Origin of the sequence: Veillonella parvula (assembly GCF_032577575.1) — a bacterium.
Classification (GTDB): Bacteria; Bacillota; Negativicutes; order Veillonellales; family Veillonellaceae; genus Veillonella.
Window position 1 is genome coordinate 461,371 of record NZ_JAWFVO010000001.1, and the last position, 57,671, is coordinate 519,041.

At 38.8% G+C, this 57,671-nt stretch carries 57 protein-coding genes and 1 tRNA gene (2 of these 58 only partly in view); 2 read left to right on the forward strand and 56 right to left on the reverse strand.

The window, feature by feature from the left end:
• The 18 genes from tsaB to recG all read right to left on the reverse strand — a co-directional run.
• On the reverse strand, positions 1–34 hold the 5' end (the start) of the coding sequence (tsaB, locus tag E7K77_RS02150; protein ID WP_077708479.1) for a tRNA (adenosine(37)-N6)-threonylcarbamoyltransferase complex dimerization subunit type 1 TsaB. 725 nt of this gene lie to the left of the window's left edge; 34 of the gene's 759 nt are visible here — the first part of the coding sequence; it begins with the start codon at positions 32–34; the stop codon falls past the left edge of the window.
• Entirely contained in the window at positions 18–512 is a 495-nt protein-coding gene (gene tsaE, locus E7K77_RS02155) for a tRNA (adenosine(37)-N6)-threonylcarbamoyltransferase complex ATPase subunit type 1 TsaE (protein WP_123137899.1), read from the reverse strand. Before tsaE ends, tsaB begins: the two co-directional genes overlap by 17 nt.
• Positions 502–1,482, reverse strand: coding sequence for a thiamine-phosphate kinase (gene thiL, locus E7K77_RS02160; RefSeq protein WP_077708481.1), 981 nt, complete (start codon positions 1,480–1,482; stop codon positions 502–504). Before thiL ends, tsaE begins: the two co-directional genes overlap by 11 nt.
• Positions 1,483–1,594: 112 nt before the next feature.
• Positions 1,595–2,155 (reverse strand): GerMN domain-containing protein, encoded by a 561-nt coding sequence (locus tag E7K77_RS02165; RefSeq protein WP_077708482.1) that lies wholly within the window; start codon positions 2,153–2,155, stop codon positions 1,595–1,597.
• 3 nt (positions 2,156–2,158) lie between these two features.
• Positions 2,159–3,256 carry an N-acetylmuramoyl-L-alanine amidase family protein gene (locus tag E7K77_RS02170; RefSeq protein ID WP_077708483.1) on the reverse strand — a complete coding sequence of 366 codons (1,098 nt, stop codon included), beginning with the start codon at positions 3,254–3,256 and terminating at the stop codon, positions 2,159–2,161.
• A 245-nt stretch (positions 3,257–3,501) separates the two neighbouring features.
• Positions 3,502–4,446, reverse strand: a complete 945-nt coding sequence (locus E7K77_RS02175; RefSeq protein ID WP_174892282.1) for a ComEC/Rec2 family competence protein — start codon at positions 4,444–4,446, stop codon at positions 3,502–3,504.
• Positions 4,443–6,020, reverse strand: coding sequence for an NAD(P)H-hydrate dehydratase (locus E7K77_RS02180; protein ID WP_123137897.1), 1,578 nt, complete (start codon positions 6,018–6,020; stop codon positions 4,443–4,445). Before E7K77_RS02180 ends, E7K77_RS02175 begins: the two co-directional genes overlap by 4 nt.
• A gap of 1 nt (position 6,021) precedes the next feature.
• Positions 6,022–6,393 (reverse strand): holo-ACP synthase, encoded by a 372-nt coding sequence (gene acpS / locus E7K77_RS02185; protein WP_008601123.1) that lies wholly within the window; start codon positions 6,391–6,393, stop codon positions 6,022–6,024.
• 68 nt (positions 6,394–6,461) lie between these two features.
• Entirely contained in the window at positions 6,462–7,253 is a 792-nt protein-coding gene (locus tag E7K77_RS02190) for a hypothetical protein (protein ID WP_123137896.1), read from the reverse strand.
• A 94-nt stretch (positions 7,254–7,347) separates the two neighbouring features.
• Positions 7,348–7,431: transfer RNA gene (locus E7K77_RS02195), tRNA-Leu, on the reverse strand.
• A gap of 54 nt (positions 7,432–7,485) precedes the next feature.
• Positions 7,486–8,247: a 5'/3'-nucleotidase SurE gene (gene surE, locus E7K77_RS02200; protein ID WP_123137895.1), complete on the reverse strand. Its 762-nt coding sequence runs from the start codon at positions 8,245–8,247 to the stop codon at positions 7,486–7,488.
• Positions 8,248–8,264: 17 nt separating this feature from the next.
• Entirely contained in the window at positions 8,265–9,527 is a 1,263-nt protein-coding gene (locus E7K77_RS02205; protein ID WP_004697272.1) for a glycosyltransferase family 2 protein, read from the reverse strand.
• 19 nt (positions 9,528–9,546) lie between these two features.
• Positions 9,547–10,218, reverse strand: coding sequence for a CDP-diacylglycerol--serine O-phosphatidyltransferase (pssA, locus tag E7K77_RS02210; RefSeq protein WP_039964980.1), 672 nt, complete (start codon positions 10,216–10,218; stop codon positions 9,547–9,549).
• Entirely contained in the window at positions 10,211–10,852 is a 642-nt protein-coding gene (locus E7K77_RS02215) for a phosphatidylserine decarboxylase family protein (protein ID WP_123137894.1), read from the reverse strand. The genes pssA and E7K77_RS02215 overlap by 8 nt, the downstream gene beginning before the upstream one ends.
• A gap of 14 nt (positions 10,853–10,866) precedes the next feature.
• Positions 10,867–11,589, reverse strand: a complete 723-nt coding sequence (locus E7K77_RS02220) for a WecB/TagA/CpsF family glycosyltransferase (RefSeq protein ID WP_123137893.1) — start codon at positions 11,587–11,589, stop codon at positions 10,867–10,869.
• Positions 11,590–11,604: 15 nt separating this feature from the next.
• Entirely contained in the window at positions 11,605–13,059 is a 1,455-nt protein-coding gene (guaB, locus tag E7K77_RS02225) for an IMP dehydrogenase (RefSeq protein WP_325306026.1), read from the reverse strand.
• Between the two features lie 76 nt (positions 13,060–13,135).
• Positions 13,136–13,321: a 4-oxalocrotonate tautomerase gene (locus E7K77_RS02230; RefSeq protein ID WP_004696087.1), complete on the reverse strand. Its 186-nt coding sequence runs from the start codon at positions 13,319–13,321 to the stop codon at positions 13,136–13,138.
• A gap of 130 nt (positions 13,322–13,451) precedes the next feature.
• Entirely contained in the window at positions 13,452–15,494 is a 2,043-nt protein-coding gene (gene recG / locus E7K77_RS02235) for an ATP-dependent DNA helicase RecG (protein WP_077708490.1), read from the reverse strand.
• Between the two features lie 223 nt (positions 15,495–15,717).
• Here recG and rpmB point away from each other — a divergent pair, with 223 nt between their 5' ends.
• Positions 15,718–15,906 carry a 50S ribosomal protein L28 gene (rpmB, locus tag E7K77_RS02240; protein WP_008601135.1) on the forward strand — a complete coding sequence of 63 codons (189 nt, stop codon included), beginning with the start codon at positions 15,718–15,720 and terminating at the stop codon, positions 15,904–15,906.
• Positions 15,907–15,990: 84 nt separating this feature from the next.
• Here rpmB and E7K77_RS02245 read toward each other — a convergent pair whose 3' ends face one another.
• From E7K77_RS02245 to tyrS, 6 genes are all read right to left on the reverse strand, one after another.
• Positions 15,991–16,980: a deoxyguanosinetriphosphate triphosphohydrolase gene (locus E7K77_RS02245; protein ID WP_077708491.1), complete on the reverse strand. Its 990-nt coding sequence runs from the start codon at positions 16,978–16,980 to the stop codon at positions 15,991–15,993.
• Complete coding sequence (locus E7K77_RS02250; protein WP_008601139.1) at positions 16,977–17,798, reverse strand: pyruvate, water dikinase regulatory protein; 822 nt, start codon at positions 17,796–17,798, stop codon at positions 16,977–16,979. Before E7K77_RS02250 ends, E7K77_RS02245 begins: the two co-directional genes overlap by 4 nt.
• Before the next feature lie 10 nt (positions 17,799–17,808).
• Positions 17,809–18,438 carry a helix-turn-helix transcriptional regulator gene (locus E7K77_RS02255; protein ID WP_230949587.1) on the reverse strand — a complete coding sequence of 210 codons (630 nt, stop codon included), beginning with the start codon at positions 18,436–18,438 and terminating at the stop codon, positions 17,809–17,811.
• A 98-nt stretch (positions 18,439–18,536) separates the two neighbouring features.
• Positions 18,537–20,918, reverse strand: a complete 2,382-nt coding sequence (gene ppsA, locus E7K77_RS02260; RefSeq protein WP_105086754.1) for a phosphoenolpyruvate synthase — start codon at positions 20,916–20,918, stop codon at positions 18,537–18,539.
• A 77-nt stretch (positions 20,919–20,995) separates the two neighbouring features.
• Positions 20,996–21,637 (reverse strand): NUDIX hydrolase, encoded by a 642-nt coding sequence (locus E7K77_RS02265; RefSeq protein ID WP_004697042.1) that lies wholly within the window; start codon positions 21,635–21,637, stop codon positions 20,996–20,998.
• Positions 21,638–21,856: 219 nt separating this feature from the next.
• Positions 21,857–23,065, reverse strand: a complete 1,209-nt coding sequence (tyrS, locus tag E7K77_RS02270) for a tyrosine--tRNA ligase (protein ID WP_004697206.1) — start codon at positions 23,063–23,065, stop codon at positions 21,857–21,859.
• A 157-nt stretch (positions 23,066–23,222) separates the two neighbouring features.
• Between tyrS and E7K77_RS02275 the strand changes: the two genes are divergently transcribed.
• Positions 23,223–25,313 (forward strand): transglycosylase domain-containing protein, encoded by a 2,091-nt coding sequence (locus E7K77_RS02275; protein WP_004697189.1) that lies wholly within the window; start codon positions 23,223–23,225, stop codon positions 25,311–25,313.
• Between the two features lie 183 nt (positions 25,314–25,496).
• Here the strand turns inward: E7K77_RS02275 and E7K77_RS02280 are convergent, their stop codons facing one another.
• The 32 genes from E7K77_RS02280 to E7K77_RS02435 form a co-directional block, all read right to left on the reverse strand.
• Positions 25,497–27,875: an endonuclease MutS2 gene (locus E7K77_RS02280; protein WP_038150281.1), complete on the reverse strand. Its 2,379-nt coding sequence runs from the start codon at positions 27,873–27,875 to the stop codon at positions 25,497–25,499.
• A 13-nt stretch (positions 27,876–27,888) separates the two neighbouring features.
• The gene (locus E7K77_RS02285) at positions 27,889–30,312 is read right to left on the reverse strand and encodes a DUF3656 domain-containing U32 family peptidase (protein WP_004697275.1); all 2,424 of its coding nucleotides are present in this window, start codon (positions 30,310–30,312) and stop codon (positions 27,889–27,891) included.
• Positions 30,313–30,400: 88 nt separating this feature from the next.
• Positions 30,401–32,845, reverse strand: a complete 2,445-nt coding sequence (gene pheT / locus E7K77_RS02290; RefSeq protein ID WP_325306027.1) for a phenylalanine--tRNA ligase subunit beta — start codon at positions 32,843–32,845, stop codon at positions 30,401–30,403.
• Between the two features lie 9 nt (positions 32,846–32,854).
• A complete protein-coding gene (pheS, locus tag E7K77_RS02295) occupies positions 32,855–33,877 on the reverse strand; it encodes a phenylalanine--tRNA ligase subunit alpha (protein WP_004697359.1) in 1,023 nt (340 codons plus the stop codon).
• Between the two features lie 36 nt (positions 33,878–33,913).
• Positions 33,914–34,378 (reverse strand): PaaI family thioesterase, encoded by a 465-nt coding sequence (locus E7K77_RS02300; protein ID WP_004697017.1) that lies wholly within the window; start codon positions 34,376–34,378, stop codon positions 33,914–33,916.
• 225 nt (positions 34,379–34,603) lie between these two features.
• Positions 34,604–35,815 (reverse strand): ABC transporter permease, encoded by a 1,212-nt coding sequence (locus tag E7K77_RS02305; RefSeq protein ID WP_325306028.1) that lies wholly within the window; start codon positions 35,813–35,815, stop codon positions 34,604–34,606.
• Entirely contained in the window at positions 35,808–36,530 is a 723-nt protein-coding gene (locus tag E7K77_RS02310) for an ABC transporter ATP-binding protein (RefSeq protein ID WP_288565927.1), read from the reverse strand. Before E7K77_RS02310 ends, E7K77_RS02305 begins: the two co-directional genes overlap by 8 nt.
• A 12-nt stretch (positions 36,531–36,542) precedes the next feature.
• Positions 36,543–37,625 (reverse strand): efflux RND transporter periplasmic adaptor subunit, encoded by a 1,083-nt coding sequence (locus E7K77_RS02315; RefSeq protein WP_195395101.1) that lies wholly within the window; start codon positions 37,623–37,625, stop codon positions 36,543–36,545.
• Between the two features lie 159 nt (positions 37,626–37,784).
• Positions 37,785–38,699 carry an ATP-dependent 6-phosphofructokinase gene (locus E7K77_RS02320; protein ID WP_316104808.1) on the reverse strand — a complete coding sequence of 305 codons (915 nt, stop codon included), beginning with the start codon at positions 38,697–38,699 and terminating at the stop codon, positions 37,785–37,787.
• Positions 38,671–39,513: a shikimate kinase gene (locus tag E7K77_RS02325; protein WP_042977837.1), complete on the reverse strand. Its 843-nt coding sequence runs from the start codon at positions 39,511–39,513 to the stop codon at positions 38,671–38,673. Before E7K77_RS02325 ends, E7K77_RS02320 begins: the two co-directional genes overlap by 29 nt.
• 119 nt (positions 39,514–39,632) lie before the next feature.
• Positions 39,633–40,040, reverse strand: a complete 408-nt coding sequence (locus E7K77_RS02330) for a hypothetical protein (RefSeq protein WP_229039578.1) — start codon at positions 40,038–40,040, stop codon at positions 39,633–39,635.
• Positions 40,030–40,440: a fimbrial assembly protein gene (locus tag E7K77_RS02335; RefSeq protein WP_229039577.1), complete on the reverse strand. Its 411-nt coding sequence runs from the start codon at positions 40,438–40,440 to the stop codon at positions 40,030–40,032. The genes E7K77_RS02330 and E7K77_RS02335 overlap by 11 nt, the downstream gene beginning before the upstream one ends.
• A gap of 169 nt (positions 40,441–40,609) precedes the next feature.
• Positions 40,610–41,464: a hypothetical protein gene (locus E7K77_RS02340; protein ID WP_316104661.1), complete on the reverse strand. Its 855-nt coding sequence runs from the start codon at positions 41,462–41,464 to the stop codon at positions 40,610–40,612.
• Positions 41,465–41,473: 9 nt separating this feature from the next.
• Entirely contained in the window at positions 41,474–41,881 is a 408-nt protein-coding gene (locus tag E7K77_RS02345) for a hypothetical protein (protein ID WP_004697137.1), read from the reverse strand.
• The gene (locus E7K77_RS02350; protein WP_316104660.1) at positions 41,862–42,527 is read right to left on the reverse strand and encodes a hypothetical protein; all 666 of its coding nucleotides are present in this window, start codon (positions 42,525–42,527) and stop codon (positions 41,862–41,864) included. Before E7K77_RS02350 ends, E7K77_RS02345 begins: the two co-directional genes overlap by 20 nt.
• On the reverse strand, positions 42,524–42,880 hold the full coding sequence (locus tag E7K77_RS02355; RefSeq protein WP_195395105.1) for a hypothetical protein: 357 nt from the start codon (positions 42,878–42,880) through the stop codon (positions 42,524–42,526). Before E7K77_RS02355 ends, E7K77_RS02350 begins: the two co-directional genes overlap by 4 nt.
• 7 nt (positions 42,881–42,887) lie before the next feature.
• A complete protein-coding gene (locus E7K77_RS02360) occupies positions 42,888–43,349 on the reverse strand; it encodes a hypothetical protein (protein ID WP_004696141.1) in 462 nt (153 codons plus the stop codon).
• Positions 43,328–43,870 carry a prepilin peptidase gene (locus tag E7K77_RS02365; RefSeq protein ID WP_004696142.1) on the reverse strand — a complete coding sequence of 181 codons (543 nt, stop codon included), beginning with the start codon at positions 43,868–43,870 and terminating at the stop codon, positions 43,328–43,330. The genes E7K77_RS02360 and E7K77_RS02365 overlap by 22 nt, the downstream gene beginning before the upstream one ends.
• A 53-nt stretch (positions 43,871–43,923) precedes the next feature.
• On the reverse strand, positions 43,924–44,370 hold the full coding sequence (locus tag E7K77_RS02370; RefSeq protein ID WP_004696145.1) for a competence type IV pilus major pilin ComGC: 447 nt from the start codon (positions 44,368–44,370) through the stop codon (positions 43,924–43,926).
• A gap of 37 nt (positions 44,371–44,407) precedes the next feature.
• The gene (locus tag E7K77_RS02375) at positions 44,408–45,583 is read right to left on the reverse strand and encodes a type II secretion system F family protein (RefSeq protein WP_227037029.1); all 1,176 of its coding nucleotides are present in this window, start codon (positions 45,581–45,583) and stop codon (positions 44,408–44,410) included.
• 8 nt (positions 45,584–45,591) lie between these two features.
• Positions 45,592–46,611 carry a type IV pilus twitching motility protein PilT gene (locus E7K77_RS02380; protein ID WP_325306029.1) on the reverse strand — a complete coding sequence of 340 codons (1,020 nt, stop codon included), beginning with the start codon at positions 46,609–46,611 and terminating at the stop codon, positions 45,592–45,594.
• Positions 46,595–47,605, reverse strand: coding sequence for a GspE/PulE family protein (locus E7K77_RS02385; RefSeq protein WP_004696151.1), 1,011 nt, complete (start codon positions 47,603–47,605; stop codon positions 46,595–46,597). The genes E7K77_RS02380 and E7K77_RS02385 overlap by 17 nt, the downstream gene beginning before the upstream one ends.
• A 188-nt stretch (positions 47,606–47,793) precedes the next feature.
• On the reverse strand, positions 47,794–49,077 hold the full coding sequence (gene eno, locus E7K77_RS02390; protein WP_227037030.1) for a phosphopyruvate hydratase: 1,284 nt from the start codon (positions 49,075–49,077) through the stop codon (positions 47,794–47,796).
• 117 nt (positions 49,078–49,194) lie between these two features.
• The gene (gpmI, locus tag E7K77_RS02395; protein WP_227037031.1) at positions 49,195–50,721 is read right to left on the reverse strand and encodes a 2,3-bisphosphoglycerate-independent phosphoglycerate mutase; all 1,527 of its coding nucleotides are present in this window, start codon (positions 50,719–50,721) and stop codon (positions 49,195–49,197) included.
• 13 nt (positions 50,722–50,734) lie between these two features.
• A complete protein-coding gene (gene tpiA / locus E7K77_RS02400; RefSeq protein ID WP_316059939.1) occupies positions 50,735–51,505 on the reverse strand; it encodes a triose-phosphate isomerase in 771 nt (256 codons plus the stop codon).
• A gap of 1 nt (position 51,506) precedes the next feature.
• Positions 51,507–52,685 carry a phosphoglycerate kinase gene (locus E7K77_RS02405; RefSeq protein ID WP_278606602.1) on the reverse strand — a complete coding sequence of 393 codons (1,179 nt, stop codon included), beginning with the start codon at positions 52,683–52,685 and terminating at the stop codon, positions 51,507–51,509.
• A gap of 13 nt (positions 52,686–52,698) precedes the next feature.
• A complete protein-coding gene (gene gap / locus E7K77_RS02410; protein WP_278451661.1) occupies positions 52,699–53,709 on the reverse strand; it encodes a type I glyceraldehyde-3-phosphate dehydrogenase in 1,011 nt (336 codons plus the stop codon).
• 68 nt (positions 53,710–53,777) lie between these two features.
• The gene (locus E7K77_RS02415; protein WP_012864497.1) at positions 53,778–54,803 is read right to left on the reverse strand and encodes a sugar-binding transcriptional regulator; all 1,026 of its coding nucleotides are present in this window, start codon (positions 54,801–54,803) and stop codon (positions 53,778–53,780) included.
• Between the two features lie 244 nt (positions 54,804–55,047).
• Entirely contained in the window at positions 55,048–55,674 is a 627-nt protein-coding gene (gene upp, locus E7K77_RS02420; protein ID WP_004696164.1) for a uracil phosphoribosyltransferase, read from the reverse strand.
• A 186-nt stretch (positions 55,675–55,860) separates the two neighbouring features.
• A complete protein-coding gene (gene glyA / locus E7K77_RS02425) occupies positions 55,861–57,093 on the reverse strand; it encodes a serine hydroxymethyltransferase (RefSeq protein WP_105085798.1) in 1,233 nt (410 codons plus the stop codon).
• Between the two features lie 45 nt (positions 57,094–57,138).
• Positions 57,139–57,576, reverse strand: a complete 438-nt coding sequence (rpiB, locus tag E7K77_RS02430) for a ribose 5-phosphate isomerase B (RefSeq protein ID WP_004696168.1) — start codon at positions 57,574–57,576, stop codon at positions 57,139–57,141.
• Positions 57,577–57,587: 11 nt separating this feature from the next.
• Positions 57,588–57,671: the 3' end of a low molecular weight protein arginine phosphatase gene (locus tag E7K77_RS02435; RefSeq protein WP_278457114.1), read on the reverse strand. 363 nt of this gene lie beyond the right edge of the window; only the last 84 of its 447 coding nucleotides appear in the window; its start codon lies beyond the right edge, outside the window; it ends in the stop codon at positions 57,588–57,590.

Sequence of the window (57,671 nt, forward strand, 5' to 3'; positions counted from 1 at the left end):
ACACAAGTGAGCTCGTCTCAATTCCCAACCACATATGGGCCTCCTATTTCTACTAAATCATCCGCTGTAAGGTAATCACTAACTAATGTAATGGATCGGCTTGTATCATCAATGCGCGTTAAATAAATCCATAGTGTTTCATCAGGCAATTCATGAGGAAATTTATCAGCCCATTCTACAATGGATACGCAATCTTCTGTATACTCATAAAAGCCAATATTTTCCAGTTCACTAATATCTTCCAAGCGATATACGTCAAAATGATATAAATGAGTTCGATTCACATCATAGGTATTCATGATGGCAAAGGTAGGACTTGTAATTTCTTCAGTAACCCCAAAGCCCTTTGCAATTCCTTGCGACAAATGTGTTTTTCCTGTCCCCAAGTCACCAACTAGTGCTATACAAAGAGGGTCCCCATTATGTTTAACCCATTCGCCTAATAATTGACCAAATTGTTGTGTGTCTTTTACTGTATGAGTCTTTAAATGAACCTGTACCTTATCCTTCATGAAAATGATTATATCCTTTCGCTTCTACAGTCTTAATCGTTTTATCAGATGTTACCATTTGAACCCGTGGGGGGCCAGATAAAACTTCTCCTATCAACGTAATGCCTGCTAGCTTTTCCAATTCCGAAAGTAGTGATTTTGGCGCCGTAAAGACTAACTGAAAGTCTTCTCCACCATACAAAGCATAATCTACTGGATTAGTTTGTAAATGCTTAGCTAATTCGTAAGTCTCCTCGTGTAGAGGGATTGCTTGTTCTTCAAATACAATGGAAACATTACTAGCTGTAGCAATTTCATTCAATTCACTACCTAGTCCATCGCTAATGTCATTCATACTATGGATACCAAGCTGTCGCAATTTTTGCCCCAATTCAATCTGTGGTTCGGGACGTTGATGCCCCACTTTGGTCATATCATAGCCTACTAAATTATATGATAACGCTCCTAAGCCTGTAGCTGCATAACCTACATAGTTTGTAACACCTACAACATCTCCTACTTTCGCACCACTTCGCATAACCGCAGTGCCTTTAGGAACCTCTCCGATAATTGTTACAGTCCAAACCATGGGCCCTTCTGTACGTACCGTATCTCCACCCAATATATTGAGTTGATATCGCATACATTGATCTTTAATTCCCCTATAAATTTCATCAAGAATGACTGTATCAACATGGTCTGGTGCGGCTACAGATAATACAATTTGTCTAGGAATGCCACCCATAGCCGCAACATCACTTAAATTAGCCGTCATAAGGCGATACCCTACATCATAGGGCATCATATAGTGAAAGCTAAAATGAACACCTTCCACCATTGTGTCAGTGCTTATCAATTGCTCTGTATTTTGTTCTGCTTTATAAATAGCACAATCATCACCAATACCATACACTACAGTATTAGGATTATATATTGTGTTATCTTGAATTTGGCGAATGAAATTAAATTCCCCTACATCTTTTAATTGCATCTGATCACCTAGTTTCCGTTTATTACTTATTGTATTGTAACATATATAAAAGACAACAAAAATAGCAGATAGTTGATATAACAACTATCTGCTATAAATGTCTTTAAAAGAATTATTTTTTAATTAGATTCGTCATTCTCTTAACAGGTTCTTTAGTATCAAAGGAACCTACAGTTGGCACTTTTTTACCATTATTGACAAATAGAACACCATTAATATTATCAAAGGATGTCAATGTATTTACAATAGCAGCCATTTGTAATTTAACAGTTAAGTCTCCGCCATTACCCTTTACGAATGCATCATTTACTTCAACAGAAGCAATACCATCTTTTACAGTAACAGATGTAATTTCAATATCCTTAGAGAAGACTGGATATTTTTGTGCTCTATCGGCATTTAACATTGCTAAAAGAGCTGCTTTAGGCGTAACTTTATTCGCCTCCATCTCAACGGTAGTTTGTTTTACCCCAGAACCATCCTCTGTAGGAACAAAGAAGGCCATCTTAACCTTTTCTTGAGATACTTTACTTGTTTCTGCATCCTTATTGACTTTCGTCTCTTGCGTAGGTTCACTTTTACCTGTTGTAGGAGCTTGTTCATGTGTACAACCCACTACAAATGCCAGCATACCTACACAGAGAATCGATAGAACTTGTTTACGTAATTTCATCGATTAACCTCCAAAGTAATTAGCAATACCATTTGCAATGCGGTTAGCAAAGTCTTCTTGAGTTTGAGGAGATTGTAGCACACGTTCCTCATTAGGGTTAGAAATAAAACCAAGCTCTACAAGAATTGCAGGCATATTAGAATGTCTCAACACGTATAAGTTACCTTCTTGAATGCCACGATCACCATTGAAACCAGGTGTGTCAGCAATTTGAGATTGTACCTTTTGTGCTAATCGAGCATCGTTACCAGTTTTGCTATAGTAATATGTTGCAATACCACCAACGCTAGGATTATTAAATGCGTTGATATGAACGCTCACAAGAACATCAGAATTACTACGGTTAGCCACGTTAACACGAGCCCCCAATTCATCAACACCACTTGCATTAGGACCATATACATCTACATCGGTAGTACGAGTCAAAAGTACTTTAGCACCACGATTTTCTAAAGATTTTTTCAAATACATAGAAATTGGTAGTGTAATGTTTTTCTCTTGTACACCGTGAGGTCCAATAGCACCAGAATCACTACCACCATGTCCTGGGTCAATAGTAATTGTTTTGCCAGATAAACCGCCACTAGTAGAGTATTTACCAGATCCTGTAGGTACATTTTTTGCTGGATGTGCAGATTGAGATGGCTTTTTACCATAGTAAGCAGGCTTAGCTACAGCACCTTTTTTCTGAACATCAACAACGATACGATACGGTTTCTTATTAACCGTATCTTTTTTCAAGGAAAAAACCTTTACATCACTAGTATCAATAGATGAAGGTGTCTTGATTGTTACTTTAACGTCTCTGCCATCTTGTGAAAGTTTAGCAGAGCTAGCAATAGCTGAGTCCATAGAAATGTTCTCTTTAGCCGTCTTTAGCTTTGTATTCTTTAAAGTAACAGTCGTAGTTTTCCCATCTTTGCTAATTGATGCAGATGCCTTTATAGGTGCCGATAAGTCCATAACAATACGAACATATGGTACAGGTGCATCTGTTCTAGTCACCCATCGAGCATCTTCCAAATTAGCTGCCTTTGCTTGAGTCAATAATAAAGGTATCGCCATCAAGACTGCAAGGCACATTAAAAATAGTTTACGCAATACATTCACTCCAATCTAACTGACATACATAGTGTCCAAACCATAGAGATGAGTCGATGATATTTTTATCTATCAAAATCTCATCGTTCCAATCTATCCATAAACTAATGTTAGATTATAAATAGATTATTTCATACAAACATGAAGATTAGTATGCCGATTACACATATTACTATATAAAGACCTTATACAGAATACACAAAAAACAGTTTCATAAAAATAATTTTTTGTATAAGTAATCAAAACTAACGTTCAGTTGTAATTTGCCATTCATTCCCATCCGTACTAATATGAATACGTCCCATCGTATCTGTACGGTAAATAGCAATATTATTTTCCTGCAAGCGACGTAATGTCACATCGTGAGGATGACCATACTTATTATACATGCCATTTGAAATTAATGCACTTTCAGGCTTAATAGATTTCAAAAAATCTTCAGAGCTACTTGTACGAGAACCGTGATGACCTACCTTAAGAATACGAGCAAACAATCTGGAATTCTGCTCTTTTATAAGTTTTTTCTCTTCTTGCCATTCAGCATCACCCGTGAAGAGCATAGAGAATTTACCGAAGATTAATTTACCTACAATAGAATTATTATTAAGATCTGTCTCCCCTTTTTTATCAGTTAAAGGTTCAATCCAAGGAGCATATACTATGAATACAGCACCATGTCCAAAATCAACTACATCTCCACTTCTCAAAGTAGTTCGTTGAATTTTATTTTTCTCAATCCACTTTTCATAAGTTTTGTACATATTATTATCAACGGCAATACCATCATCATATACATTTTCAATAGGCATAGCCTTTGCAATAGCATAGAAACCACCCATATGATCAGCATGAGGATGCGTGATAATAATATTTTTCAGCTTTGTTACCCCCATAGTTTTAAGTTGAGCTACAATATTTTCACGATGTTCTATGTCACCAGTATCGATCATGCTATACTCATCGCCTACCTTAAGTAATATAGCATCCCCCTGACCAATATCTAGCATATATACATCTAGATTACCTTCAGGGGTAGTCGTTTTAGTATCGATCGAGTAAGCCCCATTAGCGTTAGTAGTTGCTTGATTTGCTGCGTTTGCTACATCATTATTTGTGCATCCTGCAATGGCAAAGATAGGAATACATAATACCAACAAGAAAGCTATAAAGCGTTGTATTCTATTTGTCATTCATAATCTCCCAATAATTCACTAACCACGAAGCCTAAAGAAGCACTGACATCACTCGGAGTATAACCCCAACTCTTTGTTTCATTCAGAATATCTGCACTACGACTATGTACATATACACCGAGAACAGCACTATCTTGTAGTGAATAACCCTGACTTATAAAACCAGCAATTACACCAGTCAGTACATCTCCCATACCGCCAGTACCCATGCCCGCATTACCAATAGTATTTACATACACTGTTCCATCAGGTAATGCCACAATTGAAGGAATTCCTTTTAGTACAAGAGTAACTTGATGAGCCTTAGCAAATTCTCTAGCCAACATGATATAATGACGCTCAATCCATTTAATAGGTAAATCAATAAGTCTACTAAATTCACCTAAATGCGGTGTCATGACACAATATGGAAGTTCTTTTTCCACTGTATATGCAAACTCAATATCACCATCTCGCAAAGCATCTTTATTAACACAACCAACATGTCCCAATGCATACAAAGCATCAGCATCTAGTACTAATGCTCCTTCGTAAGCATCTAAGATATGCTCCACTAAATTACAGATTTCACGGGTGCGACCTAAACCAGGTCCCATAGCAACAACTTGGCGACAATCAAAAAGTTCTTTATTAGTCTCTGTGGAAGTAACCATCACCTCAGGTATGACACGGCTTTGTACAATCTGTTTAATTATTTGGGGTACAGCTAATGTTACTTTACCAGCACCACTATGAACTGCCGCTTCAGCAGCCAAAATAGGGGCTCCTATCATATCATTTGAACCACCAATAATTAAAGTGTTTCCATTGACACCTTTATGCGCCATTGGAGTACGATAGTTGATAATTTTTTCTGCTAAATCAGAATCAATGGTTATAGTTCTAACACGTTCACCCAGTACCTGCTGCCAAGGAGCACCCAATGGAGCAACCACAGCGGTTCCTCCTATAGCCTTTCCGGGATATAATAACAAACCTTGTTTGATAGCTCCAAAAGTAACAGTATAATCATAGGTCAGTGTGCCTTCAGTTACATGACCAGTAGTAGCATCCAAACCTGCAGGTACATCAATAGCCCACAAATCAAAATTATACTGACTACGCATAGTATCAATATCATTTAATATATCGATGGTCACCTCTCTTAACCTTCCAGTAAAGCCCGTTCCCATGATGCCTTCCACAGCGATGGCTACGTTGGACCAATCATTGAATTCATCATACATATCGATGCTACAGCCCATAGCTTTGCAGCGCTCAATTTGCACTGCAAAAAGATCACTACACTTGTTTATATCTCCTACTAGTACAATTTGTGCTGGTACGCCTTGCTCCATCAAATGGCGAGCCGCTACAAGGCCATCTGCCCCATTATTACCCGTACCACATATGAATAAAACAAAACTATTTATGGAACGGCCATTATTCAGGGAAAATAAATCGTACTCTCCCCATAAGGCATCTACGATACCACGCCCAGCATTTTCCATGAGGATTTCTAAAGAGATTCCTAATTGCTTAGGAACCTCTCGATCTATAAATCGAGCATCTTCTGTAGTTAAAATATTCATCTTATGCTCCTTCAAGTATAACTGTACTCATTGCATAATCCTTGCAATGACTAATCGATACATGAATATCAGTATAACCTGATGTTTCGTAAATATCTTTGAAAGTATCTTGTAAACGAATTAAGGGTGCGCCCCATTTATCATGATAAATCTCTATATCTTGCCATGATCCATGCCTCATCCCTGTGCCTAAAGCTTTAATAAAAGCCTCTTTTGCAGCATATATACCTGCAAAGGATTCGTAACATCCTTTATTCCGACTTTTACAATATTCAATCTCATGAATCGTATAAACGCGCGCTTTAAATGAACTTGATTTCTCTATAGCTTGACGTATACGGTCAATCTCTATAATATCATTCCCTAATTTCATAATAGCTCCTAAAATACCCTAATACTATTATTATACACTCATAAAGGGGATTAAAACATAAATAATATCTAGACATTTACCGAAAATGGTAGGCTAGGCAAACTATAAATTTCAACTTTACCTTTGCGATTAACCGCCATATACATTTGACCATTTCGACAATCCATGTCTTCTACTTCCATTCCAGAAGCATAAGGGCTAATATTTTTAACAACCCCCTCTTCATCGACGTATACAAAGGTTGTCAACGTTGTAAATAAAGTATTTCCATTAGTTGCGTAAGCACCGTTATTATTTAAGTTTGTATGGTTAGCATCAATTTTATAAGAACGAATACGATTAAAATTGGAGTCGTAATAATTAATTGTCCGTTCAGAGTTTGTTAAAGGCACAATTGATACATATTCATTGCGTACTTTATCATATGCAAAATTAAAAACTTTCTCTTTTAGTTTAATCGGTGCTTCAACAATCATGCTATCCGCTTCAATAGGAGTAAGGTTATATCCATTTACAACAGCATTTGTTGTATAGTAACGATTATTGACAGAATTATAAGTTAAGGTATTCATATGACCTAATAAACTTTTATAACTATACTCATATTTTGCAACAACAGTAAAAGTTTTTGGATTAATTTCATAAATAATTTGCTTCGTATTATCTGAATTAATACAAGCTAAAGCAAAAACGTCTTTTTTGGAATTATAACAAAATCCTTGGCACTGATTTACAGATCCATCTAATGGTATTTCTGCCAAGCGAGATAATGGCAATGGCATCTGTACAGCGCTAACCTGTTGAGTAAGTTTAGGAATATCAAAGATATTTGTAATATAATCAATTACACCTTGATCCATACTGTCACCTCATGAAATTAATAATGTATATTATAGTATATAAATTTATAAATATAAAAATAGGCGGTAAGACAAAAGTCTTACCGCCTAATGTTGGTGCCGGAGGTGGGACTTGAACCCACACGGTGTTACCCGCTTGATTTTGAGTCAAGTGCGTCTGCCATTCCGCCACTCCGGCGTATCGGAACATTTGTTATTATACAGACATCCCTAAGCAATGTCAACATATTTTTTATATTTCATCTAAAATATTTTGAACCCTTTTCATATCCGTATCACATTGTTGTTTCCATGTGAGTGCGACACCTGTAATATAGCCTTTACGGGCAAATTCTACATCTGTAGGAACACTTTCAGCACCATAGTCTAGCTCGCCAGCTAACCAATAATAATCCTGTCCTCTTGAATTAATGCGAGCTTCGATAATATTACTGTAGGTTTGTAAGCCTTGGCTCACCATTTTAAAATGATCCCAATCACATGTGCCACGTAATGGGAAGTTCACATTTAGTAAACCGCTAAACTGACCCGCCACATAAATTTTCTCAATCAATTCATGTATAAATGGATGCATCTCGTCTCCCCGTTCAACAGAATATCTCTCAACAGATAATGCTAAACCGGGAATACCGTAAAAACCACTTTCCATAGCTGCCGAAACAGTGCCGGAATACAATACATCAGAGCCTAAATTAAATCCATGATTAATTCCAGAAATTACAAGATCTGGCATATCATCAGCCAATAAATAACTGAGACCGAACTTCATGCAATCGGACGGCGTTCCCGTTAGAGCATAAAGGCGAGGATTTTCATCCTCGCCATTGCAAGCATCTAATTTCAATGGAACCTCGGTCGTCAATGCATGGGATTTAGCACTTTGCTCATTAGCAGGTGCTACAACGGTAATTCTATAATATTGACTTAAATACGATGCAAGATGACGTAAACCATCTGCTAAAATGCCATCGTCATTACACATTAAAATATGCATAGTCACTCCTACAGATTCTATTTTTCATTCTTATTCATATTGCCCATACGTGTTAATTTAACATCATCTAAGCCCACAGCTCTCGTATGGACTGTATGAGACCATACCTTATTATGACGGCGGAACCACCCTAAAATATTTACTGGAATCCAAGAATAAACAAATAATGGATATAGTAAATAATAGAACCAAATCTTTGGTGGTACCTTGATTTTCAACAATACAATTAATGGGAATAGATATTGACCAACACCTATAATTGTCCATACAGACATAGGCATAATTTGATACAAAATATTTGTATAAATTGGAGTATACGCATTGATGTAGGATAACACCAAGTATACGGTTGTCAACAATAAGAAATAAGGTTGACTCACTTGGAATATACCATCCAAAATCATAATATTCCCTGTTTTGATACCAATAGCAAATAATTTAGGAATATATCGACCCGCACAGTCAAATTGCCCCTGAGCCCATCGTAAACGTTGTCTGCAAGAAGCCATCATAGTCGTAACCTTTTCATCGTATACGATAGCATCATGCCCCCAACAAGTACGGATACCATGAGTCAATAGTTTCATGGAAAATTCCATATCTTCGGTTAAGCTATTGCAATCCCAACCGTATTCGCGAATAATAGATGTACGAATACACATGCCTGTACCACCTAAGGCCGTAGATAATCCAAGACGATATTTTGCTAAATGCCACATATGGTTAACCATCCAAAAGGCTATGGAGAACGTACCGGCTACCCAAGAGTCAGTTGGATTTTTAGAGTTCAAGTAACCTTGAATTACAGACTCACCTTTTTCAAGATGATCATTCATTTCTAACATAAATTGAGGATGTACTAAATTATCGGCATCAAAAATCAGGAATGCATCATATTTCCGATCCATTTGTTCTACCCGATCAAACATCCACCCCATGGCATAACCTTTGCCTATTTCTTGTTTATTTTCACGTACATGTACATTAGCGCCAGCAGCACTTGCTACTTCCGCAGTCTTATCTGTACAGTTATCGGCAACTACAAAAATATCGTACAGATCATCTGGATAATCTAGGCCACGTAAGTTTTTAACTAACTCACCAACAACAGCTTCCTCATTATGAGCGCATACAACGATGGCAAAGGAATTTTTAGGGGTATAATTTTTATGTACTCGCGATCGCCACATACCTACGACAGCGAGTATAAAATAATAAACCGTATAAATTACGATTATTACCTGCATAGGAATCAGTAATAGATCCAGTAGGTAATTCATACTATTCTCCTCCACACATCTATTTACGTACTATATTTAAAGCCCCGTTAATAAGCCCAAACATTACATAGCCAGCAAAAATCATAACGGCCCATGTATGCCAATCATACACGAGACAAGCTATAACAAATATGGCTGTGAGTACAATAGAAAGTTTATTGATATAAATCTCACTTTTACCTTTAAAATCGGGATATTTAACTTCACTAACCATAAGGAGACCTATACCAATCATACAAACTACCAACACAAATTGAGGTACCGATACGCCACACAATACGTAAGTCGCCGCTAAACATCCAGCGGCTGGAATTGGTAAACCTTCAAAATAGCCATGAACTTCGTCAGTTTTAATATTAAATCGCGCTAAACGAAATGCACCAAGCACTGCAAAAGCTAATAATGGCACATATGCAATCCATCCTAAACCATTTAATTCTTTCATATAAAGCATATAGGCAGGCGCTACACCAAATCCCACTACATCAGACAGAGAATCAAGTTCCCGGCCCATTGGTCCTGCAACATTTAAAGCTCTTGCTACGCGCCCATCTAACCCATCTGCTACTAAAGACAATAATATACATATGGCTGCGCAGAATGTATTATTAGTAGCAGACAACGTAATACCAAGAACACCAAATGCTAAGTTTGCACTAGTAAATAAATTTGGAATAATAGATTTATTCATGTCGTAACCTCCCGATAACAGTATCACCACCTGTAATATGTTGACCTTTTTCCACGAACAACTCTACATTCTTATCCATATAGAGCTCAGTACAGGAACCGAACTTAATCATCCCGTACAACTGACCGCGTTCAAGTACACTATCTAGGTCTGTCCAAGATACGATACGTCTTGCTAAAAGGCCCGCAATTTGCGTTACTAATACGGAAGTACGATCATTTTCAATACAAATAGTATGACGTTCATTTTCAAAACCTACATCATCTTTGAATGCTGGTAGGAAACTACCCATCGTATAGTGACGGTACGTAATTTTACCATCAATAGGCGCACGATTAGCATGCACGTCAAAAACAGATAAGAAAATAGTTACTTTTTTACACTCTTTATGTAAGTAAATATCTTCGTATACATCAGAAATATCCATGATTTTACCGTCCGCTGGGGATAAAATCAAATCTGGATCTTGAGGGATTACACGTTTAGGATTTCTAAAGAAATTGACGAAAAATAATGCCAGAATAAATGAAATAATCGCAATTACATAATGTCCTAAATATCCTAACACCACAGTGATAATGAGCATAGCTCCTATCAGAGGAAACCCTTCCTTAATTATTGGTCCTGTAGGCACGATTCAACACTCCTCTATTTATTTCTAATAACGGTCCACATAAACTTTGGAATAGCCAACATGCGGCCAATCCGTTGAGGTTCTAAATATAATCGATACAACCATTCAAGTCGATTTTGTTGCATCCATTCTGGGGCCCGAGGAATATTACCTGCCAAGACATCAAAGGAACCACCAATTCCGATGGCAACTACGCCATCGAGGTGACTCAACTTTTCTGCAATCCATTGTTCTTGCTTTGGCACACCTAAGGCAACAAATACCAATTTTGCCTTAGATTCAGCTATAGATTTAATGATTTCTTGTTCCTCTGCACTATCAAAGAATCCGTCATGAATTCCTGCTATATTTAATGCACCTACCTGAGCAGATACATTATCAATCGCTCGTTGAGCAACACCAGGTGCCGCCCCCAAGCAGTATACAGGAATTTGATGAGTCGCCGCAACTTTAAACAATTCCATAGTTACGTCTACACCTGTTACGCGTTCAGGCACATGTTCTCCTTGACGCTCTGCAGCCCACAAAATGCCAGCCCCATCGGGAACGACGAGACTAGCATTATTCAATATGGAGTGCAATGTAGGATTTTCATTAGCCAACATAACCATTTCTGCATTAGCCGTTGCTACTAAATGTAGCCCCGGCTGTTCAGTTAATTGTAAAATACGTTCGACTGCCTCATCCATTGTGACACAATCGATAGGCACAGATAAAACAGAAATACGTTTATTCAATGTAATACTCCATTATCAACCACTATAATTTGGTGCTTCAACGGTAATGCTTACATCATGCGGATGACTTTCTTTCAAACCAGCCGCTGTAATTTGAATGAATTGAGTGTTTTCAATCATTTCTTGGATGTTATGACATCCACAATACCCCATACTTGCACGCAAACCACCAACCATTTGGAAAATTGTATCGGCCAGCATACCTTTATATGGTACACGACCTTCTATACCTTCAGGAACTAATTTCTTAGCTTCTGTTTGGAAATATCGATCTTTACTACCGAGTTTCATAGCCCCTAGACTACCCATGCCTCGATATACTTTATAAGAACGGCCTTGATAAATCACTGTTTCTCCAGGGCTTTCATCAGTACCCGCTAAAATATTACCCATCATAACTACATTAGCACCAGCCGCAATAGCTTTAGCAATATCTCCAGAATATTTAATACCCCCATCAGCAATGATAGGAACTCCATAACGACGCCCCACTTGAGCAGACTCATAGACTGCTGTAATTTGAGGTACCCCAATACCAGCAATAACACGAGTTGTACAAATAGAACCAGGTCCTATACCAACCTTAACTGCATCAGCTCCGGCTTCGATAAGAGCCTCAGTGCCTGCTGCAGTTGCCACATTACCTGCAATTACAGGAATGTGAGGATACGCTTGTTTAATGTCCTTCAACGTACGAAGAACACCTGCAGAATGCCCATGGGCAGTATCAACAATAATTACGTCAGCTTTAGCAGATACAAGCGCATCAAGTCTATCATACAAATCTTGAGAAACACCTACTGCAGCACCAACTAATAATCGGCCACTACCATCCTTTGCTGCATTTGGATATTTAGTCGCTTTTTCAATATCTTTAATCGTAATTAAGCCTTTTAAGTTACCGTCGCCATCTACAAGAGGTAATTTTTCAATACGATGTTCGCTTAAGATAGCTTTCGCCGCTTCAAGAGATGTACCTTCCGGTGCAGTAACTAGGGAATCTTTTGTCATACATTCCCCAATTTGTCGGCTTAAATCAGTTTCAAAACGCATATCGCGATTTGTAATGATCCCTACTAGTTTACCATGTTCTATGATAGGTACACCAGAGATTTTATATTTTTCCATGAGTTCTGCTGCATCGGATAGTAAATTTTGAGGACTTAAGAAAATAGGATCAACGATAACACCGTGTTCAGAGCGTTTTACCTTGTCAACTTCATGAGCTTGCTCTTCAATAGACATATTTTTGTGGATAACGCCAAGACCACCTTCACGAGCCATAGCAATCGCCATCCGTGATTCAGTAACCGTATCCATCCCAGAACTAATCATAGGAATATTTAATGTAATATCACGAGTTAATTGAGTTTTTAACTCTACTTGATTAGGCAGTATATCCGAAGCTGCTGGTATTAATAATACATCATCAAAAGTTAGTCCACGCATACCGAATTTATCGTCTCTCATATTTCTTTCCTTTCCGTATAATAAAACAAAACTACGACCCGCCTAGTCCCTATGGACTAGGCGGTCAGTCGTAGCCTTAGCGTTCAGACCGCAAAATGCCGCCTTCCATATAATCGTCTTTTTTCATATCTACGAAGATAACTTTTACTGCATCAGCAGGAACATTTACGATATCAACCGCAGCCTTTGTAATTGCTTCACCTAATTGTTTCTTTTGTTCTTTTGTACGCCCTTCGACGAGCTCTACATGAATAATTGGCATATTAACCTCCATAGATGAAAAATGAAATAAATTGTTTGTTCTATTATACGGTATGAAGGACATATAGACAAGGAAAAAGCCAGATAAAATCTAATATTATCGATGCTTATATACTTATTAATCCTACCTCTTAATTATACAATATTCTTAGAAATTTTTCACCAAATCTTTTTTCTAATTCTTCTTTCATGATAGATTCTAATTTTTCTATTCCGAATTGATTTGCAAAATCTAGTACATCCTTGCGAGCCTCTACTAAAATTTCAATATCTTTGATAATATTAGCAACGCGTAAATCTGGCAGCCCCGATTGAGCTAATCCAAATAATTGACCAGATCCGCGAAGCAATAAATCTTGCTCTGCAAGCTCAAATCCATCCTGGATTTGTTCCATCAACTTTAAGCGCTCTTGACTTACATCATTTTTAGAATCACTAACAAGAATGCAATAGGACTGATGAGCGCCACGACCTACACGGCCCCGCAGCTGATGTAGCTGAGATAGACCAAATCGCTCTGCCCCTTCAACGCACATAATGGTCGCATTTGGCACATTAACCCCCACTTCGATAACTGTTGTAGAAACAAGTAATGAAATTTCACCCCTATAGAAGGCATTCATCACTTCATCTTTTTCACTCGGCTTCATACGACCGTGAACGAGGCCCACTTCATAGGCCTTATAAAAGTACTCTTTTAATTCTAGATACAATTCCTCAGCGGCTTGCAAGTCTAATTTTTCGGATTCTTCTACAAGAGGGCACACCACGTAGACCTGACGCCCCTCTGCCATTTCCTTACAAAAGAAAGTGCGTAATCTCTCTTTATAAGAACTATCTACAGCATATGTTTTAACAGGTTTTCGCCCTGGTGGCATTTCTTTAATTAAAGATACTGCTAAATCTCCATATACGGATAATGTCATGGTACGAGGGATTGGTGTAGCCGTCATGATAAGTACATGAGGATATGTTCCCTTCTGTTGCAATCTCGCCCGTTGATCTACGCCAAAGCGATGTTGCTCATCGACGATAACAAGGCCTAGATTATGAAAATTAACCCCCTCTTGAATAAGAGCATGGGTTCCAATAATCATATGAATTGTTCCATCAGCTAAGCCTTCATAGATGCGTTCTTTTTCCTTTTTCGTGGAGGATCCAGTTAATAGTTCTATAGTAATACCTAAATTAGCACATACAGTTTGTATCCCTTCATAATGTTGAGCCGCTAAAATCTCCGTAGGAGCCATAATTGCCCCCTGATACCCATTTTCGATGGCTTTTAATAAACTCAGGGTAGCCACAACGGTTTTACCAGAGCCTACATCACCTTGCAACAACCTTTGCATAGGTCGTTCGTCTTCCATATCGATACGAATATCCTCTAATGCTCGTTGTTGATCACCTGTTAAGGAAAACGGTAAATTCTCTATACACTGAGCCATTAGTTCCCCATTTGGTCCCATTTTAGGCCCTCTATGGCATTGTTCTTTATTTCGCAACAAAGCTAAACCAGCTTGCATGACGAACAACTCTTCATAGGCCAATTGATAACGAGCCTTTTCATAGAGCTCTGAGGAGTCTGGGAAATGCATCATCTTAAAAGCATCATAGCGACTCATATAATGATGATCATCACGAACCTCCACAGGTAAAATCTCTGGTAATTCATGGTTAGCTGCGAACCAATTACGTACAGTTGAACGAACCACAAACTGAGATACCCCATCAGCAAGCGCGTAAATAGGAACGATACCTCGATCTGGTTCACCACCGTCTCCTAAGTTTTCCATTTGCGGTGTATTCATTTGCATGGAACCATATTGAAACTCAGCCTTACCATATGCATATATACGTTGTCCTTTTTTGTAAAAGTTTTTTTTATACCCTTGATTAAACAAAACAATCTTCAAAGGACCTGTGCCATCTGCAATGACTACCTCTAAAATAGACAATCGAGGGCGAGGGCGTTTCTCTTGTACAGCAATAACAGTACCTACGATACCACCTGTCATACCTGATTTTAAATCACCAATTCTATAAATCGTACGCCGGTCTTCATAGGTTCTGGGAAAGTAAGTCAATAAGGATGTAACATTGGTAATTCCCAATTTATGCAATTGTTTCTCACGACCAGGACCAATTCCCTTTATAGTCGTCAATCGTTCATCCATAAGAACTCCTTTAAATATACGATAAACACATGAGATATATCCAATTTTTGTATATCCTTGTGTAAAAGTCCATTTATATCTTAGAATATGATATATAGTATACCTTATATTGTAGTATATTTCATAAAAAGAGCAATATGTACGACAAAAATACTTGCTTTAAGCTATTCTTTATGATAATATACTTTTGTTATGTTATAGATTAAGCTTGGAGGTGGAAACTATGGCAAACCTTTGCGAAGTATGTGGTAAATCCACATCTAGCGGTATGAACGTGAGTCATTCTCACATTCGCACAAGAAAAACTTGGAAACCGAACATTCAAAGAGTACGGGCGGTTGTAGACGGTGCTACAAAAAAAGTAAACGTATGCACTCGCTGCCTTCGTTCTAATAAAGTTACACGCGCGTAAAATAAAAAGTACATGTACTCTTTGGGGTTCTAGAGCCCCAAAAAAGCAGTTAGTTCATTTTGAACTAACTGCTTTTTTTGTTATTTATAATGTAATATTTGGAATATAATATTGCTTAAATAACTTAATAGCATATTGATCTGTTAAGCCTGCTACATAATCAACTACATCACGTGTAGAGTAAAACGCTTTACCTGTTTCACAGCCTTCCATATCATCAGGGTGTTCCATGAAGTGAGTAAATAGATTTTTCACCACATGGGATGCCTTTTTGCGATCCGGAATTAAAGCTGGTGCCAAATATACATGTTTAAACATAAATTGACGGAATAGATTCATCGTCATTTCCACATCAGCAGACATAGATATAGCTGGCTTATCCAAGGATTCCCGTACCATATCCTCTACCATTGCAGTAATCATACTGGATGGAGTCATACCAAAATGTTCGCGCACTTCAAAAGGCAACGCCTCTGCCGTCAACATACCTGCTCGCTGTGCATCATCAAAATCATGGCACAAATACGCAATACGGTCTACAATACGAATAATTTGACCTTCCAAGGTCACAGGAATTGTAGCTCCTGTGTGACCTACGATGCCATCTCGAACAGCGGTGGTTAAATTGAGTCCTTGATGATCACCATGTCTTTCTAATACCTCAACCATGCGTAAACTTTGCTCATTATGATTAAAGTGCCCCACCATATCTCGCAATGCATATTCACCTACATGACCAAATGGTGTATGTCCCACATCATGACCCATGGCAATAGCTTCCACAAGGTCTTCATTTAAACGTAATGCACGAGCCACAGTACGACCGATTTGACCTACCTCAAGGGTATGAGTCATGCGTGTCCGATAATGGTCACCTGGCGCAATATATACCTGTGTCTTATGCTTTAACCGTCTAAAACATTTACTATGAATGATGCGATCCCGATCGCGTTGAAACGCGGTTCTAAGTGGATCAGGCTTTTCTTCTATATCACGGATTGCATCGCGGCTTTTAGCAGCATAGGGAGACAGAAACAAAACCTCCCTCTCCTCTATTTGTTCACGTATATTCATTTACCCTCCGACGCGCGATTTTTATCAATCAATTGCATGACAAGAGAAGCTGTTTCTTCAATGGATTTATTAGAAACATCTAACACTTGGCAGTGCAAACGACGCATAATAGCCTTTGCATAATCCAATTCAGATTGAATACGCTCAATAGATGCATAATTTGCTTCGTCTTCAAGACCGATAGCGCGTAAACGTTCACTACGAATATTATTTAATTTGTATGGATCTATAATAAGGCCCACGATTTTTTTTGCCGGAATTTTGAATAATTCCTCTGGCAACGGTACCTCTGGAACTAGTGGCAAATTTGCGGCTTTAATCTTTTTGTACGCCAAGAACATGGACAATGGTGTCTTACTAGTTCTCGATACACCAATAATAACTATGTCGGCCTTTTCAAAACCAGATGGATTTTTACCATCGTCATATTTCACGGCAAACTCAATAGCTTCAACCTTTTTAAAATACTCTTGGTCGAGCTTATGAACCATACCTGCTGTCATGCGAGGTTTAGTAGTTGCAATAGTACCAACTGCATCGAGAACAGGGCCCATGATATCCACAGCCGGAATATTATATTCAGCCACCTTCTCATGCAAATACTTACGTAAAGACGCAGACACAATGGTATGGCAAATAACATGATTCCCACGTTTTGCGTCGTCTATAACCTCATCAATTTGGCTTTCACTATCAATATAGGGAACACGAACAATTTCAATTTGCTCTTTATCATATTGACTCGCCGTAGCTCTCGCTACAGCCTCAGCAGTTTCCCCCAGAGAATCCGATATTGCATAAATAATTTTTTCTGCCATTCTATCAACCTCAGTGTATGCTACATTCTAAAAATACTTTTGCTACCGTCGTTTTAGATACACGGCCCACAACCTTTAAACGCTTCTTGTTACCTATATCCTCACGAGCGACGACAGGTAAACAATCTACTTCATAATCTATCATTTTCTGTGCAGCCTCTACCAAAGTATCGGTAGGCTCCACCGCTATAACCTTACTTACAGGGGTCATAATCATAGATATAGGCATGGTATGCGAATCTGTTTGTCCCATAGAGGCGCGTAATAAATCTTTTCGAGATACCACACCTACTAGGTATGAGCCATCACACACTAATATGGTACCTACATCCTCTGTAAATAATGTGACAATTGTATCATACAAACTCGTATCCCCATTGACCACAACTGCTTGAGATAATACATCACTTACCAGAAATGACTTTAATCGCTCAGCCGTTTGTGTTTCTTTTGAAAGTCCTACATAGTAATAGCCTACATTTGGACGTGCATCTAACACACCTAACATGGTCAATACAGATAAATCTGAGCGCAACGCAGATCTTGTGACCTCTAAATGTTCAGCAATGGCACTACCTGTTACAGGACCTTCTTCGCGAACGATTTGAGCAATTTGTTCTTGTCGTTTCGACAGTTTCACACGGTAACCCCCTTTCATCTCTGTTTGTATTATATCCTAAGTTACCATTCAGAAAAAGAGGAGACCCACAGGCCTCCTCTTTCACTATAACTATATTATTACCAAATTAGTTCGTCAGATTCTTGACGACCACGACCAGTCATAGCATCGAGCATAATTCGTTGTTCGATTTGAGCCACCATTTTCTTAGTATTAACTACTGCATCTGGGTTAACAGAAATGGAGTCGATACCGCTCTTCACAAGGAATTCGCAAAGTTCAGGGTATACGCTTGGCGCTTGGCCACAGATAGATACAGTCTTACCATCTTTATGAGCCACTTCAATGAGGTGACGAATTGCTCTGCGAACTGCTAAATTACGTTCATCATAGATATGTTGAACTGTTTCGTTATCGCGATCACAACCAAGTACAAGCATAGTCAAATCGTTAGAACCGATAGAATAACCATCTACGTATTTATTAAATTGATCAGCTAAGATAATATTGGATGGAATCTCAGCCATAAGCCATACTTTAAAGTCTTTGCTGCGTGCAAGACCTTCTTGAGCCATTAAGTTAGTTACTAATTCAGCTTCTTCCACAGTACGGCAGAATGGAATCATAACTTGTAGATTTTTGAAACCAAATTCGTTACGTACTTTTTTGATTGCTTCTAATTCTAATTTGAAAGCAGGTGTGTACTTAGGATCATAGTAGCGAGATGCGCCACGCCAGCCAAGTAATGCACTAGATTCATGTGGTTCATATTTATCGCCACCTTTAAGGTCACGGTATTCGCTAGATTTGAAGTCGCTCAAACGAACTACTACTTGGCGAGGGGCTAATGCTTGGCATACTTTACGCATACCTTCCGCCAATGTATTTACAGCGAAGTCACTGCGCCCTGTTTCGATAAGGTGCAATGGATGTTCATGAATAAAGGTTGTCCAAATGAACTCTTCGCGCATGAGACCAATGCCATCACATGGTAGTACACCATATTTTTGAGCCAAATCAGGATCACCTAAGTTCATATAAATCTTAGTGCCTGTTACAGGTACATATTCAGCTGCTACCCCTGTAGAAACTTGAGCTTCAGGCTTTTTAACGATATCTTCTAATACGCCATCGTATACAATACCATTTGTAGCATCAACGGTAATCATTTGACCATCTTTAATAGAGGTAGTCGCTTCATGACTACGGCTCTTAGTACCTACGATACAAGGAATGCCAAGCTCACGGCTAACGATAGACGCATGACAAGTCATACCACCAGCGTCAGTAACAATTGCTTTTGCTTTCTTCATGGCTGGCACCCAATCAGGAGCTGTCATAGCTGTAACAAGGATTTCGCCTTCTTTGAACTCATCGATATCCTCAGGATTGATGATAACGTGAGCTTTACCTGCTGCATTACCAGGGGATGCTGGCAAACCTTTTACAATAATATCGCGATTACCTGCATCTAATGTGCTAGCTTTTTCGGACGTTTCTGATTTTTCTTTGCGGGACCAAACTGTTTCTGGACGAGCTTGCAAGATCCAAATCTTGTCATTGCGTTCATCTACGCCCCATTCCATATCCATGTAGCAACCATAATGCTTTTCAATTGCTTTTGCATATTCTGCAAGTTCCAAAACTTGAGCATCTGTAATAACTTGTTGTTTTGCTTCGTCAGCTGGCACCACTTCTTCAACACAGTCACCATCGGCTTTACGAACAAGGCGGACATGTTTATCGTTAATCATACGGTCCGTAATTTCCATCTTTTCTTTATCCACACGGAAATTATCTGGTGTAACCGTACCTTGTACAACATATTCACCAAGGCCCCAAGAGCCTTCAATAAGAATATTGTTATCATTGCCTGTTACAAGATCAACAGTAAACATTACGCCAGCTGCTTTAGAAAATACCATCATTTGAACCGCAGCACTCAATGCTACTGTCATATGATCAAAGCCTTGTTTTACACGGTAGTATGTTGCACGGTCTGTGAAAGTAGATGCGTAACATTCTTTTACTTTTTCGATGATAACATCAGCACCGCGAACATTTAAATACGTATCTTGTTGGCCTGCAAAGCTTGCATCTGGTAAATCTTCTGCTGTTGCACTAGAACGAACAGCCACAAATGGATTTTCTTCGTTCACTTTTTTACCAAGTTCTTCATAAGCATGACGGATAGCATCTGCCAAGTCTTTTGGCATTTCTTCCTGACAAATCATGCGACGAATCTTAGCACACACTTCGCGCAATAATGCAGAATTTTCTACATCATCTAAAGCATCAAGTTCAGCGCGGATTTTATCTTCCAAACCTGTAGCTTTCATAAACTCACGATAACCATGAGCAGTTGTTGCAAAGCCATAAGGTACAGGTACATTAGTGGAGGATGTCAATTCTCCTAAAGAAGAAGACTTGCCACCTACTAAATTAACATCTTCACGTTGTAATTCATCAAACCAAAGTACGTATGCTGTTTCGCGATTCATGTGAGAACCTCCTAGATTAATTAGTGCAACACATTAAACCTTTTACACATAAATAGTATACCTTAATTTAAAATCTGTCAATTTATATGAGCATTAATATGCAAATAAACTTCCCTATATATATCTAAAAAGTTCTTTAGTACTCGCCCCGTAAGTCCCCATATGGTGTATTGTTTATAGGGATAGAAATAGACGGAGTAGTTTTGTCTAATTTTCCAGTCAATATTATATCCTTCTAATAGATGAAACGGAAAATCACGCAACGGTCTTGTAGCTATGTCTAAGTGACCTACGGTTGGTTCCATGTCTAGTAGATATTGTAAGGGAACTGTAAATACCTCTCCTACTTCATCGGAATTTGGTTTTAAATCACTTGTATGTAGTCGCACTGCTATGGCGTATAGTTTTACACCTATTGCGGATACTAAACAGTCTAAATTTCCTAGCAGTTCAATTTGATCTAAGTCTATACCGAGTTCCTCAGAGCATTCACGCATGGCTGCATGAGCACCACTTTTATCATTAGGTTCACAGTGCCCGCCAGGGAAACTGATTTCACCAGGTTGACGTCGCAATGTATTACTACGCACAGTAAACACCACATGATTTTCTCCATCGATTTCTAATAGAGGCACGGCTACTGCCGCCGTGATAACATCAATATCTGTAAGAACAGTATGTTCTCGTTGTTCTAAAAAGTTGCTTAGTACTTTGTCCATATATGGTCCTCTTAAAAATTATAGTAAATTTATACAATATCTATTTAAGTCTTTTATGTATCAAATTTGTATTTTATATTTATCGTTTATATTTATTATACATTAACTTGTAAGTCATTTTTTGCTTCACAAATAGTAGATTCAGTAGATAAAAAATCTTATAGACAAAATAGATAAAAAAACTGTGACAAGGTTTCTGCACCTCATCACAGTTTTATATTAGTTAAATTTAATTTTTAGGAATTTGCGTTTACCGACTTGAAGGATCATGCCGTCTTCAAGAGTAATGTTTTCTTCGCTATATTTTTCGCCATTTACTTTGAAAGCACCTGCTTTAATGGAGCGACGGGCTTCACCATTGGATGCTGTCAAACCGGCATCTGTACAAAACTGTGGTACAAAGATTGGCTCTGTTGGCGCATCCATAGCATATTCAGGAATATCTGTAGGCATAGCGCGTTGTTGGAATACGCGTTTGAATTCCTCTTCCGCCTCCAAAGCAGCCTCTTCACCATGGTACAAACGAACGATGGTACGAGCCAATTGCATCTTGGCATCACGCGGATGCAATTCACCGGATTCAAGACGCTTTGTCATGTCTTCCTGATCTTCGATAGACATATCGGTAACGAGCATGAAGTAACGCATCATCAATTCATCAGGTATGGACATCGCTTTACCATACATTTCTTTAGGTTCTTCATCAATACCAATGTAGTTGCCTAAAGATTTACTCATTTTTTGAATGCCGTCAAGTCCTTCAAGCAATGGCATTGTAATAACAACTTGTGGCTCTTGACCTTCTAATTCTTGTAAATGACGCCCCATCAACAGGTTGAAAGTTTGGTCTGTGCCACCAAATTCAACGTCTGCATGTAATGCAACAGAATCGTGACCTTGCATCAATGGGTACATGAACTCATGCACGCCAATAGGACGACCTTCTTTAAAGCGTTTGCTGAAATCATCGCGTTCCATCATACGTGCAACTGTATAGGAGCTAGCCAAACGAAGTACGTCAGCAAAGTTCATAGATTCTAACCATTCGCTATTGTCACGAACGATTGTTTTTTCTGGGTCTAATACCTTGAAGATTTGTGTTTTATAAGTTTCAGCATTTTTCAATACTTCTTCTTTTGTTAATGGTGGACGAGTAACACTTTTACCAGTAGGATCACCAATACGAGCAGTGAAGCCACCGATGACGATCACTACTTGATGACCAAATTCTTGGAATAAACGCAGCTTGCGAAGAGGAACAGTATGTCCCAAATGAATATCTGGAGCCGTTGGATCCAAACCTAGTTTTACAACTAGTGGTTTATTTTCCTTAATGGATTTCTCTATTTTTTTTACAAGATCTTGTTCGTTAATTAAATCCGCTACACCATGTTTAATTTGGCGCACTTGTTCTTGAGCACTAATCATGATAATCCTCCTAGAAATACTATTGTTTTAGTATACCATTATCTAAAAACTTTCACAATTATATATAGTATTGGATTTAAACCATTTATGATATAATATTTATAACTGCGTAATAGAATTTACGTTATATTTACTAAAAGAAAAAAGAGGTGACTCTATGAGTAGTAACTCAAATACGAGAGCCAATCGCCGCTCAAATGGTAATGGTTCTACGCCGAAGAAAACAAATCCTAAGCGTCTATTCTGGATTTGTACACTTCTCTTTATACTCATCGTAGCCGGTGGTGGCTGTGGTTTCATAAGTGCCACATTATCAAATCTACCGGATGTATCCAATGTACGCCCTTCTGCATCGTCTCAAATTTATGACGTGCACGGCAATCTCATTACTACGGTTCACTCCACAGAAAATAGATTGCCAGTACCTCTAAAAGATGTACCAAAAGATTTACAGAATGCCTTTGTAGCTACAGAAGATTCCCGTTTCTATACGCATCATGGTATTGACCCAATTGGTATTTTACGTGCTGTATGGGTAAACATTGTACATAGCGGTGTATCTGAAGGTGGTTCTACAATTACTCAACAATTAGCGCGTAATGCATTCTTGTCTCAAGACAGAACATTTAAACGTAAAATTTCTGAAGCATTACTAGCACTAAAAATTGAACAACACTACACTAAGGATGAAATCCTAGAAATGTACATGAACCAAATTTACTTTGGTCAAGGTGCATACGGTGTACAATCTGCAGCTCATGTGTACTTTGGTAAGGATGCTAGCCAATTAACGCTTGCTCAAGCAGCGCTCATTGCGGGCTTACCACAAAGTCCTAACTACTACTCTCCATTCAATGATTTGGAAGCTAGTAAAAAACGTCAAGCCGTTGTATTAGGCCAAATGGTTAAATACGGATACATTACACAAGAGCAAGCTGATGAAGCGCGTCAAGCAGATTTAGGCTTAGTGGCAAAACAAGAACAAACGCATGAAAAATCTAATGCGTCTTACTTCATTAACTATGTTATTGCACAAGTTTCTGAAAAATATGGTGACGATGCAATCTATAAAGATGGTTTAAAAATTTATACTACTCTCGATATGGATGCACAAAATGCAGCTGTAGCAGCAATGCAAAACTTGCCTAACTACTACACAGATAGCAATGGTTTACATCAACCACAAGGTGCTATCGTAGCTATGAACCCTCATAATGGTTACATTATGGCTATGGTTGGTGGCCGTGGTGATGATGCATTTAACCGTGCTACACAAGCAGAACGTCAACCAGGTTCCGCTATGAAACCATTTGTATATTTGGCAGCTATTCAATCTGGTAAAACTCCTGGTTCTATCGTAGATGATAGCCCTGTTACATTTGGTAACTGGAGCCCTAAAAACTATGAAAATGACTTCGTAGGTAGCATTACATACCGCTATGCATTACAACATTCTCGTAACGTAGCTGCCGTAAAAATTGCTGATGAAGTAGGCATGTCTAAGATTATTAAACTTGCTAAAGAAATGGGTATCTCTACTCTAACTGATCAAGATAATAACTTGTCTACTGCACTTGGTGGTTTAACTCATGGTGTAACACCTCTTGAAATGGTTCAAGCTTATGGTGTACTCGCTAATGGTGGTATCAAAGTTCAACCTACGGCAATCGTTAAAATTGTAGACCGCAATGGTCAAGTTGTGGAAGAAAACTCCATCCAAGAAAAACGTGTTGTAGATGAAAAAGATGCAGCTATCATTACAAATATGCTAGAATCCGTTATAAATGGCGGTACTGGTGGTAATGCCGCAATCGGTCGTCCTGCAGCAGGCAAAACTGGTACAACAGATGATTCCAAGGATGCTTGGTTCGTTGGTTACACGCCTGATTTAGTAGCTGCCGTTTGGATTGGTGATGACTATGGCTCGGAAACATTACGAGGCATGACCGGTGGTGACACACCTGCTATTATGTGGGGCCAATTCATGGCAAATGCGCTTGCCAATACCCCTGCTTCTGACTTCTCCGTTCCTGCTAGCGCTCAATCAGCTGTTTCTGAAGGTTATTATAATCCTGTAAAAGCACAGCCTAAAAAAGAAGCTGCTAAGGACGAAAAAGCAGACAAAAAAGATGATAAAGACAAATCGAAAGATGAAGCTGTAAAAGATGACAGTGGCTCAAAAGATGATGCAACTGAACAGAAATCTAATTCATCCAAAAGTAAAAAGTCTAGTAAAAAAGATCGTTAATCTAATACTCTAAAGGAGCGGAACATGTGTTCCGCTCCTTTCTTTTACGTAAAAAGGTAGTAAGTTCTAAGAACTTACTACCTCTTCTATTTCTATATATGTATATGGCTATACCCCATAACCAATTTGATATACGATAATAATTTACTATATTATCTATAACTATATCACTATTGTGTAGCTTTATTTCAGAACTACATTGGTAGCCCCTGCACCACCTTCATCATAGCCTGCCGTTTCAAAATGAGCTACATGCGGTAAGGTACGCAAATATTGATGTACACCTTCTCGTAATGCGCCAGTCCCCTTACCGTGAATAATGCGCACTTGATTAACACCACCAAGTAAAGCTTGGTCAATAAATCTACCAACAGAAACTGTCGCTTCATCTACCGTTTGTCCAAGAATATTGATTTCAGTACGAACCTCTTTTTGGCGTTGTACGGCAGAGCCCCCCATACGCTTTCTAGTCTTAGGCATAGCTGCTTTTTGTTCCCGTTCAAGCTTATTTCCTTCTTCACGTGTAGTAGATTGTAATTCGCTAACCTTTACAGTAGCTGTTAGTCCATTAATATCTACATTCACACGATTGCCATTGATAGCTAATACGGTACCTAATGAGCGTAAAGATGTAACATATACTGCTTGGCCTACCTTAATAGTATCTGCAGTCAAAGATTTACGATCATCATCTACTGGAGATTCTGGTATATGTACATTAGAGATACCCTTACGTGCAGCATTAATAGCAGATTGACGCTTATCCTTATTTGTTTCAGAGAATTGCGATTTCAATTGCTTGATAATCGCTTCCCCTTCGACGCGTAAGCTACGTTTCATAGATTCTGCATCAGCTTGTGCTTTGGTTAAGATTTGTTTACGCTTTTCGTTAAACTGTTTCTTTTCCTTCTCTAATTGACCACGCATGCGACGTGTTTCATCAAGCTCTTTCTTTAAGGCTCTTTCCCGTTCAGATGCCTTACGAAGTTGCTCATTCAAATCTGAAAGGACTTCTTCCATTTCATGGCTACCAAATTGAGATTTATACTCTGCAGCGCGCGTTACGATATCTTTTGGCAAACCTAAACGGGCCGCAATACTCAACGCATGGCTACTACCAGCTACACCGATATGAAGTCGATATGTTGGTTTTAAGGTGCGCTCATCAAATTCTACATGGCCGTTTTCGATTCCTTCTGTATGGTATGCATAGTTTTTAAGCTCATTATAATGGGTACTTACCATCATAAGGGCACCTTTTTTACGGAAGAACTCGAGGATAGATACAGCAAGTGCACTACCTTCCTCTGGATCTGTACCGGATCCAAGCTCATCCAGCAATACCAAGTCATTTGGGCCACAATGTTTAATAATGGAAATAACTTGTGTCATATGAGCAGAGAACGTACTAAGGCTAGCCTCAATACTTTGTTCATCCCCAATATCGGCAAAGATATTTTGGAATATAGGCAACATTGAGCCGTGGTCTGCAGGAATAAATAGACCACATTGGTTCATTAAACTCAATAACCCTAATGTTTTAAGGGATACTGTTTTACCGCCTGTATTAGACCCAGTAATCAATAAAATACGGTACGATGTACCTAATTGAATATTTGTAGGTACTACCACATTCGGTGGGATTAATGGGTGCCGAGCTCTCATGAGATTGACAGTTCTGTCTGTGCTCAAGATGGCCGGTACACCCTTATAAGAAATAGCAAGGCTCGCCTTACCATATACAAATTCGATGTGGGATACCTTTTCACAAGCATCCATCAAATCATTACTATGTTGTTTTACAAGGGCTGATAATTCACGGTAAATACGCAATACCTCTTGCTCTTCACCAATCAAAGCCTCTTGTAATTCATTATTTAGATTCACCAAGCGCATCGGTTCAATATAGAGTGTTTGACCCGTTGCAGAACGGTCGTGAATAAGACCATCAAAATATTGGCGATATTCCTGTTTTACAGGGATTACATAGCGATTGTTACGCTGTGTAATAATCGTTTCTTGGAAATACTTCTGATTATCCTTGTCGTGTAAGATAGCTTGAATATCATTTTTAATCTTATCACGAGTTTTGATAATCGTATTTCTTAAGCTAGCCAACTTAGGAGATGCTGTATCAAGCAATTCCCCTTTATCATCAAAGACGCGTTTAAATCGGTTTTCAATGCGATCTGTATTCGGCATATCCTGTACCCATAGGGATAGCAATGGATATTCCATATATTTCGTTCTAAAGAACTTTGTCATTCGCTTATAAGCACCAATGGTTAAATAAATATCCCACAATGCTTCACGAGTAAGGACAAAGTCTTTACGACTCTTTTTACAGGATTCACGAATATCTCGCGTACCGCCTAACGGTTGTTCTACCTCGGTTTGCAAAGAACGCATGGCTTCTGCCGTTTCATCAAGGTTCTCTTGAATGGCTTTCGCATCTGTCATAGGTTCGATGTGCATGGCTAATTCTTTAGCAATGGTAGAACTACAATGTTGTTGTAATTGTTCTTTTATATGGTGAAAGTCTAATACATCTTCGTTAAACAATGTACTACCTCTTTTATAAAATACCTCTAAAATAGTGGCCCCTTGTAATAGGCGTATCATCTTTGCCTACACTCTTTGGCGGAGCCTCTTTAGTTCCATTTTGAATGGATACATAATCTGCTACGATAGTACGCAATCTCTTTGGATCCATATGACGTCCATCGATGCGCAAAATATGTAGCCCTTTTCGGTGTAACTCTGGCACATACGCGCGCATATCCATTTCATGACTATTCATGATGTGCATACGGCAATACGGATCCGTACGAAGTGGGAATACTTCCCCTTTACGGTCCTTCAATGCGTAATCTTCCTTTACACACGGCATAGGGCAATTTTCTTTTTTACCTGTCCCTACAAAGCTAGCGATGGCACAGTATTCAGAAATCATCATTTCCGTATAGCCATGAACCATAACCTCTAATGGCAAATTAGTAGATTTTTGTAAGCTTACGAGTTGCGTCAAGGTTAACTCTAAGGATGGCGCTATGCTACTCATATGTAAATCTTCCCATACTTGTAATGCAGAGCCATTAAATATGTTAAGACCTGTATCAGCTTCAATAGCACCTGTATACCCTAAGTCACGAAGCCACAATAAGGCTTGAGGGACGTGAATAGAAATGCTATCTGGTTTCGCCTCAACTATGGCCTTAAGGGTATTCATATACGCCTTTACTTCATCATCTTTCACAACCCGAGGGGTAGCAAATACACAAAGTACATTATGGTCTTTACAAAGCTTAGCTACCTGTTCGTAGATGCTAAGTTCATAAGGCTTACGTTGTAAACGGTCACCACCGAAGATAATCTTCTTAGCGCCCCCGTCAATAGCTGCTTTCACAGCCTCTAGTTCATCAACGCGAGCACTCACCATAGGCTCAGAATATTGAACCTTACCCTTAGCAACCATAGATGACATATCTTGAGGCTCTACAGCCAGCTCAGCCCAAGCAGTTTCATGATCTGTAATTAACAGAGTTTCTAAAGACTCCACTGCATCGCGACGCAATGCATTCAAAACACTAGCAGGCCACATATATGGACCTTTTGGAATAGACATAGAGGCTAGAGTAAACAATGTATTACCTAATCTACCCACTTGGTCTGTAACCTTCTCTAAACTAGTCGGTTTATTATTAGCATAAACTGGTTCAAACTCATTAGATACTGTCACAGTACGACCGTCGTTTAATACAAAGGTAAGATTTGTACATGGCTGTTCTCGGTCTGTATTAATAGATAGATAACCATGTACTTCTAATTTAGCACTAAAGTCTTGTAAGCCCCGTTGCTTTTGAGATTTTGGCGTAGATGCCAAGAATACTTGTCCTGCCGCAAAGCCTTCATCAGGTTTACCTACAAAATGTTTTTCATTTACTAAGGACCAATTCTGATCAATTTGGTAGTACGTAATACTACCAGAAGCTTGCATTACCTTTAAGAGTGAACCTTTTTCAATCGGTTCTGTTAGGTACAAATGAACTTGTCCCTTTTTGACCTCTGCTTTGCCGATCAATTTCCCTTGATTATTTGGAGCCACAACGGTCATCATGGATTTCCCTACATGATCTGTTAAGTAATCTGTAGAGAAGCCGCGGTTAAAGCCAGCAGCCAATGCCTTAGCGTCAGCAGAATCCATATGAGCCGTATCCAAGATATGGCGGTAAGTACCAATAACTTGGCGCACATAGGATACCTTCTTCATACGCCCTTCCACCTTGAAGGACTTTACACCGGCTGCTACAAGTTCATTCATATGTTCACTATAGTTAAGATCTTTAGGGCTCAATAAATAAGCTTCGTGTTTAGGTAATAAGCTAGTACCCGAGGAATCTAGTAATTCATAAGGCAAGCGACAAGGCTGTGCACAAGCACCACGGTTACCACTGCGACCACCGATGAAGGAACTCATTAAGCATTGTCCAGAATAGCATACGCATAAGGCACCATGAACAAAGACTTCGATTTCAGCTGTACAGTTTTTGCAAATATGTTCAATTTCAGCTAGGCTCAATTCACGAGCTAAAACGACACGTGTAAAACCGAGACTTTCATAAAAACGAACCGCATCTAGCGTAGCTGCAGTCATTTGTGTACTACCATGTAAGTGTAATTTAGGAGCCACTCGCTGTGCCAACTTAGCCACTGCTAAATCTTGAACGATAATAGCATCAACACCGATGCGTTCTAAGTCTTTTAAATACGACTCGAGAGCCGTTAATTCAGAATCGCCTATTAGGATGTTTACTGTTACATATACGGACACATCTAAAATATGCGCCAATCGAATAGCCTCGGCCAATTCTTCAATGCCAAAGTTTGCTGCATGAGCACGAGCATTAAAGCCTTTACCACCGAGATAAATCGCATTCGCTCCAGATTCTAAGGCAGCTATGAAATTTTCCATCGTACCGGCAGGAGCCAATAATTCCATGGACAATCCTTTCTACCTAACTAAAGGTATAACTATAGTACTAAAAGGGTTTACCATACGGTAAACCCTTTCAATATACTACTTGAGATTAACGTAATCTGCAATTAATTTCTGCTAATGCATCGATAATAGCTTGAATATTACCGTCAATATCTTCATCGTTCAACGTACCTTCCATAGAGCGGAATTGCAAGTTGTACGCAAGACTGCGATAACCAGCTTCGATATGTTCACCTTCGTAAACGTCGAAGATAGATGCATTTTCTAAATATTCTCCACCATGCTCTTTAATGATAGATAAAATTTCACCACTAGCAACGGACACAGGTGCAACGATAGCAAGGTCACGGCTAGTGCCTGGGAATTTACTGAAAGATGTATAGCGGAATGCTGGAATCGTCAAAGATAATACCGCTTCCAAATCGATTTCAAACATATATACTTTACCAGGCAAATCAAAGTTTTTGCTCACTTGTGGATGTAATTCACCATATTGAGCAATCATTTTACCATCAACTACGTATTGAGCACTCACACCTGGGTGAAAGTATGGCTCAGTGCCGCGATTAACTTCATAGCTTGTAACGCCTAGTTCAGTTAACAACGCATCTACAATACCTTTTACATCATAGAAATCTGTAGTGCGTTCTGCTTTATTCCAACCAGCTTGGTTTGCCTTGCCCATCAATATACCACAGGACATAGGTCGTTCATGAGGTACTTCTGTTAAAGGTAAAGCTTTTGGTTCATATACATTAGCTGTTTCAAATAACCAAAGATCCTTATTTTGTTGCGCAATATTGCGTTTTGCTGCTTCAATAACAGCCGGTACCAATGTTGTACGCATATAAGGGAATTCTTCGGAAATAGGATTCAAGATTGGAATGGCTGTATAACGGCTATCCCCTTCAGAAAGCATCATATTGGAAAGACCATCTTTATGCATGAAGCTAAATGTAATGATTTGAGTCATACCCAATTTAGCTAATGCATGTGTAACCTCTTTAGTAAGAGCTTTCTTAGGTGTCATGCCACCAGAGGACAATACCGCAACAGGGATTGTAGGCGCAATATTATCGTAATTGTAGATACGAGCCACTTCTTCGGCGATATCAGGCATCACTGTTACGTCACCACGCCATGTTGGAACGAGGGCAGACAACTTGTCGCCCTCTTCTGTTACAACGAATTCAAGGGCTGTCAAAATACGAACCATTTCGTCTTTTTCAATGTTTGTACCCAAGTAATCATTGATTTGTGCTGCTGTGAAAGTTACGGTATGTTGTTCTACAGGATTTTTATATACATCAATTACGCCTACACCAACTTTACAAGTAGGGCAAATTTGTTGCAATAATTGCGCCGCTCTGTCGATAGCATAGGCGGTGTATTTATGATTTACACCACGTTCAAAACGGCCAGATGCTTCAGAGCGCATGCCAAGAGCTTTAGCAGTGCGTCGAATAGATGGACCATTAAATACAGCAGCTTCAAACATAACTGTGGTCGTTTCGTTTGTCACTTCACTATCAAACCCACCCATGATACCTGCTACACCTACTGGACGTTCAGCATCAGCAATAATAAGCATGGAGTCATTCAATTCGCGTTCAGAACCATCAAGTGTAACAAGCACTTCACCATTTTTAGCACGTCTCGCCACTAATTTATGACCTTTTACATGATCATAATCATAGGCATGCATAGGTTGACCAAGTTCTAACATAACATAATTTGTTACGTCTACTACATTATTGATAGGACGAATACCACTATTGCGCAAACGGTTTTGCATCCACAATGGAGATGGTTCCACCTTAACATCAGTTACTACGCGAGCAGTGAAACGAGTACAAAGATCATCTGCCTCGATGGATACAGAAGCTTTGCCTTCTATGGACTCACCATTTTCATTTACCATGATAACTGGGAATAAAGCTTTTTGATTTGTCATCACCCCAAATTCACGGGATAAGCCAACCATGGAAAAACAATCTGCTCGGTTAGCAGTGAGTTCAAACTCATATACGGTATCATTCATACCCAATACGTCTTTTACATCAAGACCAATTGGTGTATTTTCAGGAAAAATGTAAATGCCTTGCGCTTCTTCTGGTAACACTAGGTCACTAGAGATACCAAATTCTGCAACGGAGCAGAACATGCCTTCGGAGGCAACACCACGCAATTTGCCCTTTTTAATTTCTGTACCATCGGCTAAGCGAGATTTATGGTACGCTACAGGCACGATTTGACCTACTGCTACATTAGTAGCGGCTGTTACAATTTGTTTTGTAATAGGCTCGCCTTCTTCAGTAAGGCATTCTACTTGGCATACTTGTAATTTATCTGCATCTGGGTGTTTTGTGATTTCTACGATTTTACCAGTATAAATTTTCTTAATGCCATTATCCATAGAAATGACATCTTCTACAGGAATACCAGCTTGTGTTAATTCATCAGCCAATCCTTGAGCAGGACGATTCATATCCACAGGCACGTATTCATTCATCCACTGTAAGCTTGCTTTCATGAGTTCCTCCTAAAATTGTTCTAAGAATCGTACATCGTCTTCAAAGAATAGGCGTAAATCGTTAATGCCGTATAGCAGCATTGCAATACGTTCTACGCCCATGCCAAAGGCAAAGCCTTTAACCTTTTCAGGATCGTACCCATTAATGCGTAATACGTCAGGATGAACCATACCGCAGCCTAAGATTTCAAGCCAACCTGTATGAGAGCATACACGACAACCATCTCCACCACACATTACACAGGAAATATCTACCTCTGCAGATGGTTCTGTAAATGGGAAGAAACTCGTACGGAAACGCACCTTTGTTTCATCACCATACATGTGACGCAAGAAGGACTCTAATGTACCTTTTAAGTCAGCAAATGTAATGTGCTCATCGATGATGAGACCTTCCACTTGATGGAATACTGGGGAATGTGTCGCATCATAGTCCCAACGATAAACCTTACCAGGCGCAATCATACGAATTGGGCTGTTAGGCTCATGACGTTGCATAGTACGAGCTTGCACTGGAGATGTATGTGTACGTAACAAAAAGTTTTCAGTAATATAGAAGGAATCTTGCATATCGCGTGCTGGATGATCTTTAGGCAAGTTTAAGCACTCAAAGTTATAGTAATCTTGCTCTACTTCTGGACCTTCTTCAACGGTATAACCCATTTTCATAAAGAAGTCTTCAATCATTTCATTAACCTTAGTTAATGGATGAATGTGACCAGTTTTTGGCGCACGACCAGGCAATGTAATATCGATGTGCTCTTGCTCTAAACGAGCATTCAACTCTGCGGTTTCCATGCGAGTTTTTACAGCATCAATTTCAGCCTCTAATGCTTCACGAACAGCATTAACGAGAGCACCAGCCTTCGGACGTTCTTCTGGAGATAATTTACCAAGCCCTTTTAGTAAGGCCGTTACCTCACCTTTTTTACCTAAATATTTAACACGTATATCTTGCAACGCTTGTTGATCAGCAGCGCCTTTGATGGCATCAAGGGCTTCTGCCTTAATACGTTGTAATTCTTGTTCCATTCAAGCATCCTCCTATAGTTAAAAGTCTAAACTATATTATACCAAATCAGGGTTATCTTCTTCAATAAAACGCCATGGTAAATCAGGTAATGGTCTCTCTTCTAATACATAGAATGTGCCTCTTGCCAAGTGAACGAGCTCACCTAGTTCATTATAAATACAAGCTGTAGCAACCATCGTGGTCTTACCATTATGTTCTACATTGGCTACACCGCGTAATAAAGTGCCACCCTTAACGGACTTTACATAGTTACCACTAATATCGATAGTACTCACAGACTTGCCTAATGTAAAACATGCAGAGCCCATTACACTATCAGCAAAACCAATACATACAGCACCATGTAAGTGACCTCTAAAGTTGCAATATTCTGTTTCATTTGTTTGCAATGTCATTTCCGCATGACCAGCATCTACTGCGGTAACTTCAGAATCTTTCACCCAGGAAAATGGATTCTGGTCTCGTAATTCGTTGAAATATTCTAACAATGTTGTAGCCATAAGGTTCTCCATTCTATATACATACCCATAGATTAACTAATCTAAATACTAAGTCTATTACATTACCTGTATGAAAATCTCTATAGTTATATGTCAAAATTCAATATAAACATATAAAAATAGTGCGTTACATCATACATATTGTATCATGCAACGCACCATATGCGAATAACTCTATCTAATTATATGGTATGTTCTTAAGAAAATACATTTATAAATTCAAAACTATTCATAATGCAATGCATCGATTGGATTGAGTTTAGCCGCTTTACGGGCTGGATATATACCAAAAATCAAACCAATAGCCATGGAAAAGGCAAAGGACATTATGATTGTTGGAACAGATACAACTGTACTCATTCCAGATACCATTCCGATTACTTTTGAGGCTCCTATACCGAAAGCAATACCAATAAAGCCCCCCATCAAACTGATTACAACGGCTTCTATTAAGAATTGCGTAACAATTACGCTATACGTAGCCCCCAAAGCTTTACGCACACCAATTTCTCGAGTCCGTTCCGTTACAGATACAAGCATGATGTTCATAATACCAATGCCACCTACAACTAGAGAAATCGCAGCAACAGCCCCCAGGAATAACGTAAATGTTCCGGTCGTCTGAGCCACTGTTTCCATAATAGATTTCATATTTTGAATATTGAAGTCATCCAAATTTGTATCTTTAATATTATGACGAACACGCAACAAGTTCTCTATATCTGCCTGCAAACGATCGATGCCCTCATCATCCTTAGCCACAACATACACCATGCGAAGATAGTCAATGCCCTCTACGCGCTCCATTGATGTTGTATATGGAATTAACACCGTATCGTCTTGGTCATTACCCATGGTTCCGTTCCCTTTACTTTTGAGAACACCAATGACACGGAATGGAATATTTTTAACACGGATTTCCTTGCCTACAGGATCTTCATCAGCAAACAAATTTTTTACTACCGTTTGTCCCACAACCGCTACACGTTCTCGGTTCTGAACATTTTTATCGGAGAAAAATCGACCAGATGTCATAGTCCAATTATTTACGTCCTGAAAGTTAGAATTAACCCCCGCAACAGATGTAGTCCAGTTTTTATTTTGATAAATCACCACATAAGAGCCATTTGTCATAGGACTGGCGGCTTTTACACCTTCTAACTTAGCAATAGCTTCATAGTCAGATATTTTCAACGATTTCATGGACCCCTGCGAAGATCTAGCACCTGGCGTCTGCGGCGCCCCTGGCAAAACTACCAACAAGTTAGAGCCTAAGCTAGAAATAGAATTCTCAATATCTTGCTTCACCCCATTACCGATAGATACCAAGGCAATAACAGCTGCTACACCGATAATGATACCTAACATGGTCAAAAGGGAGCGCAATTTATTAGCAATCAAGGAAGCCCATGCCATTAGAAAACTTTCTTTATACATTAGGCACCTCCTTTATAGGAGTCATATTAGAATTGATCGAATCCTCTACAATTATCCCATCTTTCAAGACTACATTACGACTCGCGTACGTAGCAATATCCGGTTCATGTGTAACTAGAAGAATCGTACGGCCTTCATCATGAAGGTCTCGAAAGATGTTCATAACGTCAATGGTTGACTTGGAGTCAAGATTCCCTGTCGGTTCATCAGCCATGATAATAGCAGGATTATTTGCCAGTGCACGAGCAATCGCCACGCGTTGACGTTGCCCACCAGACAACTCGGATGGCAAATGGTCCATACGCTCGCCCAAGCCGACAGACTGTAATAATTGAGTGGCCCGTTCAATGCGCATCTTTTTATTTACACCGGCATAAATCATAGGAAGCGCTACATTTTCTAGGGCTGTCAATTTTGTCAACAAATTAAAGCTTTGAAATACAAAACCGATCTGTTTATTACGTACATACGCAAGTTCATCATCAGATAAGGTAGCAACCTCGTCTCCATTGAGTCGATAAGAACCAGTTGTAGGTCGGTCCAAACATCCGAGAATATTCATAAAGGTTGATTTACCAGATCCAGATGGCCCCATAATGGATACAAATTCACCCTTATTGACAACTAAATCAATACCATGCAGAACAGGTACTGATAATTTGCCATTCACATAGGTTTTTGTAATCCCTTGTATGTCAATTACTGTTTGGTTCATAAGCACCTACCCTTAGAATGGTCCAGCTACATTATTCTTTGGTGCATTCACATCACCGCTTACGATAATTTCATCACCTTCAGATAAACCTTTTAGGATTTGAACATTAGTATCCCCAGTTACACCTGTAGAAACAGCGGTTCGTACTGGTTGACCATCTTTTATAACATATACATACTCACCTTGTTTATCCGTACGTACAGCAGTAAGAGGAACTACCAATGTATTTTTAATATCTTCACCAAAGATTGTGGCACGAGCTGTCATAGATGGTAAGAAATTACCTGAAATATTTTCAGGAATTTGAACTTTAACCGTATAGTACACTACACTTGTACTTGTAGTGCCCATATTACCCTTTGTACCTTTTGCAATTTCAGAAACGTAACCTGTGAAAGTTTCACCTGGCTTAGAATCTACAGTAAACTCTACCTTAGCACCTTGTTTAATATTGCCAATATCGGTTTCATCTACAGTAAGATAAATCTCTAAATTTTTTAAATCTGCAATGGTAGCAATGATCATTTGTGTGGAAATACCAGTACTAATAGTTTGACCGGCTTTTAGCGGTGTACCAACAACAGTACCAGACATTGGTGCTGTAATAGTAGCATCACTTAAATCTGCGGCCGCACGTTCATAAGTAGATTTAGCACGTTCATAAGATGTTACAGAATCATCATATGTTTGTTGTGCAATAGCATCTTGAGCCGCCAAGGATTTATAACGATTCATATCAAGTTCTGCTTTGGCTAACGCCGCACGAGCATCATCAACAGATGCTTGTAATTGACGTGTATCAATATAAGCGATAACTTGACCGGCCGTAACTTGATCATTCTCTTTAACTAAAACTTTTTCAAGTTTACCAGCAACATTTGTAGAAACATCTACATAATTTACAGGGTTAATAGTACCTGTGGCACTGATACTAGTTTTTACATCACCCTTTTCAACCTTGCCAGTAGTGTATAACGTTTGTGCTTGATTTGCATTTAGACTATCCATGTAGTAATATGTGCCGCCACCAAGAACACAAAGAACAACAGCACCTGTTACTATACGTTTACGATGCTTTTGTAAGAACTCTTTCATTATGATCTCCTTTTTTTAAGATGAAGATATATTAAAAAGACATTTATTCTATATCAACACATATAGTATTTTTAAATTATACAGCACCAATTGCTTTTACGCAATATAATTTCATTAATAAATAAATTATGATATATAAAAAATGGCCCTTACGGGCCATTAACTACTCAATATTGACAATAATCTATAATCCTTCTCATCGATTGGAAATTCAAGACGTTCTGCCTCTTCATAAGATAGCGCACGGATATGACCATCTATATAACCTACTAATCGGTTAGCGACACCACTCATCAATAAATTAATACAGACTTCACTCATGCGAGCCGCTAAAATAGCATCAAATGCCGATGGACCACCGCCACGTTGTAAGTAGCCCAACACAGTTAGGCTAGGATCAAATTCTGTATGCTCCTTGATAAAAGCTTTCACCTCACCGCTGTTATAGGCACCTTCTGCAACGAGGATAACACTATATTCTTTACCCCGAATTTGTGTTTCCTTTAAATGACGACAAACCGCATGTAAAGGCATGGGATTTTCAGGAACCAAAACTATTTCTGCCCCACAAGCTAGGCCTGCCTTTAATGCAATATGTCCAGCTTTGCGCCCCATAACCTCCACAATAGCTACACGTTCATGGGAGTTTGATGTATCCCGAATACGCCCAACCGCATCAACTACCGTATTAAGAGCCGTATCATAGCCTATCGTATATTGTGTACCACCCATGTCATTATCTATCGTACATGGAATGGTCATAGTAGACATACCAAGTTTAGATAAACTTGTAGCACCACGCATGGAGCCATCACCACCGATAACAACCAAATGGTCAATGTCATAAGTTTTCAAAATATCATAAGCTCTGCGTTGAATTTCTTCATTTTGAAATTCTGGAAAACGTGCTGTTTTCAGCATCGTACCACCTTGTGTTATGATGCCACCAACGTCTCGATTCGATAAGGGAAATATCTTTTCCTCAATGATACCTAAATAGCCACGTTCAGTGCCAAACACTTCAAAACCTTCATGTATAGCTTTTCTAGTTAGCGCTCTTATGGCGGCGTTCATTCCAGGTGCGTCTCCGCCGCTTGTTAGTATTGCGATTCTTCTCATATCCATTACCCCCTTGTGGTGTACGTTGTTTGGATATACTATGTGCTTTACCTTTTTTATTCGTTTGATTAGAAGTCTTTTGTTTATACCTCTTATCATAACGAATTTTATTAGACATTGCTCTTTTTGATACTGCTTCAGAAATCTCTTTTTTCCTACTTTGTTGATTATTAAATTGTATATCTTCAGCTGCTTCTTTAGCATCTACATCGTTTGTATCATTGGGTTGACGTCTTGCTTTAAATTGCACATCTGAGGCATCTAATTCATCCTCAATACGCTGTATAAAATCATAGGTCCGGCCATTTGTTGTATCTAGTACAAAATCGCACTGCTTATACACGGGCTTCCACGATTGTATCATAGCATGTACAAAGGCATTCACATTACTATAGTCCATGGTAGGCCGTTTCCCAACACGGCGATTCACGCGACTGACAATACGGAATTGTGCAGCTCGGATACCAATAATATAGGAATATTTTTTTAATACCTTTAAGGTGCGATGTTCAATAGGAAAATTCCCACCCACAGAAATCACTGCTTCATGGTATAAGCAAACCTTTTTTAGTACATCCATTTCGGCGCGGCGGAACGCTTTTTCTCCTATCTTTTTAAAAATCTCAGCAATGGGCAACCCAAAACGACTTTCTAATACGCGATCGGTATCTACAAATTGCCAACCCTTGCGTTCTGCAAGGTTCCGTCCAAAGTGACTTTTGCCACTTCCCATAGAACCGATGAGCATAATATTCCGTTTTATTATCATCTATTATGTGCCCCTTATCATTACATATCCTTCATTGTACTATAAAATGGTCCAAAAACAAAGACAGACTATAGACATAAAATCTATAATCTGTCTCTATACAGTACACCCGATTTTCATTAAGGTTTTATAATCGATTTAATTGCACAATGCACATAAACTACATTACCTTTACGTTCTATATCTTCTATTTCTATACGGCGTGAAGGATCCTTTTCTTCAACAGTATTTATCCAGTTAATCATACGCTCTGTACTACCTAATACTGTTAATTCTAGTATACCTTCATGCTCATCAGTACTGACAATCATTAATGGTTCTCCTTGCAAGGAATCAAAAATATTTGTATTAGAACTCGTATTAGATGTCTTGTTCCGTGTAAAAGATTCTAATAGTTTTGCTTCATTAGACACTATATAATCTGACTCAGCATTCATTTGTATATTATAATTTTCTTGTTGATTTTTTAAGCTATTATTTTTGTCTTCAAAATAGATATGCCCATACATAGAAAGGCTAATGAGCATCCCCCACAACACTAGGCCCGTTAATATTCTCTCGACCTGATACGTTGTGCTCTCTTTTAGATCCGTCCATATGGAATGTATAAACACCTTTATCTGCTTTAACTGTTCCATGACACTCCATCCCTAGTAATTTTTGTTGGAGAATAGCAATAAATTTACGACACATTTCGTCACTCGTACCTATACCATCTATACTGATACGCCCATCCTTAATGCTAAGATGCTGTAGACTAATATGTTCTGACATAGCGGCATCAAGAATATATACGACCATTGTATTGGGTAATATATCTGTTTGATTCTTAAGGATTTTATTCTTTATTATTTTATTTCTTATTTCCATTAATTCACCATATTGTTGATGTATTTCTTGATACTGAGCATTTGCTTGCAATCGCACAAAGTCTATCTTTCGATTTTCGTAGCTACGATAGCTTGACCAACAACTATATATAGTAACAAGCCCTACTATAATGTATATAAGACTTATCCCATAAAGAAGGTATCGATAGGTATGCCATAAACTATACCATCGTAACGAGCGAGGCATTAAATTAATACATCTATCCTTACCAGCCCAATCCAATCCATTTAAGCCCCCTTGCTGCCATACCGATAGCCATGTCCCAATCTAATTGTCCTTGCTTGCAACGATTACGACCACGACCTAAAAATAATAATGGAATATATTCAGTTTCTCCATACATGGAAATTATACCTTCCATATCTGTCCGTTCTTCATTTGTTATAGATTCTAACCCATACATCCGAATTCCCTGTATCTCATCTATACCAAAGTCTTGTAATCTCACTTCTAACTTATCCATAGCTTCAGCTACATCGCTACCAGTAATAGGTACAATACACTCTTGAATGCATATATCATTCCACCAAAGCCATAAATGCATAGCTCCTTCTTCCACAACTCCTGTTACAGTACCACTACGCCGCATCAAACAGTAACAAATAGGAATAGGCCAAAAATCAATAACATCAACGGGTGCATAAGTATCTCGTATACCTTGTTTCAAAAGTTCTAGTGAATGCCGATCTACAGCCACCATAAACATATGATAATTGTGTCGTGGATATTCCCGGCGACAAGCATCCATTTGGAAACTATCCCCCTCAAAACTAAAGTAGTCCTCTACATTCCACTTTATGAATTCCTTCATATCAAAATCGTGAGGATCATAGGGTGCCACATGCATTTGTGTATCAATATTAGCTACAATACTATAAGCACCTTCGTCTAAATCATAAGTTTCAATAAATTTTGTAACGTCTTCATCAATAGGTCCCGTACGCTTCATCTCCAACGCATCGGTAATGACCATTGTTTTATTTTCTATATGAGCGGTAACACATACAATATGTTCATCAGTTATACATACTCCAGAATGTATTTTCTTTTTTCGTTTCATAGAATCACCTCAATAAGGTTTTACCTTTATAACATGCATATGTTTTTCTTTATCTACGGTCACATACATATGTACACGACTCACGATTTCACTATTCTTCAGTTTTCCATAACTCATAATATGACGCGGATTATCTGTTGAGCTGTCCGCTTCAATAGTAATCTCTACATTTTCATCATCTATTACAACTAGTTTATTTTGAAAGTCCCATACATTTCCTAATTTACAATAGCCAACAAACCAATGAGCACCTCTTTGTGCTGCGTAATGAGCTTCTTCCAAATGCAATTCATCTACCACATTACTTTCACATATTTGTCCTATACGAAGCCCCATAAAAGCTAATAGTAATAAAAAGGACATCGTAAGTATCGCTATATATGTAATAAAGCCCGCGTTATGGGCTCCTATGTTCATAACTTGTCTCCTCTTTACTTTTATACCAATCATAAATAGCACTCTGTCCAATAGAGACCTCATATATGGTTAGTCCTCCATAACCACTTGTATATTTCCTATCATTAACAAAACGATTGTTAATATACCAGCGCAAATACACGGTCCCATTAGTATCTACACTAAAAGGATATTCCTGAGTACAGCCCACATTTCGTTTATCTGTAGTTCCTACAATTCGACTGCCACTGACAGGCTGCAAGCTACTATCTGTTAATTTTCTGTATAGTGCATGACGTTGTACAGTTAAAGTTGTACGTTTTGTATCGTGAATATATAAACTCTTATTATGGTCTTCTACAGTAACCTTCACAGGGTTCCATATCATTTGAGCCACAACCATCCGCCGTGTATATCGACCATCCTCCATCATAGCTACACTATCCAGTAATTTAGCATCCCACATAACTGCATAGAATAGGATACCTAACAATATGGTAAGAACTATGACAGAAATCGTCATACTAATGAGCGTAGAATACAAAATAAATCCCATATTATTTCTATTCTTACTATTATTTTTCTTATTATTATTCTTATTTGCTATAGGATTCTGCTTATATTCTTTGTTCTTTCCAATTACCTTTTCTATATCCTCGCCGTTCAATGTATCCCCTCCAAATCAACTGATAGAGAGTAGACAACAGATTGATTATCGATGGCATCTACTGTTAATCGTTGTAAAGATACACCTTCTATCACTACAGGCTTTATATGTATTTTATAAGTAATTTTTTCACTAGGACTCATAGTGAATTGAGAGTTATATACACCTGCTTCTATTGTTCCAGTTTTATAGTAAGAAGCTTTAGCCTTTTCTAAATACGTTATGGTATCTTGCAATATATGATCCCAATAATACGCCTTATATACCGTAAGAGTAGCCATCCAAAATATAGATAATACAATAGGTAAAATGAGCATGATTATAGCAGCTGATATTAAGGCATCACCATACATAAATCCTTCAGTGCACTTCTTCCCACCTAATACGCCCCGTTTGTACAGATATCCATATGCGATTTTTCTCACCACTTTCACGATCTTTCAAAATAATTTCTGTCCCATCATAAGGTAAGCCTAAAGCTGAAAAAGAAATAATAGTCATAGACCGCGTGCTCTCAATATTTGACGGCAATGATATGTTTACCGTATGATGATTGGCATCTTCCTCTAAGGTGTAACTGTCCTTATTTAATATAAAAAGCATTCTCCCTTTACCATTAGATTTATGCCCTAACATAGACCAAAGTTGAACTTTCTTGAGCATATACACCACCTCTTGCGTAGTACCATTTAAGGTATAACGACTAGGTGTTATTACAATAGGTAAAGCAATAGAGATGAGCAGTAAAATTAAACCAAGCGTAATAATCCATTCCGCCAGCAAAGATCCACTTTGACGATTTATAAGTTGTACCTTAACCATTGGTAAAGCACCTCCATATAGGAACCCCCATGTAAGGCACACCATCCACCAAAGCATAAAAAGGGACCAAATGGGATATATCGATTACGATAACCTGTTAGTAAGAGATAGAGAGAACCAACACAAAATGCTACGTAAAAGAAACATATAATTTCCCATGGCGAGAGCCACATTGCAATAGCAGAAAACCATTTAATATCTCCTATGCCAAAACCTTTATGGCTGATCAAACGAAGTCCATATGTAATAGCCCCTACGCTCATAACACTTAACACGGTTACTAACATAGATTTATCATTTATATAGCTATACATAATCCCTCCTATTACAAGAGCTAGCGCTCCTTCATCGGGCAATATATAGTAATGCATATCGATGGTAGCACCTGCTATGATGATGAGTGAAAACACAGCATACAAAGCAATGTGAGTATAAGATATTGCTTTTGATGAAACTATAATAGGCAGAACTATAGATGCTATATATACAAAAAGGCCTATTACATAATTGGTCCCTTTCATACCTTGTCCTTTCATATAACTAACGTATGTAATTCATAACCTATACAAGTTAATTAAGGCTCATTAGGTGCTTTAACAACAACAGATTTTGAGGTCCCACCACTGACTGCTTCATAAGTAATAGTGTATTCTTTCCCTTTTGCAGTCTTAACATGTTCAGTAAGATAACCTTCCTTATATAAATTTTCTACTGTTGGAGGTGTATCGACATTTTTATCAATCATATACAACTGAGTGGCATTTTTTATAATTTGAATATCTGCTGTTTCCTTAGCGTTTCGAGCTTTATCCGCAGCAGATAAGAATTGTGGCATCGCAATAGCTGCTAGTATAGCGATAACCGCCACTACAACCATTAATTCAACGAGAGTAAATCCGCCTTTTCTCGATTTCTTAAACCCTTCTCGAACACGAGAAATATGTAATCGATCTACGATCCATTGACCGCACATTTCTAATCGATGATTCGCTTCATGAATCATATGCATAACAGAATTCATAATATCCTCCTTTTTAATAGTTAAGTAATAACATTGTCTATTGCCCTCCTAAGTTGGCAATGGACGTAAATAAGGGATACATAACAGATACAACTAATACGGCTACACCAATTCCCATTACGGTTAGTAGAATCGGTTCCAACAATCGTTCTAAACGAGCAATATATTTTGAAAGTATAGATTCATAGTAGTATCCACAGTGGTTTAACATTTTTACTAATTCCCCACTCTCTTCTCCAATGGAGATCATTTGCCATATAAAAGAATTTCCTATTTGACCACTACGCAAACTTTCTTCAAATGAGTGTCCTGATAATAACTTTGCTTCCACCTGTTCACTACATTCAGCACCATATATATTCCCCCACAAAGGGCGAGTAATATTCATGGTGTGAATAATAGAGATACCAGAATCTAGTAAGAGAGCCCAAACTTTTAACATGCTCGTATAGTACACACAAGTACTCCATTGGTATCGGTGAGCCAATAGCCAAAGCCAACGATGTACTTTACACTTTATACTATGTTGTTTATAAGCAAATGCTAAGGAACCTATTACAACACAATGTATAGCTATTACCATTAGAGGATGCGATTTTAACCCTTGTCCTAATACAAAAAGAGCTCGCGTCATCAAAGGTAATGTAATATGCATAGTGGTAAATACATTTTCAAATGAAGGAATAATAAACAAAATGGTGACTAGAAAAAATATATTCATCATTAAAAGAAGAAATAAAGGGTAAGAAATAGCACTTATAACCTTTTGTTTCAGCTGCCTTTCCCAATCATAGTGACGGGATATATATTGTAAACTTTCACCCAAGGTGCCCGCTGCTTCACCACTTTCTAGTAAAGCCAAAGCAATAGGAGAACATCCTTCACTTCGTAAAGCTTGTGATAAAGTCTGACCACGCTCTATAGATTCATATAAAGCTGTATAGAGTAGTCCTCGTTTCCCCTGACAGAGTAACTGTAAGGCACGCCGTAATGGAACACCAGATTCAATGAGTAGACCTAATTGATAAGTCACATCTACCACCATAGTATGATTCCATTTATGTTTCTTTTTTTTATCCTGCAACGATATCCTATAAATTTTATAGCCATCTCGTTTTAACCGTATTGCAATTTCCTGTTCTGAATCCCCCCACATCAAACCTTTTTCTGTTTCATTTTGATTATTTTTTACGACATATTCATAAGCCTCCATATATTCACCTACGATAATTGTTGATCAAGCAAGGTATGCAATTGTTGTTGGGCTCCATATTGTGCCTTTACATCTCGCACAGCCATTTCTAATGTTTTCATCGGAAGTTGCGTTTCTTGAATAGATATGATTTGTGGTTCCTTACGGGTCCGTATCAAATTTGCTACTGCATGGGTATTTAGCAAAATATCACGAATAGTAATGAACTTTTTATTCCATCGAAGTAAACGCTGACATATAACGGCCCGTAACACTTGAGATATTTGATTGCGTATCTCTTCTTGTTGCTCCCCAGGAAATAGAGAAATCATGCGGTGAACCGCCATCACTGCACGCTGTGTATGCATAGTCGCCATTACAAGGTGACCAGTCTCTGCCGCATGAAGTGCCGCTTCAAGGGTTTCACGATCTCGAAGTTCGCCTACCATAATGACATCCGGATCCTCTCGTAAGGCATCTCGAATACCATCTGACATAGTATTGATATCAGCACCTAATTGTCGTTGATGGATCAAAGACTTATTAGGTGCAAACTCAAATTCTATGGGGTCCTCTAAGGTAATAATGTGACGCTCCATAGTCTGATTAATATAATCAATACAACAAGCTAAGGTAAAACTTTTACCACTGCCTGTAGGTCCACAAACAAGCAATAGACCATCATGTGCTTCACATAATTTTTGTAGCAGTTGCCCCTCACTATTGTCATCTAACTTTAGTTGTTGATGACAGAGTAATCGCAATGTACCACATATAGTCTGATTAGCTCGATATAGATGAATACGGATCCGCACACCACAACAGGAACAAGCCTCATCAAGAGACTGCCACTCATAGGAGGCTATACCACAACGGCGCAAGATATCCTCGATTAATTCTGTAGTACATATAAACGAAGTAGCCTTTAATCCATCACCATATCGCAAATAGATAGGCTGCCCACATTGTAGATGAATATCTGTTGATGATAATTGTATTGCCTTTTCTACAATAGTTTCTAAACTTTCACTTTTACAGCATAAGTCCACAACGATGCACCTCCTCTATAGATGTAACATGCTGAGATACGGCCTCACGAGCAGACTCTTCTAATGACAATAATAAATGTGTTTCTAATTGGTCCCAATGAGCCAAATTAGCAGGTATTTCTAAGTATTCAAATAAAGCAGTCCGTCCTTGATATACTGTACCATCGAATTTTCGTACTAGCCGTTGTGCAATAGCTCCCATTAATGTAGCCCGTATTAAATACGGCTCTACGCCCATATCCATGAGTCGTGTTACAACGCCTATAGCTGTATTGGTATGTATAGTAGATAATACGCGATGCCCCGTTAAAGCAGACTTAACGGCTAGCTCTGCGGTCTCCTTATCCCTAATTTCACCAATCATAATCGTATCTGGATCTTGCCGTAATACAGACCGAAGACCTTTAGCAAAGGTAAAGCCAATCTTTTCATTGATACCAATTTGGATAGCCCCTTTTATTTCAGCCTCTACAGGATCTTCGAGACAGATTAACTTTGTTTCCTCTAAATTAAGCATGCGTAACATGGCGTATAAGGTGGCTGTCTTACCACTGCCAGTCGGCCCACAGATAAGCAACAAGCCATAAGGACGTTTCAATAATTGTGCAATATGCTCAAAAATATCTGTTCGCATCCCTAGCGCTTTTAAATCTTTATGGCTCCCTTCATTACCCATAAGGCGACATACTAAGGTTTCTCCGTATAGGCTAGGCAATGTAGACACACGCATTGTTACAGACTTATCTTTATGACTCCAAGCCCAACGACCATCTTGGGGTAAACGCTTCTCGCTGATATCTAGAGAACTACACACCTTGATGCGATTGATAATGAGTTCAGCTTCCTCAAATGATACAGTCATGTAATGTTGCAGCAGTCCATCTTGTCGTAACCGAACATGAGCACCAGTTTTAACGGGATCAAAGTGGATATCGCTTACATGGTGTTCTAAAGCATACAAGATAATATCGTCTAATGTTACGTCTACATACATGGTCACCTCCAATACCTTGCGGTATGTTTTTACCTCACACTAGCGTATGGCGTTATAGGTTTCGACATCAGCCTCTAAATCCCTCTTTTATTTTTAAAAATCCACGAAGCGAAAACTTTTCTATTTTTGGACATACAAAAAAGGCGCCCCGAAGGGCGCCCTTATTAAACTGTTAGATAATACGTATCTTATTTTAAGTTATAAAAAACATCATTACCTTTATATTGTGCTGTTTCATATAACATTTCTTCAATGCGAAGCAATTGGTTATATTTCGCTACACGTTCAGAACGAGCCGGTGCACCAGTCTTAATTTGACCAGCATTTACAGCTACAGCAATATCAGCAATGAATGTATCTTCAGTTTCACCAGAGCGGTGAGAGACTACGCAAGTATAACCAGCACGTTTAGCAAGTTCCATAGCATCGAAAGCTTCAGTGAGGGTACCAATTTGATTAACTTTTACTAGAATGGAGTTACCTACACCAAGTTCAATACCACGAGCCAAACGTTTTGTGTTAGTTACAAATAAATCGTCACCAACAAGTTGTACGCGATCGCCAAGACGATCTGTCAACAATTTCCAACCGTCCCAATCTTCTTCAGCAAGACCATCTTCGATGGATACGATTGGGTATTTACCTACTAAGTACTCATAGAAGTCAACCATTTCAGCTGCTGTTTTAACTTTACCTTCACCAGCAAGATTGTATACACCATCTTTGTAGAATTCAGAAGATGCGGAATCAAGAGCCAATTTGAAGTCTTTACCAGGTTCATACCCAGCAGTTTTGATTGCTTCACAAATTACCTCTAATGCTTCTTCATTAGATGCCAAGTTTGGAGCAAAACCACCTTCATCACCTACTGCAGTGCTAAGACCTTTGCTATGAAGTACGGATTTCAAAGTGTGATATACTTCTGCACAGCTGCGAAGAGCTTCTGCAAAAGATTCAGCACCTACAGGCATGATCATGAATTCTTGAATATCTACGTTGTTATCTGCATGTGCGCCACCATTCAAGATATTCATCATAGGAACTGGCAACTCTTTAGCATTGAAGCCACCAAGATATACAAATAATGGTAAGTCCAAAGATTCAGCCGCCGCACGAGCTACTGCCATGGATACGCCAAGAATTGCATTTGCACCAAGGTTAGATTTATTGTCTGTACCGTCAAGTTGCAACATCAAGTTATCGATTGCTACTTGTTCTGTAGCATCATAACCGATAAGTGCAGGACCGATTTTAGCATTTACATTATCGATAGCTTTTAAAACACCTTTACCGGAGTAACGGGATTTATCTCCATCCCGTAATTCTACGGCTTCAAACATACCTGTGGAAGCACCAGATGGAACTGCTGCTGTCGCAATAGTACCATCTTCTAAACATACTTCAACTTCAACTGTTGGATTACCGCGGGAATCTAAAATCTCTCTTGCAATGACTTGTTCAATTACTGCCATTTCTTCACCTCATAAAATCTAATGGAATAACTGCCATCTGACAGCCATTATATATATTGAGCTTAACCTTATAGGCTTATAACTCTAATTAACTACTAATATAGTGAAAGCTCCATATTATGCTTTATGTACCAAGCTGTGACCTGTCATGGCTGTTGGTTGTTGTATCCCAGCTAAATCTAATAATGTAGGAGCAATGTCACATAATTTACCAGCTTCTAATGTAGCTGTTTTTAAACTGTCGCTCATTAAAATTAAAGGAACCAAGTTCGTTGTATGTGCCGTATGTACCTTACCTGTTTCATGATTAACCATAAGCTCTGCATTACCATGATCTGCTGTAACTAACAGATGACCTTTCTTGTTACGAATAGCCTCCACGATACGACCTAAACAAGTATCTACTGCTTGAACCGCTTTAACGGCGGCTTCAAAGCTACCCGTATGACCGACCATATCTGGATTAGCAAAGTTCAAAATAATCATATCATACGTTTCATCTTGAATTGCTTGTACAACCTTATCGGTCACTTCATAAGCGCTCATTTCTGGCTGTAAATCATAGGTTGCCACTTGAGGGGATTTTACGAGAATGCGGTCCTCACCTTCAAAGGGTTCCTCTTCACCGCCATTGAAGAAATATGTAACATGAGCATACTTTTCTGTTTCCGCAATACGCAATTGGCGATAACCACCTGCACTTAGAACTTCACCTAATGTTTCAGATAATGTATCCTTTTCATACACAATATGTACGGGCAAACCATCCTCGTATTTTGTCATAGTTGCCATATATATAGATAGTGGCTTCCGTTTAAAGCCATCAAAATCAGGTAATACTAGTGCTTTTGTAAGTTCACGACCACGATCTGGGCGGAAGTTACAGAATATAACCGCATCTCCATCTTTGATAGTCCCTGCAGCATCAATCACCGTAGGAAGTACAAACTCATCTGCTGCATCTTTATCATAGGACTGTTGCACCGCTTCACAAGCAGACCCAGCTGTTTCACCTTGACCATTTACAATGGCATTGTATGCCAATTCAACGCGGTCCCAACGATTATCGCGGTCCATCGCATAATAGCGACCACTAACTGTAGCAATTTTGCCACAGTTGACCTCTGCCATATACGCTTCTAAGTCCTTTAAATAGCCTTGTGCACATTGTGGAGCTACATCACGACCATCGAGCAAAGCATGGACATACACATGCTCGATTCCATTATCATGAGCTCCTTTAATGACTGCCTTAATGTGATCTAAGGAGCAATGAACATTTCCATCAGACACTAGGCCGATAAGATGTAAGCTTTGCTTTTTAGCCACTTCATATAGCTCACGCATAACTGGGCGACTATAAAACTCACCAGACTCAACATCTTTTGTAATACGTGTCAAATCTTGATACACGATGCGACCAGAGCCAAGATTTAAATGGCCTACTTCAGAGTTCCCCATTTGACCTTCTGGAAGGCCTACCGCAAGCCCTGATGCTTCTAATGTCGTATGTGGATACGTATCCCATAATTGATTAAAACAGAGCGGCTTCGCCTGTACTACAGCATTGGTTGTATCTGTTTGATCCCCCAATCCAAAGCCATCTAAGATGACTAGCATTACGGGAGCCTCTAATTTAGCCATTTCTAACCTCATATTAAGCGCTTACTTGATTCGCCGCTTTAATAATATCAATAAATTCGTCAACCACAAGGGATGCACCACCTACAAGAGCACCATCAATATTAGGCTCTCCAAGGATTTCTAATGCATTTTCTGATTTAACGCTACCACCATACTGGATGCGTACTGCATCAGCAGTTTCATTATCATATAGAGATCGAATGTAATTGCGGATTTCTTTACATACCTCTTCAGCTTGATCAGCCGTTGCTGTCTTGCCAGTACCGATAGCCCAAATTGGTTCGTACGCAATAATCAATTGGCTGACTTGCTCTTTAGGAATATCAGCCAAAGCCCCTTCTAGTTGAGATGTAATCCAGTCAAGTGTATGACCAGTTTCACGTTGTTCTAAGCTTTCACCAACACAGACAATAGGATTCAAATTATGATGAAATGCACTTTTAATTTTTGCATTTACCGTCTCATCTGTTTCGCCATAATATTCACGGCGCTCAGAATGACCGATGATTACATAATTAACGCCTACCTCTGTAAGCATAAGTGGTGAAATTTCACCAGTGAACGCACCAGCATCATGATAATCCATAGTTTGTGCGCCTACTTCAATAGCTGTATTTTTCGTCAATGCTACCGCACGTTCGATAGCTGTGAAAGGCGGACATACAACAACATCACAGGATAATTCCATATCTTGTAACACGCTGTTAAACGCTTCGATCAGAATTGATCCAGACGCAATGGTGCCATTCATTTTCCAATTCCCTGCAATAATGGGTTTTCTCATATTATGCCTCAGACAATGCAGCAATACCTGGTAGAATTTTGCCTTCTAAGAACTCTAAAGATGCACCGCCACCTGTGGAGATGTGGCTAATTTTATCCGCTAAGCCACTTTTTTCAATGGCTGCCACAGAGTCGCCACCGCCAACGATAGTCATCGCATCGGATTCAGCTACAGCTTTCGCTACTGCATTCGTACCAGCTGCAAAGTTTTCCATTTCAAATACGCCCATAGGACCATTCCAAATAATAGTCTTCATTGGCGCCAATGCCTCTATATAAAGTTCGCGTGTTTTAGGCCCAATATCTAATATCATCCAGCCGTCTTCGATTTGATCAACGTCTACAATTTTAGTATTAGCATCGTTGCTGAAAGCATCTGCTACTACAGCATCGATAGGTGTTAATAATTTAGCACCTGCTACGCGAGCTTCCATAACAAGGTCTGTAGCGATAGCTTCTTGGCCTTCTTCAAATAAAGAGCTACCAATGTTGCATCCTTGTGCTTTAATGAACGCATTAGCCATGCCACCGCCGATGATCATTACATCCACTTTAGGCAAAAGGTTAGAAATAACAGAAATTTTATCTGTTACTTTTGCACCACCAATGATTGCCGCCATAGGTGTTTTAGGATGTACTACAGCTGCACTTAATGCTTCAATTTCTTTTTTGAGCAAGAAACCTGCTACCATAGGAATATAGTCAGCAATACCAACTACGGATGCTGCATTACGGTGAGAAACACCAAACGCATCATTGATAGCAACATCTGCAAGAGCTGCCAATTGCTTAGCAAACTCAGGGTCGTTTTTAGTTTCTTCGTTGTGATAACGCAAATTTTCAAGCATCAATACATCGCCAGGTTGTAATGCATTTACGGCTTCTTCAACCTTAGGGCCAATACAGTCATCTACGAATGCTACAGGCTTGTTGATAAGGTCAGATAAATGCTTAGCACATGGTGCCAAAGACATTTCTGATTTGCGTTCCCCCTTAGGACGACCAAAGTGAGAAGCAAGGATAACCTTTGCCCCTTTTTCGATTAAGTAATTGATAGTAGGTAATGCACTACGAATACGAGTGTCATCAGTGATGACACCGTCTTTCATAGGAACATTAAAATCAACACGAACAAATACTGTTTTATTAGCTACTTGTAAACCTTCAATTGTTTGTTTCATTAAAGCCTCCTGATTATAAGCCTTTGCTTGCTATAAATGCGGCCATGTCGATAAGACGTTCGGAGTAACCCCATTCGTTATCATACCAAGAAACAACTTTTACCATATTGCCATCCATAACCATTGTTAAATCAGCGTCAACAATGGAGCTACGTGGATCGGAGCTAAAGTCACAAGATACTAATGGCACATCAGATACACCTAAGATACCTTTTAATTCGCCAGCAGCTGCTTTGCGGAATGCTTCATTTATTTCTTCTTTAGTAGCAGGTTTTTCAAGTTCGCAAACAAGATCTGTAGCAGATACGTCTGGAGTTGGAACGCGCAATGCGAAGCCATCTAATTTACCTTTTAATTGAGGCAATACTTTAGCAACAGCTTTTGCTGCACCAGTAGTTGTAGGGATGATGGACATAGCAGCTGCACGAGCACGACGAGGGTCTTTATGACGTGCATCAAGAATTTTTTGGTCATTTGTATAGGAATGAATAGTAGTCATCATGCCGCGTTTAATACCGAATTCATCGCATAATACTTTAGCGAATGGAGCCAAACAGTTTGTTGTGCAAGATGCATTGGAGATGATATGGTGTTTTGCAGGATCGTACATATCTTGGTTAACACCCATAACCATAGTTAAGTCTTCATTTTTACCAGGTGCAGAAATCAATACCTTTTTAACTGTAGGTTGTTCTAAATGAACTTTTGCTTCTTCTGCATCGCGATATTTACCTGTACATTCAATTACGATTTCTACGCCTTCTTCAGACCAAGGTAATTTGGAAGCATCGCGGTCGTGGAATACGCGGATTTTTTTGCCATCAACATAGATATTTTCTTCGTCGAATGTTACTTCGTTAGGAATTGTACCATGTACGGAGTCGTATTTTAACAATAATGCAGTACCTTCATTATCACCAGTAGCATTAATTGCTACAACCTCAACGTCAGGATTATTAATCGCTGCGCGAACTACACATTTACCAATACGACCAAAACCGTTAATACCAACTTTTACTGCCATTGTTAAATCCTCCTAATAACAAAAATTTTAACCAAATTTCAAACTAAAATTTATAACTACTAATTCGCCTATAAGGCAGAAATTTGTAACAATTGACGCATCCCCTCCGCTGCTTGCTCATCGATGATGAGTATACCTTTTTGACAAGCTCGCATCACACCTATAATAGCATTCGCTTTTTCTTGTCCACCAGCTACAGCAATAACATTGGGAACCTTTACTACATCAGGAAGTGATAAACCAATATTATTAGTAGAATAAATTAACTTACCCTCAATGTCACAATATTGACCAAGTGCTTCACCTACCGCATGATTATCTATCAACTGCTTACGCACATCATCAGCAATATGGCGCTGATCTGCCATGCGCATTGCAGTACCAATACCAAATAATAGTACATCAGTCCTACTAATGAGATCTCCAATTTCTTTAATTTGCGGTTCACAAGTCATGAGCATATGTAATGAGTCTTGTGAAAGTCCATCAGGTAAATGGAGCATCTTATAGGACCCGCGAAGTCTTTCAGCTAACACAGAAGCGATTACATTAGCTTGGTACTCCACTACCTCACCAACGCCACCCCGGGCAGGTACAACAATAGGATTAAATGGTAATACTGGCATCTCTTCAGCTACTGCAGCCATTGTACTGCCACCACTGATGGCAACTACAGAGTCAGGCTCTAATAATTCCTGTAATAGCTTTGCTGCTGCAAAACCTAACTTTTTAACCATCAAGGTTCCTTCAGTAGGAGTGATGATAACCCTATCGATATGAAGTGCTTCAGTTAATCGATGTTCTAGCTCGTTAATACGATCTAGCTCATTTAAAAAATTTCGCAACTTTGGAACAATTGCATGTCCCTCATCAGTGAGAAAAATCCCTGGTTTATAAATGTCTACAAGACCATTAGCACGCATTAACTCAATATGACTTCGTACGGTTCGCTCAGGAAGGTCCGTTGCAGTAGCTAATGTCCTACGGCCTATAGGCTCTTCATAAACAAGGTGGTTTAGTATTTTGTATCGCTCCTTCAATACGCTAACAATTTCAGGAACAATACGTTCACATATCATTAGAAATTCGTTCATCGGGTCCCTCCTTTACCCGTTTGGATTGCATGAATCGTTTTTCGTCCCATGTGAACAAAATCCGTCCCACCTAAAATAAAAAAATACTTTTACACTTGTATTGTATACCTTATGTAAATTTTATTCAACCCTAAATAAGAGAAAACGACATACGTCTTAGATGATTTGTTATTATTTCAAATCTAATAATATGTCGTCATGTCCTCTTATTATATTTTAATATGTCGTTTTACTTTATTGTATTTTATTTTGTACCGAAGATACGGTCACCTGCATCACCTAAGCCAGGCAAGATGTAACCATGATCATTAAGCTTTTCATCAAGTGCTGCTACATAAATAGGTACATCAGGATGTTCTTTATTTACAGCCTCTACACCTTCAGGAGCAGCCACTAAGCACATTAGCTTAATATGCTTAGCTCCTTTTTCTTTTAACAATGTAATAGCTGCTGCTGCACTCCCTCCAGTAGCAAGCATTGGATCAGTTACGATAAAGTCACGTTCGCCTACGTCAGATGGTAGTTTACAGTAGTATTCTACTGGTTTCAAAGTCTCAGGATCACGGTACAAACCGATATGACCAACTTTTGCAGTTGGAATTAAACTAAGCATACCATTTACCATACCTAGACCAGCGCGAAGAATTGGAATAATACCCAATTTTTTACCTGCAATTCGTTTGCCAATCATTTTAGTTAATGGTGTTTCTACCTCCACATCCTCAAGTGGTAAGTTGCGTGTAATTTCATACCCCATCAACATAGTAATTTCATCAAGTAGTTCTCTGAAATCTTTAGAGCCTGTTTGTACGTCACGCATCAATGTAACTTTGTGTTGAATCAATGGATGTGTCATAACATTAACTTTCATGACTGTCCTCCTATAAAACAATATACATATCCCATTCTAGCTATTAACTATCATATTTACTCTATCACAGATTAGAAAATCATGCCATAAAAATATTAAAAGGGATGTGCCGAGGGCACACCCCTTTTATACTACTTATAGGTTTATAGGACTACAATATGTAATTACTATAGTTAATCTAACAGATTAGTATAAAGGATACGCTTCACAAAGTGCTGCCACACGTTTGCTTGCTTCTTCATGAATTGCTTTATCTTCAGGATTTTTAAGAACAGTTGCAATGATGTCTGCAATTTCTTCCATATCTTTTACTTGTAAACCACGTGTTGTAAGAGCTGGTGTACCAAGACGGATACCACTTGTTACAAATGGGCTAGCTGGATCAAATGGAATTGTATTCTTATTACATGTAATACCTACTTCATCAAGTAAGTGTTCTGCTTCTTTACCTGTTAAACCAGTATTGCGAACATCTACAAGCATAACGTGAGTATCTGTACCGCCAGAAACAATTGTTAAGCCTTTTTCTTGCAATGCAGCAGCCAATGCTTTTGCATTATCGATAACTTGTTGTGCATATACTTTAAACTCAGGTTGTAATGCTTCACCAAATGCTACAGCTTTAGCAGCGATAACATGCATCAAAGGACCACCTTGAATGCCAGGGAAGATAGCTTTGTCGATTGCTTTTGCATATTTTTCTTTGCAAAGAATCATACCGCCGCGAGGACCACGCAATGTTTTATGAGTTGTTGTAGTAACGATATCAGCATATTCTACAGGATTTGGATGTAAACCTGCTGCTACAAGGCCTGCGAAGTGAGCCATATCTACCATGAAGATAGCATCAACTTCATGAGCTACATCAGCCATTTTTTTGAAGTCAATTTGACGGCTATAAGCACTACCACCAGCGATAATCAATTTAGGTTTTGCTTCTAAAACGATTTTACGGAACTCATCATAATCGATTTGTTGTGTTTCTGCATCTACACCGTAAGGTACTACGTTGAAATATGTACCAGATACATTAACAGGAGAACCATGAGTTAAATGACCACCATGGGATAAATTCATGCCCACAATAGTATCACCTGGTTGTAATAATGCGAAATACACACCAAAGTTTGCTTGAGACCCAGAGTGAGGTTGTACGTTAGCATGTTCTGCACCGAACAAGCGTTTTGCTCGTTCAATAGCTAATGTTTCGATAACATCAACATTTTCACAACCGCCATAATAACGTTTACCAGGATACCCTTCTGCATATTTGTTAGTTAATACGCTACCTTGAGCTTCCATTACTGCTTGAGAAACAAAGTTTTCAGAAGCGATCATTTCTAATTTATCGCGTTGGCGTGCTAATTCTTGATTGATAACAGCTTGAATATTAGGGTCTTGTTTTTCTAAGAAACTCATAAGTATCCTCCTCATGTAAATATATGCGTATAAGGTAACGATGTATTACTTCTCTAAGGCTTTAATCTTTTTCACACGGCGTTCATGACGGCCACCTTCAAAATCCGTTGCCATCCAAATAGTAACGATGTCCTTTGCAAGGCCGGGGCCGATAACGCGTTCCCCCATTGTGAGAATATTAGCGTCATTATGTTCACGACATGCATGCGCAGAGAATGTATCATGACAAAGAGCAGCGCGAATACCTGCAATCTTATTTGCTGCAATACCGATACCAATACCAGTACCACAAATCAAAATACCTCTGTCTACTTGACCAGATACAACTGCATTTGCTACAGGTACAGCAATATCAGGATAGTCGCAAGAATCAGCTGTATGACAGCCAAAGTCCTCTACTTCATGTCCCAATGCATTTAACAATTCCTTAACGGATGCCTTTAAATTTAATCCGCCATGATCACAACCGATTGCAACTTTCATAATTTCATCTCCTACGCCTTCTGAGGCACTGATATAAGACCAGCCTCTACTAAGTGATAAATTTGTTCCGCACATTGATTATATACGGTTTGATC

What these genes read in the sequence shown, in the direction of transcription:
- tsaE (WP_123137899.1), bottom strand. Translation starts at nt 512, where the DNA reads ATGAAGGATAAGGTACAGGTTCATTTAAAGACTCATACAGTAAAAGAC.
- thiL (WP_077708481.1), bottom strand. Translation starts at nt 1,482, where the DNA reads ATGCAATTAAAAGATGTAGGGGAATTTAATTTCATTCGCCAAATTCAA.
- E7K77_RS02165 (WP_077708482.1), bottom strand. Translation starts at nt 2,155, where the DNA reads ATGAAATTACGTAAACAAGTTCTATCGATTCTCTGTGTAGGTATGCTG.
- E7K77_RS02175 (WP_174892282.1), bottom strand. Translation starts at nt 4,446, where the DNA reads ATGACAAATAGAATACAACGCTTTATAGCTTTCTTGTTGGTATTATGT.
- E7K77_RS02180 (WP_123137897.1), bottom strand. Translation starts at nt 6,020, where the DNA reads ATGAATATTTTAACTACAGAAGATGCTCGATTTATAGATCGAGAGGTT.
- acpS (WP_008601123.1), bottom strand. Translation starts at nt 6,393, where the DNA reads ATGAAATTAGGGAATGATATTATAGAGATTGACCGTATACGTCAAGCT.
- E7K77_RS02190 (WP_123137896.1), bottom strand. Translation starts at nt 7,253, where the DNA reads ATGGATCAAGGTGTAATTGATTATATTACAAATATCTTTGATATTCCT.
- surE (WP_123137895.1), bottom strand. Translation starts at nt 8,247, where the DNA reads ATGCATATTTTAATGTGTAATGACGATGGCATTTTAGCAGATGGTTTA.
- E7K77_RS02205 (WP_004697272.1), bottom strand. Translation starts at nt 9,527, where the DNA reads ATGAATTACCTACTGGATCTATTACTGATTCCTATGCAGGTAATAATC.
- pssA (WP_039964980.1), bottom strand. Translation starts at nt 10,218, where the DNA reads ATGAATAAATCTATTATTCCAAATTTATTTACTAGTGCAAACTTAGCA.
- guaB (WP_325306026.1), bottom strand. Translation starts at nt 13,059, where the DNA reads ATGAGAGACGATAAATTCGGTATGCGTGGACTAACTTTTGATGATGTA.
- E7K77_RS02230 (WP_004696087.1), bottom strand. Translation starts at nt 13,321, where the DNA reads ATGCCAATTATTCATGTAGAGCTCGTCGAAGGGCGTACAAAAGAACAA.
- recG (WP_077708490.1), bottom strand. Translation starts at nt 15,494, where the DNA reads ATGGATGAACGATTGACGACTATAAAGGGAATTGGTCCTGGTCGTGAG.
- rpmB (WP_008601135.1), top strand. Translation starts at nt 15,718, where the DNA reads ATGGCAAACCTTTGCGAAGTATGTGGTAAATCCACATCTAGCGGTATG.
- E7K77_RS02245 (WP_077708491.1), bottom strand. Translation starts at nt 16,980, where the DNA reads ATGAATATACGTGAACAAATAGAGGAGAGGGAGGTTTTGTTTCTGTCT.
- E7K77_RS02250 (WP_008601139.1), bottom strand. Translation starts at nt 17,798, where the DNA reads ATGGCAGAAAAAATTATTTATGCAATATCGGATTCTCTGGGGGAAACT.
- ppsA (WP_105086754.1), bottom strand. Translation starts at nt 20,918, where the DNA reads ATGAATCGCGAAACAGCATACGTACTTTGGTTTGATGAATTACAACGT.
- E7K77_RS02265 (WP_004697042.1), bottom strand. Translation starts at nt 21,637, where the DNA reads ATGGACAAAGTACTAAGCAACTTTTTAGAACAACGAGAACATACTGTT.
- tyrS (WP_004697206.1), bottom strand. Translation starts at nt 23,065, where the DNA reads ATGATTAGTGCTCAAGAACAAGTGCGCCAAATTAAACATGGTGTAGCG.
- E7K77_RS02275 (WP_004697189.1), top strand. Translation starts at nt 23,223, where the DNA reads ATGAGTAGTAACTCAAATACGAGAGCCAATCGCCGCTCAAATGGTAAT.
- E7K77_RS02285 (WP_004697275.1), bottom strand. Translation starts at nt 30,312, where the DNA reads ATGGAATTATTGGCTCCTGCCGGTACGATGGAAAATTTCATAGCTGCC.
- pheT (WP_325306027.1), bottom strand. Translation starts at nt 32,845, where the DNA reads ATGAAAGCAAGCTTACAGTGGATGAATGAATACGTGCCTGTGGATATG.
- pheS (WP_004697359.1), bottom strand. Translation starts at nt 33,877, where the DNA reads ATGGAACAAGAATTACAACGTATTAAGGCAGAAGCCCTTGATGCCATC.
- E7K77_RS02300 (WP_004697017.1), bottom strand. Translation starts at nt 34,378, where the DNA reads ATGGCTACAACATTGTTAGAATATTTCAACGAATTACGAGACCAGAAT.
- E7K77_RS02305 (WP_325306028.1), bottom strand. Translation starts at nt 35,815, where the DNA reads ATGTATAAAGAAAGTTTTCTAATGGCATGGGCTTCCTTGATTGCTAAT.
- E7K77_RS02310 (WP_288565927.1), bottom strand. Translation starts at nt 36,530, where the DNA reads ATGAACCAAACAGTAATTGACATACAAGGGATTACAAAAACCTATGTG.
- E7K77_RS02315 (WP_195395101.1), bottom strand. Translation starts at nt 37,625, where the DNA reads ATGAAAGAGTTCTTACAAAAGCATCGTAAACGTATAGTAACAGGTGCT.
- E7K77_RS02320 (WP_316104808.1), bottom strand. Translation starts at nt 38,699, where the DNA reads ATGAACGCCGCCATAAGAGCGCTAACTAGAAAAGCTATACATGAAGGT.
- E7K77_RS02325 (WP_042977837.1), bottom strand. Translation starts at nt 39,513, where the DNA reads ATGATAATAAAACGGAATATTATGCTCATCGGTTCTATGGGAAGTGGC.
- E7K77_RS02330 (WP_229039578.1), bottom strand. Translation starts at nt 40,040, where the DNA reads ATGCTCATTAGCCTTTCTATGTATGGGCATATCTATTTTGAAGACAAA.
- E7K77_RS02340 (WP_316104661.1), bottom strand. Translation starts at nt 41,464, where the DNA reads ATGAAACGAAAAAAGAAAATACATTCTGGAGTATGTATAACTGATGAA.
- E7K77_RS02345 (WP_004697137.1), bottom strand. Translation starts at nt 41,881, where the DNA reads ATGAACATAGGAGCCCATAACGCGGGCTTTATTACATATATAGCGATA.
- E7K77_RS02355 (WP_195395105.1), bottom strand. Translation starts at nt 42,880, where the DNA reads ATGTATGGTGATGCCTTAATATCAGCTGCTATAATCATGCTCATTTTA.
- E7K77_RS02360 (WP_004696141.1), bottom strand. Translation starts at nt 43,349, where the DNA reads ATGGTTAAGGTACAACTTATAAATCGTCAAAGTGGATCTTTGCTGGCG.
- E7K77_RS02365 (WP_004696142.1), bottom strand. Translation starts at nt 43,870, where the DNA reads ATGAAAGGGACCAATTATGTAATAGGCCTTTTTGTATATATAGCATCT.
- E7K77_RS02370 (WP_004696145.1), bottom strand. Translation starts at nt 44,370, where the DNA reads ATGAATTCTGTTATGCATATGATTCATGAAGCGAATCATCGATTAGAA.
- E7K77_RS02375 (WP_227037029.1), bottom strand. Translation starts at nt 45,583, where the DNA reads ATGGAGGCTTATGAATATGTCGTAAAAAATAATCAAAATGAAACAGAA.
- E7K77_RS02385 (WP_004696151.1), bottom strand. Translation starts at nt 47,605, where the DNA reads ATGTATGTAGACGTAACATTAGACGATATTATCTTGTATGCTTTAGAA.
- eno (WP_227037030.1), bottom strand. Translation starts at nt 49,077, where the DNA reads ATGGCAGTAATTGAACAAGTCATTGCAAGAGAGATTTTAGATTCCCGC.
- gpmI (WP_227037031.1), bottom strand. Translation starts at nt 50,721, where the DNA reads ATGGCTAAATTAGAGGCTCCCGTAATGCTAGTCATCTTAGATGGCTTT.
- tpiA (WP_316059939.1), bottom strand. Translation starts at nt 51,505, where the DNA reads ATGAGAAAACCCATTATTGCAGGGAATTGGAAAATGAATGGCACCATT.
- E7K77_RS02405 (WP_278606602.1), bottom strand. Translation starts at nt 52,685, where the DNA reads ATGAAACAAACAATTGAAGGTTTACAAGTAGCTAATAAAACAGTATTT.
- gap (WP_278451661.1), bottom strand. Translation starts at nt 53,709, where the DNA reads ATGGCAGTAAAAGTTGGTATTAACGGTTTTGGTCGTATTGGTAAATGT.
- E7K77_RS02415 (WP_012864497.1), bottom strand. Translation starts at nt 54,803, where the DNA reads ATGAACGAATTTCTAATGATATGTGAACGTATTGTTCCTGAAATTGTT.
- upp (WP_004696164.1), bottom strand. Translation starts at nt 55,674, where the DNA reads ATGAAAGTTAATGTTATGACACATCCATTGATTCAACACAAAGTTACA.
- glyA (WP_105085798.1), bottom strand. Translation starts at nt 57,093, where the DNA reads ATGAGTTTCTTAGAAAAACAAGACCCTAATATTCAAGCTGTTATCAAT.
- rpiB (WP_004696168.1), bottom strand. Translation starts at nt 57,576, where the DNA reads ATGAAAGTTGCAATCGGTTGTGATCATGGCGGATTAAATTTAAAGGCA.